Consider the following 55,469-nt stretch of genomic DNA (forward strand, 5'->3'; position numbering starts at 1 on the left):
TACCGTCAAATACAGACTGCCGCATCGACACCGGTGTAAGGATGCTAGCTGTGATCTTAAATCACGAGCTAGAACCCAACCTTCATTAATGGTTAGTTTTTTCCAGGGGATCTCAGATGGAAGATCTGCTTCTTCCCTTGCAACCAAGTACGCATCGTAAGCCTTCATCAAAGCATCAATATTTAATTGCTTGTAGACATTATCACCACCAATATTTACATAAAGCGCCATCAGCAGGGAGCCTTCAACTAGGGCTCTTCTGCTTTTAACAATGGCATCAGATTCTGGTAATTGACCAGGACAAGGTGACTTGCCAGTCACTTCTTTGTGCAGCCTTCTGATAATGTGGATTGGCAAACCAGTATCGAGCGCGATGATCGTTGTTCGAAATCCGTATTTAATAAGCAGTGAGGCTCGGGTAAACAGCTCACTTTTGGACAGGTTATCAATCATGCATCCCCCTTGTTGTTTAGGGTTGATAATAAATAAGCGATTCTTGGGATACCTGTGCCTTTGCTCTTCACCATCTCAATCAGTTGGCTTTGGTTACCCCTTGGTTGAAACAGCATGAATGATGAGGTCGCCACTCGTTGCAGGTCATCAACACCAGCATTAATCAAAGCATCAACCACGTCGCGTGTAAGTCCAAAGCGCAAGACGGCCTCTTGCGGATCAATTCGCGCTAATTCTCGTGCTGCGTGCAGGTACGCCAAATTTAATTGATAGAAGTCTTGTTGATTGGTTGTCATTGACGGACCTCCAGTTCATGTAAAATATTACGATAGATAGAAAGCACTCTTTGCCCATACCAGCGTGCACGCTCTTCGTTCCAACTGTGATAGCGGCCTATGCCAAGCTCTAAATCGTTTGGTGAAGATTTGATTGCTTCGGCCAAAATACTGGAGCCGACGGTAAGGTTGGTGATGGGGTCTAGCAGTTCTGCCGCTGAGCTCACCCGATGTCCGTGCCAATGCAAATTGATTTGCATTAGGCCAATATCGAGCTGGTATTTTTCACTCTCTTGCAGTGCCTGGTTTAACAGTTGCTCAGCTTCTGTCTTAGATTTGGCGTAGGTTGCGTTTGAACCATTGCGAATTGCGTATGGCCATGGACTGGTCATGTTGAGACCACGATGTGAGGCGGACTCAGCCAAGGCAACGGCGTAGAGCATGACTGGATCAATACCAACACTTTTTGCTGCTTTTTCCCACTGATAGCCCGGAAACGCATAGACTGAAGTGCTTGCGGACATGGCTATCACTAGGGCAATGGTTTTTGCTTTAATCGTTTTCATTTTTGTCCTCTAATTGATTTCCGAGAAGCGCCTGAATGGCTTTCGGGCTTATTCTTTTTAATGGCACTGCGCTAAAGTCGGCGATGCCTCTCGTATAAACTTGTGCCGCTTTTGACCAGTCGCCCACGGCAACCGGCGCTTGCATATCAAATCCTTTTTGCTGGTTCTGATGGTCTGCAATACCCTGTAATAGCCTTGGGTATTCACCCACTTCGTCCCGGAGCAAGTAAGCCTGGTAGCGTGCTAAAAACTCTTTTTGCTTAAAGGGGTATTCCCTGTCGTCAACCTTGCAGAGTTCAACCCATCCCCCCATGTCTGAAATAACGCGGTGAATAAACGCATCGTCAAACATCACGGATGTCCAAGCGCCAACCTGACGAACAGCCTTGTCAACTTTGTTCCAAGCAACCATGGCTCTTGAGCCAGAGTTGCCATCGATATGCTTGATGACGTCAGCGGGCTTTGGAAAAAATTGCCCAGTATCCGGGGATTGAATATGCCGAGTCAGACCGATTCGCACTTCTTCAATGCTGTAAGCACGAAGGGCTTCAAATGCGATGGATAGCAATTGTGGTGATACGCTTTTGCCATACATGGCCCAAGCTGCTCCCCAAACTTCAGCAAACTCGCGTTTATCAACCTCCTGCACTTGAACGAACCTCCCGAATACCTGGTCCGGCCCAGCTTTCAGCAATGCGGCGATTGCTTTCTTCAATATTCAATTGGTGATTGCTGCCCTTTAGGCTCGTCGATGATTGCTGTACTTCATCAATGCGAACGTACTCGTCTTCCCATTGCCGGTTTAAAAGCCAGTTATGTGGCATAGGGGTCTTAGTCCGATCTTGATACTGCAATCGGTTGTCTCGTTGCTCTTTCCAGCGTGTTAGCACTTCCAAGGCGAGTTCATGGTCTTCATTGAGGCCCATGCGTAGCCATTCTTCTTTGGCTTTCGCTTTTTTTTCTTTGCGTATTTGTACATCCCAGAAGTCTTCAAACTGTATGTGGTCAACAGTTTTAACTGTTGGTTTATTGCTTCTCTCAGAGTCATCCGACCGTTGAGAGTCCCTTGCCGGGTTGCCATCAGGCATAAACAATGATGAAAATTCTTCTGGTAGCCGAGCTTGAAAAGCGGCAAGAGATTTCAAAAGCGATGCCATACCAATGAAGTCGGCAGGTACATCTTTAAGCAACCGAAAGGCTGCCTTACCTTGGTTTGGGTTTTCGATTGGGTTGTGCTTCAGAAAGCTCCGAATCAAAGTCCAACCGGATTCCTCGCAACGAATGAGGAACTGATCTTGTTCTAACTCATTTAGAGCCTTGGCAACCTGTTGCTCATCCCAGTTCAAGTCAGAAGCAACGTAACCAATCGGCAATCGAAAGCAGCCAAGCAAATTACAATGCGGGCATGTAAGCAAATACAGTCCTAGCAACTTCGCTGAGTCACTCCAGGACAAAACATTTTGCTTTAGCCAAAAGCGGGTATAGACCTTGCCATAATCACGCATGGAGTTACTCGCTTTTGTGTTTACGTAAAATGCTGACCATTACTTGCCCTTAATCCTACTGGTTACTGGCTTTCAGCTCGCTTGGGCATTCGGGGTAGATGTCCGGTCTTAACTGAGATCGGGTTACTTGTCCTTGCGTAGCTTGTTCGATGGGTAAAACGAATTCAGCGGGAACACGCCCTGATTTATTCAACCAAAACCAGACGTTTTGCTGTTTTGAGTTGATGGCTCGTGCTAATGCTGATTGCCCGCCGACCAAGTCAATGGCACGGCGGAGATGTTTTTGTGTCGTGTTGAACACTTCCATACCGTCTCCTGTTACAATAATAACTGTTACAAGATTGAATGTTACAGTTTAAACTGTAGATAAGTCAACAGTTAAAATTGTTGAAAGGCTACAGTTTTATTTGTAGAATACGGGCTTATGAAAACTTTATCCGAACGACTAAACCATGCCTTGCAGCTTACTGGGGTGACTCAGTCTGAGTTGGCTCGTCGCATTGGTATCAAACAGCAGTCGATCAGCCAGATTTGCTCTGGTAAATCGGCTAGATCTCGTTACACCATGCAGATCGCGGAGGCGCTTCGCGTGAATGCTCATTGGCTCGCCACAGGTGATGGCGAGATTGGCTTGGGGGTCGGTAATGTAGAAGTTGGGCCTGACATTAAGGGAAGAATTCCTCTCATTAACTGGGTTCAGGCCGGTGATTGGACTGAAATAGCGGAGGGATTTGCCCATGAAGATGCTGAGGAGTGGCGTGAAGTCACAGGGAAAGCACATGAGGGTTGTTTCGCACTTCGCGTAAAAGGCGACAGTATGGAAAATCCAAGCGGAAAAAAATCCATACCTGAGGGAGCAGTGATCGTTGTTGATCCTGAATTACCTTACTCTTCAGGTTCATTGGTTGTTGCGCGTTTGGATGATTCGAAAGAAGCAACCTTTAAGCAGTTAGTTATTGATGGTGAACAGAAGTACCTAAAACCTTTGAACCCCCAATACCCTGCAATACCGATCAACGGCAACTGCACCATCATCGGTGTAGTACGACAAGCTATCATCGATTTCTGGTAGCGAAGGAATTTGTGGTTTAGCCACAGTTGTTCATGAGCTGAAGAAGCAACGATTGCAAACAGCTACAACTGAGCATTGGCGCACGCTGAGAGTAAATGGTAACCGATTAGATAACCATTGATTGTTTATAAAGTCAAGATCAGCGAAAATAGCGGCCAATTACGATTAACACGACGGATTTGACAAGCGAAGAACTGAAAATAGAGTACTTCCAAAAGTGTGTACAAATCCGTGTACAAACTAAAAGAATTTATACATGGCAAACCAAGATTTTCTTAATGAAATCAATAAGCGAAGGACCTTTGCTATCATCTCGCATCCGGATGCGGGTAAAACCACGATCACTGAAAAAGTATTATTACACGGACGTGCCATTCAAACCGCCGGTACGGTGAAAGGCCGTGGTTCAAGCCAACACGCCAAATCTGACTGGATGGAAATGGAAAAAGAGCGTGGCATTTCGGTCACGACCTCGGTGATGCAGTTTCCTTATCGTGACAGCCTAGTGAATTTGCTTGATACCCCAGGCCACGAAGACTTCTCTGAAGATACTTACCGCACGTTGACCGCGGTTGACTCATGCTTGATGGTGATCGATGCCGCTAAAGGTGTAGAAGATCGTACCCGTAAGCTGATGGAAGTGACTCGCTTACGTGATACCCCTATTTTAACTTTCATGAACAAATTGGACCGTGATATTCGCGATCCCATGGAAGTGTTAGATGAAGTGGAAACCGAATTAAACATGCTGTGTGCGCCTATTACTTGGCCTATTGGTTGCGGCAAGTCGTTTAAAGGCGTTTATCATATCCATCGTGATGAGACCATTTTGTACCAAACCGGTCACGGTCATACAATCCAAGAGCTGCGGTTCATCAAGGGTATTGATAACCCTGAGCTTGACGTGGCAGTCGGTTCAGATTTGGCCGAGATATTGCGTGAAGAATTAGAGCTAGTGACCGGTGCATCGAATGAGTTCGATTTAGAGCTGTTTTTGAGTGGTGAATTAACGCCAGTCTTTTTTGGTACGGCCTTAGGTAACTTTGGTGTCGATCACATGCTTGATGGACTTGTACAGTGGGCACCGGCGCCGATGCCACGGGAAACTGACGCGCGTGAAGTTCAAGCGTCCGATGAAAAATTCACTGGCTTTGTATTTAAAATTCAAGCCAACATGGATCCCAAGCATCGCGATCGTATCGCCTTTATGCGCATTGTGTCGGGTAAATACACGCAAGGCATGAAGCTTAAGCATGTTCGTATCGGCAAAACCGTCAGTATTTCCGATGCGGTAACCTTTATGGCGGGCGACCGTGAGCGCGCAGCAGAAGCGTATGCTGGCGATATTATCGGTTTACATAACCATGGCACCATTCGTATTGGCGACACCTTCACTCAAGGTGAAGATTTGAAATTCACCGGTATCCCGAACTTTGCCCCAGAAATGTTCCGTCGTATTCGCTTAAAAGATCCTTTAAAGCAAAAGCAATTGTTAAAAGGCTTAGTGCAATTATCTGAAGAGGGCGCGGTGCAGGTGTTCCGTCCGTTGGATAACAATGACTTAATTGTGGGGGCCGTCGGTGTACTCCAGTTTGAAGTGGTTGTGGCACGCCTGAGATCGGAATACAACGTCGAAGCGATTTATGAAGGCATTAACGTGTCAACGGCACGTTGGGTGTACTGCAGTGACGATCGTAAACTCGATGAGTTCCGCCGTAAGTGCAGCACAAACTTGGCCTTGGATGGTGGTGATAACTTGACCTACGTGGCACCGACCATGGTTAATTTAAACTTGTCGATGGAACGTTATCCGGACATTACGTTTGCCAAAACACGCGAAAACTAATCGCAGTCTGCGCTAGACGCGTCTGACGAGACAAAAGCGACCTATGGTCGCTTTTTTATTGCTTACGATGAGGTTAAGGGTAACACTTGAGTTTAGTTCTGGAGTTATCAGGCTGGGGCGTTATGTATGATTGGCTAAACGCGCCATGGAGTGGATTGTGAGGAATGAATGTATGGGCTTAACATCTGACAATGTGTGTTGTTGGCGTCCCCATCAGTGCGGTGGCCGTGGTGATCGATAGTCATGCCCATCTCGATATGGCGGCGTTTGATCACTGCCGCGAGCAATTAGTGGTGGCTATGGCCGAACGCGGGATTGCGGGGGTGTTACTGCCCGGCATTTGCCCGTCATCCTGGCAGCAGCAAATCGCAGTCGCGCAGCAGTATCAATGGCCCTATGCCTTAGGGATCCATCCTTGGTATATCCAGGGCGATATCGATACTGAGTGTGATAAGCTCCAAGGATTAATCGAGCAGCAACTTAAGGCGCCAACGGATTCTGCGGCCAGATTAGTGGCAATTGGTGAAGTGGGGCTCGACAAGTTACATGGGACGATTGACTCGCAATTGCCTTGGTTACATCGGCAAATTAGTTTAGCCCAGCAACATCATTTACCCTTGGTGTTGCATTGTGTTAAGGCGCATCACATTTTGTTGCCAATCCTCAAGCAGGCTCGATTGAGTCGCGGCGGAGTTATTCATGGCTTCTCTGGTAGCCAGCAAACCGCCAACGCTTATATTGCACTCGGTTTTAAATTAGGGATTGGCGGTGTCATTCTTAGACAGAACGCTGATAAACTCCGCAGTGTGGTGGCTGCGTTGCCATTAACAAGTTTGCTGTTAGAAACTGACTCTCCGTCAATGGGAATCGTGGCTGGTGAGCTCAATACCCCGCTTATTTTGCCCGATATACTGGCGGAAATTGCGCGACTGCACAAATCTTCTACTGTTCCGGTGCGCGAACAGTTGTTTGTCAATGTCACCCAACTCTTTGACCTATAATTCCTTTTGTTTGAACGGCGGTTTTAGTGGCTGCACAATATCGCTAACACACTGAAATTAAACTTCAAAACTTTGAACTTAGTGGCGATTTATCCCGTTATCTCAGATATAATTCGCCTCGGAAATAGGTTGGTTAACAACACAAACAAAATAAGTTAACAAATAGGGTGATGGTTAATGAATATTCTGATGAGCTTGGTAGGGGTGGTCACTCTACTTGCAATTGGTTATCTACTATCAAACAACCGTAAAGCGATTAGTCTTCGCGCTGTGGGTGGCGCTCTTGCTATCCAAGCCGCTTTCGGTGGTTTTGTTCTGTACGTACCATTTGGTAAAGATGTGCTAAAAAACGTGTCTGATGGCGTATCTAGCGTTATTGGTTATGCACAAAACGGTATCAACTTTTTGTTCGGTGATTTAGCTCAGTTTAAAGTGGGCTTTATTTTTGCCGTCAACGTGTTACCTGTCATCGTGTTCTTCTCGTCGTTAATTGCAGTTCTCTATTACTTAGGGATTATGCAGTGGGTTATTCGTATCATTGGTGGTGCTCTGCAAAAGGCGCTGGGAACCAGTCGTACCGAATCCATGTCTGCGACTGCCAACATCTTCGTTGGTCAAACTGAAGCGCCATTGGTTGTTCGTCCTTTCATTCCAACCATGACTCAATCTGAACTGTTCGCCATTATGGTGGGCGGTCTAGCGTCTATCGCGGGTTCAGTATTGGCCGGTTATGCGCAGATGGGTGTACCTATCGAATATTTGGTTGCGGCATCATTTATGGCGGCTCCTGGTGGTCTGTTGATGGCGAAGTTAATGCATCCGCAAACTGAAGAAACCATCAATGAAATGGATGAGTTACCAGAGGATCCTGACAAGCCAGCTAACGTGTTAGACGCTGCGGCTGCAGGTGCTTCATCCGGTATGCATTTAGCGCTGAACGTGGGTGCTATGCTGTTAGCTTTCGTTGGTCTGATTGCGATGCTCAACGGCATGTTAGGTGGCATTGGTGGCTGGTTCGATATGCCAGAACTGACTCTGGAACTGATCTTAGGTTATGTCTTTATGCCATTAGCCTTCTTAATCGGCGTACCTTGGCATGAAGCGATGATCGCAGGTTCATTCATTGGTCAGAAGATCGTCGTTAACGAATTCGTGGCTTACTTGAACTTTGCTCCATACCTGAAAGATGTTGCCGAGGGTGGCTTACTGATCAACGGTGAAGTGATGACCGATCGCACCAAGGCGATTATTTCATTCGCCTTGTGTGGTTTCGCTAACTTATCATCGATTGCAATTTTGCTCGGTGGTCTGGGTGCGATGGCACCAACCCGTCGTCATGATCTGGCTAAAATGGGTATCCGTGCGGTTATCGCCGGTTCATTAGCGAACTTGATGAGCGCGACATTAGCTGGCTTGTTCTTAGCACTCTAATGTCATCATGTCCCGGCCAAGTGCCGGGACATATCCACTATTTCCAACGTATTTTCAACGTTAAATTGAGATTAGCAGCCCTGACATCAGTTTGGCTGATCAGATAGTTGCAATCAAAATTTAACAACTGCTGGGCTTTGTTCACATTTTAGAATTTACTGTTCTCATTTTTGTTGAGATTTATGTCAAGACAGGTAAAATGCGAACGCTAAAAAAATATTGCTGACAACAGCAAATAAAACCAAAAATATGGGGTTGATGATGAAAAATGTAAAAATGCTCGCCTTAGCCGCTGCTACCACTGCTGCCTTATCTGCTGGTTCTGTTCAAGCCGAACAGTTCTACGGTTTTTCTAACGTATCTGTAAACTACTTAGATTGGTCTGACGGTACTACTGAGCGCACTGGTGGCTACAAAGAAGACTTCGTGTATTTAGAAGTTGAAGGTGGCGCGGGTTATGACTGGGGTGATGTTTACGGTTTTGTTGATTTCGAAAACCCAACTAAGGGTGAATGGAGAAAGGCCGACGAAACTGTGAAAGAGAAAGCTGAAGCTTTCCGTATTGCCGCTAAAGGTTCTGTTGCCATCAACATGGGTGACAGCAACTTTAACTACTATGGTCAACTGTACTCTTTGTCTGACTCTTCAGGTTTCTACGAGCAGAACGTGACCTTAGGTGTGAGCTACGATTACAACACTGATTTCGGTTTATGGGTTAAGCCATTCATCGGCGCACATTATGTGCATAACAACTTCATCGGTGCCGGATTCAACGGTTACATGGGTGGCTGGGTGTTAGGTTATAACTTCGAACTGGCTGGTCAATCAATGATGATTACCAACTGGAATGAAATTGAATTTGACCGCGCTGATGAGTATAAAGGTGCCAACGGTAATGGTACGGGTCTGAACGGTGCCGTTGCACTGTGGTGGACTCCAACGCCTAAGTTCACTGCCGGTGTTCAATACCGTTATGCTGACCATAAGTTAGGTGCAGCAACTTATCAAAATGCTGTGATTTTCTCTGCTAAATATAACTTCTAAGAAAGTTTAGCTAGATGACAGGGAGCTGCCACCGCAGCTCCCATTATGCAACAGCGAACGTGGCAATAAAGATACATAGTTAAATTTTACATAAGCTTGGTTTATATTAGCTGAACTGATTTTACGTAAGCTTTATGATTTTCTCGCGCTAAAACGGAGTTTTCGCGGAAAGGCAGACACATACACAGTGTGTATGACACTTCCTTCCGGTCTTCATGGATTCAAGTCGTGGTACTCGTTATCAAGTTTGAATACCGACAATTTGCTGTTAACGATTGACTAGTATTAGTTAGCATTTGGCAATGTCTGAAGGCCCGGCCACCAACAATACCAATAAAAGCCCAAGCCAGACGCTGCTAAATGCCAGAATTTTTATTTTTTGAATAATGTCTTGGAGAGCAACATGAGCGATTTAACATTAGCGGCACAACGCGCAATCGAATTGATGGATTTAACCACATTAAATGATGATGATACTGATCAAAAGGTCATCGATTTATGCCATAAAGCCCTGACGCCCGCAGGTCATACTGCTGCTATTTGCATTTACCCGCGCTTCATTCCTATTGCTCGCAAAACCTTGATTGAGCTGGGTGCTGAAGATATCAAGATAGCCACGGTCACTAACTTCCCTCATGGCAATGACGATATCGCGATTGCGGTATTAGAAACCCGCGCCGCGGTAGCTTATGGCGCTGATGAAGTCGATGTGGTGTTTCCATACCGTGCACTGATGGCTGGCGATGAAACCGTTGGTTTCGAATTAGTTAAAGCCTGTAAAGAAGCGTGTGGTGAAGACGTATTGCTGAAAGTTATCATCGAATCCGGTGAACTGAAAACGCCTGAGCTTATCCGTAAAGCTTCCGAGTTATCTATCGATGCCGGCGCTGATTTTATTAAAACCTCTACCGGTAAAGTCCTTGTTAATGCGACTCTGGAAGCTGCTGAAATCATGTTGACTGTGATCAGTGAAAAAAATACCCAGGTAGGATTTAAACCAGCCGGTGGCGTGCGTGACGCGGCGGCGGCAGCAGAGTTTTTAGGTACGGCTAGCCGTATTCTTGGCCAAGATTGGGTCTCGCCTCGTACCTTCCGTTTCGGTGCGTCAAGCCTGTTAACCAGCTTGCTGCACACCTTAGACTTGGCCGATGCGCCAGCGGCGACACAAGGGTATTAATTTCGTTGGTGAATGACATCTTCACAGTGACTGACGTGATAGGTATAAGCCTGACTTAGCTATCATGCAGCACTGTGATTAACGCATATTCTTTGCAAACCTAGTCGCGGCAACCTTGGAGGCCAAACTATGTTTTTAGCTCAAGAAATTATTCGTAAGAAACGTAATGGGCAGGCGTTAAGTGCTGCGGAAATTCAATTCTTTGTTCAGGGTATAACCGATCTTAGTGTGTCAGAAGGTCAAATTGCTGCCTTTGGTATGGCGGTGTATTTTAATGATATGACCATGGACGAACGTATCGCCATCACCAGTGCGATGCGTGATTCTGGTACCGTGCTAAATTGGGATAGTCTTGGGCTTAATGGCCCTATTGTCGATAAACACAGCACTGGCGGTGTTGGCGATGTCATTAGTTTAATGCTAGGTCCTATGGTCGCCGCGTGTGGTGGTTATGTGCCGATGATCTCAGGGCGCGGTTTAGGCCACACCGGTGGCACGTTAGATAAATTTGATGCTATTCCAGGTTATCAAACGGAGCCCGACAATCAATTATTCCGCCAAGTGGTTAAAGAGGTGGGGGTGGCCATTATTGGTCAAACCGGCGATCTGGTGCCTGCCGATAAACGTTTTTATGCTATCCGTGACAATACTGCGACCGTTGAATCGATTTCTCTGATCACCGCCTCTATTTTATCGAAGAAATTGGCCGCAGGCCTCGATGCCTTAGTGATGGATGTTAAGGTTGGTAGCGGGGCCTTTATGCCGACCTATGAGGCATCAGAAGAATTGGCTCGCAGTATTACTGCGGTGGCTAATGGCGCTGGTACTCGTACTACCGCAATGTTGACTGACATGAACCAAGTGTTGGCCTCATGCGCAGGCAATGCCTTGGAAGTCATGGAGGCATTGAACTTCTTGACCGGTCACTATCGCCATCCGCGTTTATACAATGTCACCATGGGCTTATGTCAGGAAATGTTGTTATTAGCAGGACTTGCCGATACGCCTGAACAAGCAAAATTAACGCTTGATACCGTGCTTAACAACGGCCGTGCCGCCGAAGTCTTCGCTAAGATGGTGGCAGGCTTAGGTGGCCCAGTCGATTTTGTTGAAAACCCTAGCCGCTATTTAGCACAGGCGAGCATAGTGCGTCCTGTCTATGCTGACAAAGTTGGCTATGTCCATGCCATGGATACCCGCGAACTCGGATTGGCGGTGGTCAGTTTGGGCGGTGGACGCCGTAAACCCGGTGATGCACTTGATTACAGTGTTGGTTTGAGTCAAGTCTGCGTATTAGGCCAGACCGTTGATGATCAAACGCCTTTGCTGATGATCCATGCGCAGTCTGAGCAGGCGTTTGCCGTGGCTGCGCAACTGGTTAAACAAGCTATTATTATCGAGGATACCCCGCCGGTTGCGACTCCCGATATTTATTGTGCCATTCGCGCCAGCGATCTTTGAGGTAGTGTTATGAAACGTACAGTAATTTTGATGTTAGATTCTTTTGGTCTAGGCGCGTCACACGATGCGGCGAGCTTTGGTGACGTTGGGGCCAATACTTTTGGTTCTATTGCCAAGGCATGTGCCGAAGGCCGTGCTAATGAAGGACGTCAAGGGCCATTATCGTTACCCAATTTATCGCGTTTAGGCTTGGCGTATGCCGCCATGGAAAGCGCCGGTGAGTTCCCGATGGGATTCGATGGTGATCATGAGGTCATTGGTGCTTATGGTCATGCTGAAGAAATTAGCTCAGGCAAGGACACACCGAGTGGACACTGGGAAATGGCGGGTGTCCCTGTTTTATATGAGTGGGGCTATTTCTCTGAGTTAACTAATTCATTTCCGGTTGAGCTGACCGACAAAATCCTTGCACGAGCAGGCTTGTCAGGTTATTTGGGTAATTGCCATGCTTCGGGCACCGAGATTTTAGACCGACTAGGTGAAGAGCATATGCAATCGGGTTTGCCTATTTTCTACACCTCAGCAGACTCTGTGTTTCAAGTGGCTTGTCATGAAGAAACCTTTGGCTTAGATAATTTATTGCGTCTGTGTGAAATCGCCCGCGAAGAGTTAGGTCCTTACAATATTGGCCGGGTGATTGCCCGTCCGTTTGTGGGTGATAAGGATAGCGGCTTTGCTCGTACTGGCAACCGTCGTGATTATGCGGTTGAGCCACCGGCAAAAACCGTGTTGGACAAGATGAAAGAAGCCGGTGGTGAAGTGGTCAGTGTCGGCAAAATTGCAGACATTTATGCCCATTGCGGTATCACTAAAAAAGTCAAAGCCAATGGTTTAGAAGACTTATTTGATGCCACGTTAACGCAAATCAAGCAAGCGGGCGATCGCACGATTATCTTTACTAATTTTGTCGACTTTGACTCCCATTATGGTCATCGCCGTGATGTGGCAGGCTATGCTAGAGCACTCGAGTATTTTGATGGCCGCTTGCCTGAATTGTTGGCGCTGCTTGATGATGAAGATTTATTAGTACTGACGGCTGATCACGGTTGTGATCCTACTTGGAAGGGATCGGATCATACTCGTGAACATGTTCCGGTACTGGTTAAAGGGGCTGGCTTAAATGCTGGTTCATTAGGCAGACGTAAAACCTTTGCCGACATTGGTCAATCCATTGCGAGCTATTACCAGCTTGAGCCAATGGTTTACGGTGAGTCCTTTATTCACCGTTAATGTACTAAGCCGGCATGAGGTCGGTGATTAAATAATGAAATAAACAGAGGTAAAATCGATGGCAACACCACATATTAATGCAGTAGACGGCGCGTTTGCAGAAACCGTATTATTCCCAGGCGATCCACTGCGTGCCAAGTTTATCGCTGAAACATTTTTAGAAAATGTTGAGCAGGTGACCGATGTTCGTAACATGCTGGGCTTCACTGGTACCTATAAAGGTAAAAGAGTCTCTGTGATGGGTTCTGGCATGGGTATTCCGTCATGCTCAATCTATGCGACTGAACTGATTAAAGATTACGGCGTTAAAAACCTGATCCGTGTGGGTACTTGTGGCGCAATCAGCACCGACGTAAAAGTACGTGATGTTCTGGTTGGTATGGGTGCTTGTACCGATTCTCAAGTGAACCGATTACGCTTCCAAGGTCAAGACTTTGCTGCGATTGCCGATTTTGACCTGCTCAGCGCAGTCGTTGATTCTGCTAAAGCTCGTGGTACTAAGGTTCGCGTGGGTAACGTATTCTCAGCAGATCTGTTCTATACCCCAAATCCTAGCATGTTCGATACCATGGAGAAGATGGGTGTATTAGGCGTCGAAATGGAAGCGGCGGGTCTATATGGCGTTGCTCACGAGTTCGGTGCTCGCGCTCTGTGTGTTGTGACTGTATCTGATCACATCCGCACGGGTGAAGCCACCACATCGGAAGAGCGTCAAACTAGCTTTAACGAAATGATTGAAATGACATTAGAAGCGGTATTGACTCTGTAATATTGCGTGCTGATGAAAAAGGGCCCATTTGGGCCCTTTTTATTTACTAGCTTCTTCTTCATTGGTCGGCACTTGTTTGGTTTGGCGGTGCTTATTAATCTTGTGGCGGCGCCTATCATAATCTGCGCGCTTAAACGATAAGGCTCTAGACAGTAAGAAGCCGATTAATCCCGCCACTAACAACATGATTTCTTGTTGCTCCATATTAATGGTATGGGCCTGTTTAATTTGTTTGAGCATCGAGCCTTTGACCAAATAGGCTTCCACATAGCCTAAATGGATCCCATCTTGGTACACGGGTTCGACATACGCGGGATATTGCTTGGAAATATCCACTAGCAGCGCAGCATCCACTTCCAATTTGTCATTGATATTTTGTGCGTAGGCTAAGCGATGACCTTCACTACTATAAATACTCACGGCTAATACTTTTGGATCTTGTACCAAAGCGGTTGCGAGCCATTGAAGTTGTTCATCATTTTGAAGTTGTAATGCGGGGGCTGCCCCCTGTGCAGCTTGTTGAACCAAGAGTCTTGCCATCTTTTCTGATTGGGTCTTTAGCAAGAGCTGCCCTTGTAGTAGGCTAGTTTGCCAGAGGTGTATTAAGGCAAAAATCAGCAGTAGCGCAACGATAAATTGCACTACCCTGATAAACTTATGGCTTTTTTTCAATCCTTTAAGATGTAACACTGATCACCAACCTTTACGATTCCCTGCACTAATCATAATTGATATTGCAGCGTTGGCACAGCCGGAGAGACGAGTTCATGGAAGTAGCCCCAACAATTAGTCAAAAAAGTGCTGCATTTGATGTTTTTTTAGGTCAAATACAATCGCAGTTGCCGCGGATCAATCGTCATTGTGAGGGGACATTATTGCCCTGTGTCCGCTGGGTATTTCCCCACGATTGGTTCGCTGATACTGCGGTCATCAGCCGCTTAGTCGGCGAGTTGCAATCGAGCTCTTGTTTATCCATAGCTTACCTTGAGCGACCTGGTGATTACGCAGGCATTGAGCTAGCCGGCGATGACCTTAGCGCGTTACAGTCCATACTGAGCGCGTGGCCAGGCACCGAGACCTTAGCGGTCAGCCAACCATTGCCACAATTGACTCAAGCGGGCTTGTTGGTCATGGATATGGATTCCACTGCCATCCAAATAGAATGTATTGATGAGCTCGCGTCGATGGCGGGAATTGGCGCGCAAGTCGCAGAGGTCACTGAGCGTGCGATGCAAGGAGAACTCGATTTTGAGCAAAGCTTGAGGTTAAGGGTGTCGTTGCTGGCAGGGGCCCGTGCCGAGATTATTGATGCACTGTGCCAGCAACTGCCGCTGACGCCTGGGTTGACCTTATTGTGCCAAACCTTACAAGCCAATGGCTGGAAACTGGTGTTAGCATCGGGCGGCTTCACCCCGTTTGTGCAATATTTGCAACAGGCATTGCAGCTTGACGCCGCCTTTGCCAACCAATTAGAGATCATTGCCGGCAAACTCACCGGTCATGTGACAGGTGACATCGTGGATGCCCAGTGCAAAGCGCAGGTATTATTACGATGTGCCACGCAGTGGCATATCGCATCCGGACAACGGTTGGCCATTGGTGATGGCGCCAATGATATCCCGATGCTTATGGCATCAGATTTTGGCATTGCCTTTCATGCTAAGCCTGCATTAAATGCGATCGCCAGTGCTAAAATTGGCATCTTAGATTTGCAAACTTTATTGTTTTGGCTAAGAAAATAATGACTCAAATGCCAACTAAAATCCCCGAGATTAAGCAAGTATCTCATTTTATTCCCTTTGAGAATGGTCAATTGCACTTGCGCGAAATACGCCCTGACGATGAGATTAGCGCTCCTTTGACCCCAGTCTTATTACTCCATGGCGCCATGTCCAACGGCAAGGTGTTTTATAGTCAATCGGGTAAAGGCTTGGCCTGTTATTTAGCGCAGCATGGGATCCCTGTGTATGTGCTCGATACCTTTGGACGTGGCTTAAGTGAGCCAAGCCTCAATGCTGACATTAATCCTGAGCAAGAGTCGGTTATCTGCCAGCAATTGCCCTTGATCCATGAATGGATCTTGCATCGACACCCACAGGCAAACAAAGTGCATTGGGGCGGCCACTCATGGGGCGGCGTCTTGATGGCGAGTAGCCTAGTTCGTTTTCCTGAATTGACGGCAAAGGTGGCCTCGTTAGTCTGCTTTGGCAGCAAACGTACGATTAAAACGCAATCATTCAAAAAGCGCTTAATGGTTGATTTGATTTGGAATCGCCTAGCGCCAACCTTGGCTAAGCGGCAAGGGTATTTTGATGCCAGACAATGGCGCATGGGAATGGATAACGAAAGTCGGGCATCGTTACTGGAGTCGATTGATTGGGTGGGTGGCGCTTGGATTGGTCATCAGGATGGGTTTGATTATGCCCACGCGGCGAAGTCGTGCCAGTGGCCACCGGCTTGGTTCTTTGCCGGCGCTAATGATCCGGTATTGGGCAACCCTAAGGATGTGCGAGATATGATGGCTGAGTGTGGCTTAAGTGCGGCCAAATATAGTTTATTAGCCAAAGCCTCAGGGCATTTACTCGATTATGGCCATGCCGATATGCTGACTTCGCCGTTAGCGACTATGGATCATTTCCCTGGGTTAAAAGATTGGTGGTTAACCCTTGATTGACCAGCCCCATGGCTGGTCAATGATGGGGTGTTATGGGGACTAGTGCTGGCTGAGGCTAGGGTAGCGCAGTAAAACTTCATGAGTGATATCTAAGATTTCGCCCAGACCGATGACTTGCCACAACATCTCCTCGAGCTGTTTAACCTTGTGAGGGGCATAGGGCAGCATGTATTCCGTTTCTCGACGGATATAACTCATGTCAGGTTTATGCGCCGCCCCGCGATAGACTCTGATGGCATAAAATTGCCCGTGGTCTTGGGCTTGGCGAATAAATTTCAGCTGAGCGTTGATGTCGCCGATAATGCGCGGTTGTTGGCACAGTAATTCCCCGCTAGGCAATAGGCTCATAAACACTTCGAAGAAATCCATCTCATAGTCCGGATTCATGGTGCGTACCGGATCCAATAAATCACGCTTAAGTACACCGTGATCAAGTAAGGCGGTCAAATCTAAGCCATAAGGGGTGGTGTCAAAGATATCTGTTAATAGGTGTCGTTCACTGGTCGCGGCTAAGCATGAGAGCTTAGCGTTTTTGATGGTTTTCTCCACAAACCATAACACCCCAGGTAAATGGCGCATCATCAGATTTTTTAGGGCTTCAGCCAGTTCTTTGGCTTCGGCATTATTCTCGGTCAATTTTTGCAGCTTTTCTTTATTGGCTTCAATCAGCTTTTTCAGGAAAGCGACCCCCATATGCGGCTCATTCCCCATCACCGACACTAAATGTAAACTTTGGCCATTACGACGGCTACGCACCAGTTTATAAGGCATCTCGACCAGTTTAAGCTTACCGGCGAGCGGCTGGAGCTTAGGAAAGCTCAATAATAAGGGTTCATCGTTATTAAACTCGATGATGTCATCAAGGTTGAGCTGCATTCCGCGGCCAGAAATATCCTGAGATATGGCTTTGACATCAATATCGCCTTGGCGGATGTGCACTAAAGTTTTAAACGCAAATCTCGCCTCCATGCGCCGCTCCGAGAACTCCATCGCCACTTGACGAATTTGATGGGAGTTAATTTTAGGTTGGGCAAATACTTTAAGGGCATTGACATTTTCAGTGTCTAACCGTGATTGGTATAGGCGCCTGACTTGTTCATTGGTGAGATCTTGCAATACCAAACTGTATTGTAATTGCTTGAGTTCAGCTTCAATGGCACTGCTGTAATGGCGGTCTTCTTGGGGTAATACCGAGGCTTTATAGGGGCGCTGATGGTCAATGGCGTAATGGTCTAGACGATAAATTCTAAAACTGGTTTTACGCGCGCCAAACCCTAAAAAGAGGTTGGTCAGGGTTTGCTGTTCTAATTCCCATAAGGTGGCAGAGTAAAAAAAGAGTTTACCGCTGGCATTGTGAGAAAAACACACAAACATCTTATGAGCAGGGTTCGACGGTTCTTGCAGTATTTTTTCAATGCGTTGATGCGTCAACATCGCTGGTAATTGATTAATGTCATTTTGGTCGACAAAATCATTGAGAATGGTTTGATTTTCCTGACTCAATAATAAGTGACTTAAGTGCCATTGTTGGTTTTTGGTGCCCGCGAAAGTTGATAAGTGTGGAAAATGAGGCAAATATTGCCGCTCTAATCCCAGCCCCGTTGCGGTATGCATAATATCACTGACATCGACCTTATAGCGGCCTTTGTAGGCGTGGATAAGTTGCTCGAGTAATTCTGACAATGAAGCGTTGCTGTCGAGGCGTTTGAGACTGATAAAATCAGAATCATCCTTGGACTCAATCTTCACCACTTGATAGTCAATACCTTGTTGCAGAACCTCAAAAATCCCATCTTTGATAAGCTCAAGTAAAAAGAGCTTAACCTTGGCTTGGGTTTGCAGGTTGTGAGACTTGGGCGCGCGGATGCGGATCCCATTGACGGACAGATCGGTCGAATTGGCGGTGATCCTTTGGTCTTGATGTTGAATGTCGACCTTGATGCTATAATGCATCCGCTCTTCTTCGCGATTAAAATAACTGCCAAGAACCGTGAGTGGCACGACAAATGGTGAGTCTTGGCTGGCAGTCACTTTTTTATGGGCAGCGTCTCTGAGTGCTTCTCTGCGACGTTTATGGCTATTGATGACCTCTTCATAGACCCCTAGCGTATAATGCTGCTGATATAGGGATAATGATTCCAATAGGATGGCTTTGGCGGGCTCATCAAGAAAATGCTTTTGCTGCCCCTGAACGACGGCTTCCCAAGGCAACTCGGTTTTTTCTCGTAAATCAATATTGCGAGTACACAAAGTGGCAAGACGGTTGAGTTCCATCTTGATAAGAAAGCGATCTGAACTGGATTCATTCGCCGTTAATTGGTCAAATAGTTCCTGAAAGTGCTCTTCCATAACCAAAGGTTTGAGCTGGTCTATCAGGCTGCTGTACTCTTTTATTATCATTTATGTTTCTTATTAAAGCATCCAAGCTTTATGTCGGCAGTAAATTTGTTTACTTTATCTTAGCTTATACGAATTTTAGAGAATTATGGCAAAGAATAAAACAGCCTTTGTGTGTAATGAGTGCGGTCAGGACTTTCCAAGGTGGCAAGGTCAATGTAACGCATGTAAAGAATGGAACACCATCACCGAGGTGCGACTAGGGAGCGCACCGGCCAATCGAGGGGCAAGTTTTAGTGGATTCGCAGGCTCAGGCAGTAGTCAGGTTCAAACCCTTGATCAAATTGATTTAAATGATTTACCGCGTTTAGCCAGTTCGTTTACTGAATTCGATCGGGTGCTGGGCGGCGGTATCGTGCCAGGTTCGGCCATTTTGATTGGGGGTCATCCTGGGGCGGGCAAAAGTACCTTATTGTTGCAGACCTTGTGCCGTTTATCGCAACAGATGGAAGCCCTGTATGTCACTGGTGAGGAATCCTTACAACAAGTCGCCATGCGTGCCCATCGTTTAGGCTTGCCTATCGATAAGTTAAAGATGCTGTCAGAAACCAGTGTTGAACAAATTTGCGAGGTGGCGTTAAAAGAGCAGCCAAAAGTGATGGTGGTTGACTCAATTCAAGTGATGCATATTAACGATGTTCAATCCTCGCCTGGGAGCGTGTCTCAAGTTCGGGAGTCCGCCGCATTTTTAACCCGTTTCGCCAAACAGCAAGGCATTGCGGTGATCATGGTTGGCCATGTGACTAAAGATGGTAGCTTAGCCGGTCCTAAAGTGCTAGAGCACTGTATTGACTGCTCGGTGATGTTTGAAGGGGATAGTGATAGCCGTTATCGAACATTACGCTCTCATAAAAATCGCTTCGGCGCAGTCAATGAATTGGGCGTGTTTGCCATGACCGAAAAAGGCTTGAAGGAAGTCGCTAACCCCTCCGCCATCTTTTTAACCCGCGATGAAGCCGCGCCGGGCTCTTTAGTCATGTCGATCTGGGAAGGGACTCGGCCTTTGCTGGTGGAATTGCAGGTATTGGTTGATAGTTCAGCCATGTCGCACCCAAGGCGTGTCGCAGTGGGGATGGATGCCAACCGCTTGGCCATGTTATTAGCTGTGATGCATCGCCATGGTGGCTTACAGATGGCCGATCAAGATGTGTTTGTCAATGTGGTTGGTGGGGTTAAAGTCACTGAGACCAGTGCCGATCTTGCGTTACTTTTGGCGATGGTGTCGAGTTTTCGTAATCATACACTTGATCAAGACTTAGTGGTGTTTGGTGAGGTGGGCTTATCGGGTGAGATCCGGCCGGTGCCTAACGGCCAAGAGCGCTTAATCGAAGCGGCCAAGCATGGCTTTAAGCGCGCTATCGTGCCGAAGGCGAATGCGCCCAAAAAAGCCATCGCCGGCATGGAGGTGATGGGTGTGTCTAAACTGAGTCAAGCACTCGATGCTATCCTTTGACCCTATCTTTTTTCGCTAACGGACGCGCCTCTTACTCGGCATTTTTAGGGGCAGCATTAGCATTTTGATGCTGCTCAATAAAGTGATTTAGCTCTCTATCGAGTAAGTTAGTGTCGGCAAGGTTGAGCTCAATCAAGCGTCTAAGATGGCTAATGGATTCAACATCAATATGCTGGGTACGCAAGCCTAACCAATCCGTGTCTTGGTGGGTAGCTTCTACTTTCATCTGCAAAGACACATCTGAGTTTGGTAGGGTGAAATGCAATACTAAGTCATCACTATCAGGATTGAGACGGGGAGGGCGCTCAACTAAAGCCCCATTCAAACAAAGATCGATTATTCGTGTGGGCCAACGAATATTTGCTTGGGCTATATACGCATTGGCATTGAAAAAAATCCGAGAAAATTTACGTCTATCATCCATGTCGACTTACCTTACTGTCATTGTAATCTCCCTAAGTATATACCCTATCACGTCGAAGGCGCGCAATTGCGAGGTTATTTCGTTGAGTGAATGCGGCTGCGCTATTAAAGGCGAGGGCACCGATGGCGAAAGTTAGGCTGGGGTTCGCTAATGAGCCTGGGTAGCGAGGTGTTGCACTTAAGCGCGAATGCGCTGGCAATGCCAGCGGAATGTGAATTCGAATTAATCATAAATATCAAAATATTATTAAATTTTAACCTGAGTTTGTGAAAAATTATGAATACACTGGTGGTCTGAACTCGGGAGACAATTTTGGCCACCATTCTTATTTTTCAAGCGTTATCTAGTGCGACGCACTTACCGCGGCAATGCCTTGAGCAATTAGGCTATGGTGTGTTGGTGGTACGCAGCCAAGAGCAGTTCTGGCAGGAGCTCAGTGGGCAAATGCCGGACTTAATTGTGTTCGATACCCACGCCATGCCTGTCGATAATATCCGCATCATTCGAGATATTCGAAGCCAGAGCGTAACGCCCATCTTAGTGCTCAGCCCACAAAGCGATGTGTTTGATATTGTGATAGCGCTCGAGATGGGCGCCGATGATTTTATGACGGCGCCTTGGGTATTGCGTGAGTTACAAGTCAGAATGCGTAATTTAATATGGCGACACGAGTTGCTTAAAAAGGCGCGCCATCAATTACAACAAATCAGTTGTCAGGGAAATGATCTCTATTTTGACGAGTATCATTTATCAATTTCAAAGCGCCAGTTGCGACAAAATGAACAGCCAATCGCGCTGACTAAGGCTGAGTTTGAGCTGTTGCAAGCGTTTATTCGTCATCCACAACAAGTGTTAAGTCGTCAGCGATTAATGCAGCAAACACATCATCGACACTTGTATGTGAATGAGAGAACCATCGATGTGATCATTCGGCGGTTACGCCAAAAGCTCAGTGCAGCATTGTTTGTAACTATTCATGGTGAAGGCTATTTATTTGCCGCGACGCCGAGTCCACAAAAAAACGCGGCCGTAGCCGCGTGAATTTATACCAATGATTGTTTATCGGAATCTACCCAGTGCAAGGTTATCCTCGCGAGCGCCTGATAGAATTGGCCGGAGTCTTGTCGCTCCACTTGCTGACAAAATGCCGGTAACCACGATAGCAGGCAGTCATTGAGATAGGCTGATTGGGCCTCAGGGCTGGCATGGGTGCATAAGTGTCCCATATAGGCTAGCATAACCGCGAGGTGGTCGGCAGGCTCCTTAAAGTCACTTTGCACCGTCAAGTGACTTTGTTTTAGAAAGTCACTCATTAAGTGATGCTGTTCCCCAAAAGCCAATGGCTCTTGGCCTTTGACCAAAAAATGGCTGGCATAAGGGGTCGGGGCATGTTTACTGCCAATTAAAAATAGCCCGCAATAATCGGCTGCTAACTCCAATAATTGCCGTTCATTTCCAATCTGCTTGAGCTGAGTCATGATCACTTGCACGTCGTCACTGATGCGTGAGTCTTGCCCCAATTGCAACCAAAAGGCCGTGGCTTGTGGTTGGGTCAACTGCTCCAAACGCGCCTGATCGATTTCTCGCCCAAACAGAGAAGACAACAGCTGATATACCACCGCCCTGACTCGATCTAACTCACTGACGCTGCTTGCCGTTTGACTCATAGGGATACCTCAATTGGGCCGTTAAAACCACTGACTTCAGGTACTTTACCGCGATACCTTTCGTAATTCACCAAGCAAGTATAGGCAGAGCAGGCTTGGGCTAACTTAGAGGTACCAATATCTAAGGTACAAGTGTTGGGATCGCCATAGGAATCTAACGCGCCGATTTCATTGCCCCCTTGCTTGCTACCGTCCTTGCCGACAGGGCTATACCAAGCTCCTTCTTGAATTCTTATCACGCCTTCAGGAAAATCACTGGAGATCACCGCTCCAACAAGCAGTTGGCCGCGATCGTTGAATACCCGAATAATATCACCATCTTTAATCCCACGAGCCTTGGCATCAGCCGCATTAATATAACAAGGTTCGCGACCTTTAACTGTGTAGGTTTCGCGATACGTATCTGACTCACACATTTGTGAGTGTAAACGTTTATTGGGATGGCATGATTGCAACCAAATTGGATGTTTTTTTGAGCCAGGGCCGCCATGGCTCCGTTCAACTTTCTCCATCCATTTAGGGTGGCCAGGACAATCGTCATAGTTATAACTGGCAATCTTTCGGCTATATATTTCGATCAGTCCTGAGGGGGTTCCTAATGGGTTGATTTCAGGATCATCGCGGAAAGCTTGATGTCTGACCCAAGGTTTGCCTGGACCAAAATCAAAATAGCCGCTTTGCCAGAAGGTAGCAAAATCGGGCATATCCCACTTGGCAGCGTTGTCCGCTTTGCAATCGTTATACAGCATTTCGAGCCACTGTAACTCAGTCATGCCACGGGTATATTGCTGCTCTTTATCGGGGCCAAGCATGCGGGCAAAGCGGGTGAAAATTTGAAAATCTGACAGGCTGTCATACAGTGGTTCGACCATTTTCTTCATGGCAATTACGCCACGATTGGCATAGGCGCCATAAATGTCGATATCATTGCGCTCAAAGGTGGTGCACGCCGGCAGTACAATATCAGAGAAGCGAGAACCGGCATTCCAATTGGTATCGATGGTGACCACACACTTTAATTTACGATACGCCTCTTTCATACGGTTACGTTGCTGATGGTGATTCCAAGGATTACAACCTGAGAATACCATCATTTTCACATCGGGGAGCGTGACCTTGCTGCCATTAGCATCAATGACCTTACCCGGCTCTAAAATCGAGTCTATCCAACGTGCCACCGGGATCACACTAGAATAGCCTTTAAAATCAAGGCTAGGATAAATTTGGGTCATGCCTTCATCGAGGTTCCGAGGGAAGGCGCCCGGCATCGCCGCGCCAGATGAGGGAATACCAATACCTGAATAATGATGACCATAACTGACGCCACCGCCAGGTAAGCCAATTTGACCTATCATGGTCGCTAACACGGCAGTCATCCAGTAGGGTTGTTCACCATGTTGTTGGCGTTGGATGCACCAACCCACCATAATTTGCACCCGCCCTGTGGTCATCACCTTGGCCAGCTCTCGAATACGCTCGGGGCTGATGCCACAAATTGGGCTGGCCCATTCAGGGGTTTTAGCGATGCCATCTTGTTCACCGTTAAGGTAAGGCAAGAAATCATCGAAACCGAGACTGTAGCCATCTAAAAAGGCTTTGTCATGCCAATTATTCACGACCATCTCATGAGCAATTGCCAGCATGAGTGTGACATCGGTTTGGGGATTGATGTATTGGTGTTCGCACTCCAGATAGTTTTGGGTCTTACTGACCACGGGATCTATGCTGATCACTCGGATTTTACCGGCTTTTACGAGTTTTTTGAGTTCCGCTAAATAGGCATAAGATTCGTGGGTTTCAGTATTCCAACCGACTTGCAAATTTTTATAAGGATCATTGGACCATAAAATAATGGTATTGCTGTGCTCTAAAATCAGCGACCAAGAGGTCCCTTGGGCGTACACTTCGGTTGACCCTAAGACATAAGGCAGGATGACTTGACCTGCACCAGTCGAGTAATCCCCCACTTTTTTAATGAAATTGCCATGCATGGCCACCGCGCGTTGCATATGGCTGGTGCATGAATGGAGTTGACCCACAGCGCGCCAGCCCGTCTGTCCAGCATGTAAACCTGATGGTCCATATTGCGTTTGCACTTGGTTTAACGCATCAATAAATAGGGTTAATGCTTTATCCCAGGTGACCCGCACAAAACGAAAGTCACCGCGGCTTTCGGGGTTCGCGCCAAAGCCTTTAGTGAGATAATCTAAACGCACCATTGGATAACGAGCGCGGGAGTTGTTGTACACAAGCCCTTTGATACCATGGATCATATCGCTGGGATATTTGTCAGCATCAAAGGGAAGGACTTGGTCTATCACCCCATTTTTACGACTAATTTTAAAGGCTCCAAAGTGAGACCCTGTCACCAAAAAGTCAGTGCCTTGAGCCTCACTTGCCGCCAATGCCGATAATGGGGAAAGCAAGCTGCTGCCACCTAATGACACACATGAGACAGATAACAGACCTTTAAGAAATTCTCTTCTATTCATCTTAGTTTCCTACTAGTGCTGGCCGCTTTTATCGAAAGTGGAAGAATGCTCTTGCAGATATTTCTGTACTAAAGCCGTGGTGTCTTGATCCATATTCACAAACGCTAACATGCCTTGGAACATACCCGGCCAAGTGTTGGCATCGAAGTGACCCGGTGCAGGCTGCGTATGACACACACTACAAGACGTGTTGTAGGTTTCTTCAGCATAACTCCAAAGGGCAGTATCACTGGTCAATAGGTAATTACTATCAGTCCACATGTCGGCTTCGACTCGTTGCCAAGTCAAACCGGTTAATGGATCGACTTTCTCTTCAAAGACGCGAATCACCCCTTCTTGTGCGGCGGCATCTTTTGATAACTGGGCGGTTAAGATATTGAGCCCAAAGTCGGCATAAATCACGCGACCTAAGCCCACCCGTTTACGCCAGCCTTCGATGGCAATTTTGACGCGATTATCTTGTTGCTCCAGCACCTTGACTTCAGTGGCAATGTTTAAGGTGCCTTGATCTTCTTTTTCGGTGGCATTGAGGTACAGCGGCTTGGTGAGCGCACTATAGTAGTCGGCATTGATCTGAATGCTGCTAACGCCTTGACCCACTTGTGCAATCAGTTCAGGGGCTCTGGCAGTGCCCATATTTGGCAGGTGATGCGCGATCCCTTTATGGCAATCGATACAACTTTGGTCAATTTCGGCGGCATGTTTCATTTGTTTGACGGCTAACGGTGACATGCTGTCCCAATTCATTGATTTATATTCATGGCAGTTCTTACAGGCTAACGAATTGGTCATATCAAAGCGTTTCCATTCACGGGCTGCCATTTCTAACCGTTTGTTCTCAAATTTTTCCTCGGTATTAATGGTGTTAATCAACCAACCAAAGACTTCCTTCGATGCCTCCATCTTGCGGCCAATCTTTTGAGTCCATTCATGGGGAACGTGACAATCGGGGCAGGTGGCTCGCACGCCTGAACGGTTAGACCAGTGGATCGTATTTTGCAGTTCTTTATAGGGTTTTTGCATCCCATGACAGCTAATACAAAACTCCTCGGTATTGGTGTGCTCTAAGGCGGTATTAAAGCCTCCCCAAAACACGATACCCATGACAAAAGAGCAGAGTATCACTGTCCCGAGGGAGAGATATTTAGCGGGAGAACTTAAGGTTCGCCACAAATTGCGTAACCACTTCATAGATATATCCTCGAAAATAATTATTTTTAAAAATTAGTGGCCTGGTATCCCGTAGAAGGTTTGATAAAACCAAATGAAGAAGCCGTAAGCAGAAATGAGACCTATCGTTAACAGAGGAAATAAAATCACGACGATAAAGCCCATTGCCTTGAGCTCACTTGCTCTGGTGGTTTCATCTTGATTTTTCGGTGTGTTAGTCATTTTTGTGATTCTCCTGAGCAACAAATTTTAGCCTTCATCAATAATAGACTATGAATGTGAACCTGATGGTTTTGTGGCATGAATGGATCATGTGTCGATGTGAAAAGTTATGAATAGCCCAAGGGCGCGATCGATCTCACTTGCTTGCTTGCTGAGTTTGTTCGCTATTTCTCAGTTTCGATTAATAAGCCTTTCTCTGATAACGAAATAAAGTACACTGCCGCTAACCAAGGCCATGACCGCCATTTGTCAATGTGCAACTGGTTGCAGGTCACAAGTTGGCAACGATTTGTGGATCTCTCACCCACCTGACCGTGGGGCTCTAACCTGCCATGGCCGAGGTCAAATGACCCAAACTAAGAGATCGTTTTTAAGGAAATATCATGAATTGTTCTGCACCAACTTCAGCCTCAGATAAGCCATCTTGGCTTGAGCGTAAATTTAGCATCAGCCAACGGGGATCGAACCTGCGCCAAGAACTTGTGGCCGGATTAACCACGTTTCTCGCCATGGTGTACTCAGTGATTGTCGTGCCCAATATGCTCGGCGATGCCGGGTTTGATACGGGCGCCGTGTTTATTGCTACCTGTTTAATTGCTGCCTTTGGTTCGTTGCTGATGGGGCTGTGGGCAAATTTGCCGATGGCGATTGGTTGCGCCATTTCGCTAACCGCTTTCACCGCCTTTAGCTTAGTGATTGGTCAGGGCATCAGTATCCCTGTGACGCTGGGGGCGATATTCCTCACTGGGGTGACATTCACGCTCGTGTCAGTCACCGGGGTTCGGCAGTGGATTTTGACCAATCTGCCGGCAGGAATTGCTCATGGCACTGGGATAGGAATTGGGCTGTTTCTATTGTTGATTGCAGCCAATAGTGTTGGCTTAATCGTTGGTAATCCCGTGGGCTTACCGGTTAAACTGGGTCAGATCGATTCACTTGGCGCGATAGCAGCAATCGTCGGTCTTGCCGCCACCATAGGGTTAGAAAAGAAGCGGGTGCCTGGTGGTATCTTGTTGGTGATTGTCTTGCTGTCAGCTTTTGGCTTGATGTTTGACCCGAACGTGACTTACCAAGGCTTTTTCGCCTTGCCTGACTTTACCAGTGAGCACAGCTTAGTCGGCCAACTCGATATTATGGGGGCGCTTAACCCAGTGATCTTACCCATAGTTCTAGCCTTGGTTATGACGGCGATATTTGATGCCACAGGTACCATTCGTGCGGTGGCAGGACAAGCCAAATTACTGGATAAAGACGATCAAATTATCGATGGTGATAAAGCCTTAACGTCTGACTCGGTGAGTTCGATTTTTGCCGGTCTGATGGGGGCTTCACCTGCCGCCGTCTATATTGAGTCGGCAGCGGGAACGGCCGCTGGTGGCAAAACCGGATTAACCGCCACGGTCGTGGGCGTGTTATTTTTACTGATGATGTTTTTAGCACCACTGAGCTATTTAGTGCCAGCATATGCCACCGCGCCAGCATTAATGTATGTCGGATTATTGATGTTATCGAATGTCAGTAAATTAAACTTTGACGACAGCATCGATGCATTAGCTGGCTTAACTTGCGCCGTGTTTATTATGCTGAGCTGTAATATTGTCACCGGCATCATGCTCGGTTTTGTGATTTTAACGATTGGTCGCATCATGGCTGGAGAATGGCGCCGCCTCAACCTAGCGGTCATCACGATTACCTTAGGTCTGGTGATTTTCTACCTTGGCGGCTGGGCTATCTAAGTCTGCGTTTCGTTGAGAGGTCTTGTTGGTAAAGGCTTCTCAACACATCCTTCCAGCTAATAATCCCCACCACCTGCTCGTTATGAGTAACCGGTAGGCAGCCAATATTGTGCTCGACCAACAATTGGGCGGCATGGTTGAGGCTTTGGTCTTGCTCAATGGTGATGACCTTACGGGTCATAATTTGGTGAACGCGCTTATTTAAACAGATACGGTCGCTGTCTTTAGCCAATGGATTATCGACATTGGGATTGATGGCTCGTAATAAATCCCGCTCTGAGACTAAGCCGACTAATGCCTTGCATTCGAAAACGGGAAGATGGTGCAGTTGTGTCTGCTTAAAGATATCTTGCACCAATTTGAGCCTATCATCCATGGCCACTGTTACTAATTTATGGCTCATGATATCTACAATTTGCATCCTTGCTCCTCATTCAAGTCCCTCTTATTTAATGATAGTACATCGGCATTGCGAACGGTAAAAAAAAGCAGCCAAATGGCTGCTTTAAAACAGAATACTGTAATTTAGCTAACGCTTAAAATATCAGGTGAGCCATGGCTGCGATCACCGGAAGGGTGACTAAAGTTCGCAGAATAAACACCATGAATAATTCACCAATGTTCACTGGTATTTTACTGCCTAACAGCAGCGCACCGACTTCACTCATATAAATTAATTGGGTCACAGACATGGCGGCAATAACAAAGCGCGTCATGTCCGACTCAATCGAGGCGGCTAGAATCGATGGAATAAACATATCCGCAAAACCGACCACGATGGTTTTTGACGCTTCGGCGGCTTCAGGGATCTGCAATAGTTCTAAGAACGGAATAAACGGCATGCCGAGCCAAGTGAAAATGGGGGTGTACTCGGCAATGATTAATGCCAAAGTGCCGATCCCCATGACGACGGGTAACACACCAAAGATCATATCAATGGCATTTTTTACACCTTCGCTCAGGAATTTATTTATCCCACCTGAGCGCGCCGCGCGTTTCATGGCTAAATCTAATCCCCAGGCCAGCACCGACTGTTCATTGGGTTTACGCTCGAGTTCTTGATCGCGTGCGCTGCCATCAATGAAGAGATCTTTTTTACGCGATAATGGCGGTAATCTTGGCACAATAATCGCGGCGACCAAGCCTGCTAAACACACGGTGAGGTAGAAAGGGGCAAACATGTGCTCCAGTTGCACCTGCGCAATCACCACCAGAGAAAAAGTAATCGAAACGGCAGAGAAGGTCGTGCCAATGACCGCCGCTTCTCTTTGGGTATAAAACTTCTCTTCATATTGTTTGGTGGTTAACAAAATGCCGACACTGCCATCGCCAAGCCAAGAGGTCATGCAATCGATAGCACTGCGTCCCGGTAAATTAAACAGCGGTCTCATGATCTTGGTCAATAAGGCGCCCAATAACTCCAGCAGGCCGAAGTTTAATAATAGGGGCAGCAACATGCCTGCGAATAAAAATACACAAAACAAAATGGGTAACAAGTCATTAAGTACTAACGAGCCGGTACTGGATGAAATGATGGCTTCAGGACCGACTTGGTTCAGACTCATGATAATAAAGACCGCGCCAAGAATACGCACTAGGATCCACAGCGGGTGAACATTAAATAAGTCACGAATGAAATGATGACCTTGCAGCCATTGGGGTTGCCAAAATTTACTCAAAATACTCAGACATGCCGTTACACACACGACCACTGAGATGATGGTCGGTAACCATAGGCCAATGTTGGCTTGTAGCCCTTTAGCGATCACCGCAATGGGGATCGTAATGGCATCTTGGTAACTGACCGGAGTCATAAAAAGCAACAAGCCGATAAATGAAGGGACGATGAAGGTCAGCATCGTCTTTAAGCTATATTTTTGTTGTTCTGTAGCCACGCCGGTAACCCTTAAAAGTTGACTAAACCTCATGCTGCTATGCGCTGTTGTTGCATTTTCATTCAGTCATAAACGTATAAAATATGATTGATTTATATCCATCAATCTGTGTCGTGCTTAGGGTTAGCTTGATAAAATCGCCGCCGCCCTGTTAGCGAATAAATATCGTCATAAAGTGACTAGATATATTCTACTTAAAAAAAAGCTGAAAACACTAAATAATTTTAATAATTTCATGTTGTTGCGTTGATGTTTCAACAATGGATCTTACTTGTATTTACTGTGTTTTGCATGTGTTTCGTGGGCAGGGAGGTGGTGTATTTCGAGAAAATTATAGATTTAGTAATAAATTCAAGGCGCTGAGCTAAAAATATATTGACTAAAGGCGGCAAGGGCTTGGCAAACGGCACCATGACGCTTGGCGTTAGCGATACCGTATATTGTCGGTCGTGGAGCCAGGACTTGCGCTTAGCGTGCGGCTGGGAGCCGCAACACTGTTATTGCTATGGGGGCAAGATCAACATGGTGACAGTGAACAGAAAGCCGCTTGCAAGCTATCAGCCTGAGACGCCGATACCTTGCTGAGCGAGGTGGATGAAATGTTTATGGTGCTGGAGCATTGCCTACATTTAAGCGCGACATGCCTGACTGGCCAAACCAATAGCCATTACTGTCGATGTCTTGTTCGGCAACGACTTGATGCTTAAGCAAGGCTTGTGCTTGGGCGATACCAGCTTCACTGTCGGCAGACACCCGAAAATATTCCACCCCAAGTTGTTGCATTTGTTGCCATTGCTGACTTAAATTGCAGCGAGTGGCGGATTGGGTTTGAATGCCATTGAGGCGCAATAACGCTTGCTGCTCTTGGGTTTTAATCGTGATACCTTGGGGGTAATTGATGCATAAGGTTGCACAGGTATCTTTATTGAGACCCGCCTGTTTAGCAGTAAAGCATCTGGCCGAATGGGCGAGGGGTAAGTGACCCAACCCCAGCACTTCGACTTTGAGACTGGCATTGGCCGCCAGAGTTTTGCTGAGCCATTGCTGATCAAGCTCGTAGGGCATCACAAAACGTTGCATGCCAAACTGCTGCAATAAGGTTAAGGTTGCAGGGTTGTAATGATTGATCTCCGCCCCAGCAATAAAACCAACCTTCGCTTCTCTTGCCATGGCAACGGCGGCCATATCATTGGCTTCAATCATAAATTCGCCATTATCGATAATTTTTTTCAATTCGACTAAAGCTGAGCCTGCCTCGATTAAGGCTTGGGTGGTGAGGATGACTTGTTTGCCACTGTCGCGCAAATCTTGGGCGATAGCCCAATAGTCTTTAAATTTTAGCTGGCGTCTTCTATTGCATACCGCTTCACCTAAATACACTAGAGGAATATCTGAAGCGCCAACGGCTTGGTAAAATGCTTGTGTGCGAACTTTGTCCCAGCAGTAGAGCAAGGGACCGAGGGAGACTTTCATAATCGATTCCGTTATTGCCATTGTTTCTGATAAGCGCCTAAGGTGGTGACTTGGCCTTCTGAGAGATGAGCCAATACCTGATCCCACTGTGGTTGTACTTGATAGTCGTTAGGGTTAGTTAAATACGCATCAATAGCTCGGCGCCATGTTTTAGCAACTTGTGACACATAGGCAGGGCTACGTTGTCGCCCTTCAATTTTTAATGACGCGATACCTGCTTGCGCTAGCTGGGGGACTAACCGCAAGGTGTTGAGACTAATGGGGGACTCGAGCCAATGTTCGGCGCCAGCATGTTCGCCGCTTAAGTATCTCCCTTTACATACCACAGGGTAGCCCAGGGCTTCTTCAATCGGCGTGTTGTCGATTAAGATGCCATTAAGGTGGGTACTTCGTTGGCCTTGATGTTCATGCCATTGCACGCAATTCGCCGGTGAGCAGCTGCCGCCGGTATTGGGGGATTGTCCGGTGACATAAGAGGATAAATGACAGCGCCCCTCTGCCATAATGCATAAACTTCCAAAGGCAAACACTTCTAAATCAACCGGGCTGTTAGCGGCTAAGTCTCTGATCTGCTTCATAGTAAGCACACGGGGTAGCACCACTCGTTCAATATTGAATAAATCATGGTATAGCGTGATGGCTGCCAGGTTGTTGACACTAGCTTGTACGGATAAATGCAATGGAATATGCGGGTAATGCTGGTGGGCATAATCCAGTAAAGACATATCGGCAATAATGAGAGCGTCAACGCCATTGTTGGCAGCAAAATCTATGGTTTGCGTCCATTTGCTCTCCTCGCCTGGCATTGAAAACGTATTGATGGCGAGATGGAGCTTTTTACCTTGTTGCTTCACCAAGCGAGCCGCTTGCTTAAACTGATCTTGACTGAAATTGAGTCCAGCAAATGAGCGAGCATTGGTTTCATTTTTGAGGCCGATATACACGGCATCGGCGCCGGCATTGAGTGCAGCTTTGAGCGATGCGAGATTGCCCGCTGGGCACAGTAATTCCATATAAACTCCAACGGCAGATGACGTTTCCTTAATAAGGATGCATCTTAAATGGCTTGGGTATCCAAAGTTGACTAGTGTAAAAGGCTTTACTGTTCAGATATTTGATTTAAAACAGGAATACATGTATTAAGCTCAGGTAAACTGCGGGGCATGTTTTACATGGAGAAGTGTGATGTCTGCCTCAGAGCGAGCGGCTCAACGATTATTGTCGTTAGCACCTAAGTGCATAGCGTTGCCAGTGCAATTGATGCCTTTTACTATCAAAGCTAAAATCTTGGCGCAAGTGCTGGATTTGAGTGTGAGTCGGCAATTTGCTGCCGAAGAGTTAGCTTTTCTGTACGGACGCCCCGTCGGGATTGTGGTGAGTGATCTTAATGTGCAGTTTACCGTGGTTTATCAGGGGCGCTGGCAGATCAACGAGGCGCAGTCATGTGATGTCACATTTACCGCGAATAGTCGGGAACTGTTACTGATTTTAGCGGCGAAAGAAGATCCTGATACGTTATTTTTTCAACGCAAGCTGGCGATGCAAGGGAATACTGAGTTTGGTTTGGCAGTGAAAAACCTTTTGATGAGTATTGAATTAGATTCCCAACCTGGGCCAGTAAAACACGGTATTTTAGGATTAACTCAGCTGTTGTTAGGCGTAGAAAAACGCGCCGGAATAGAGCACGTTTATTTATCTTAAAACTTAGGCGTTAACGGTTAAGGTTAACGCCTAGTCGCCTACTTATCGATCACCACCGGAGTGTGGCTAGCAGTCCCTTTGGCGGAATGCACTTGGCGCAAATGTTGTTGCTGACCTTTACGTGCTGGCTTAGTGTCGTCAAATACTAAGATCTCTTCGACAATCACAATATTCTTAGTTTGGTCAACGTGACGTTCGTGTTGCTGTTGGCCTTTGCGTTTAACGGTATCGTTTGCGCTCGATTGAGGTTGTTCTGCAGCAATCACGCTGCTACTTATCAAGGTAGTCAATAATAGTGCCGACTTGCTTAAATTCATCTTGCAGTTGCTCCAGTGTTATTCAGTGCGGTTATTTTAGTGAATATTTACTGACTTTGCTTAGAATTTATTCGCACTGAGTACCCCCATTGGCCGTTATGGCGGCGGTTGTGTACTGGTAAGTCGCATCACGTTCACCACAAATATTAACCCGAGAACAACAATCCCCAAGGGATCGATAATGGCTAATTGTTTGAAAAACAGTTGGTCAATAAAGATAGTTAGCAAACATGTTGCGCTAGATAGTAGCAATAGCCAGGAAAACATCCGTTTAAGTTTCATCGAAATTCCAGCGATTTTGTTCAAATAATCCTTAAAAAATAATCTAACATTTGTGAGCAAGATCAACAATATCTATCATATAATCTTAGGGGAAAGCCGAAATTGGCGCCTAAAAAAGCCCTCGAAAGGGCTTGGTTATGCATAAGAAGTGATTTTAAATCTTGCCAGTGATCTTGGCATATTTTATCAACAGCTGATCTTGCGACTCAACTCTGTCAGGATCGGGATCGATACAGTCGATAGGGCAAACCGAAACGCACGTAGGTTTATCGTAATGACCAACGCACTCAGTGCAGAGCGCAGGATCGATTTCATATATTTCATCCCCCATCGCTATGGCTTGGTTGGGACATTCAGGCTCACACATGTCGCAGTTAATGCAACTGTCATCGATTAATAATGCCATGATCTTGCTCTTTAGGTAATTCTCAGGTGAAACAGGGCGTTGATAGACGTTCACCGAGGAAAAGCGCCTTGTTCACGTAATATGGGTAAAATAGCGCGAGATAATACCATGTACACCATGGCAAGGAATAGACAAATTGTCTAAGGCAGACTAGCGAAACTTGTGCCTTAGACAATTAAAGTGACTGATTAAATTGATAAAAATACCAATAAACAATGAGCGATTTCAGCTTGCAATTTAGTTATTGTTACGATCAGGTGGCATCTCGCAGAATTGATGGCCAGTACATATTCCGTCATCGGCCAGTTGGCCTCCAGATACGGAATCTAATAGGGCATCCTCGATCATCGTTAGTCTATCTTGTTGTTCCTGATCTAATTCAATATTGGTCACTGATTGTTGTTTGTTAATAGTTTTCATGTTGCTACCTCTTTATTGTTGTCGAACTCATAGTGGAATACATGCTGTCATTAAATATTAACTGTTTAAGCCTGCTGCTTGGATGTAAATGTGGTCCATTAATCCGATAAAAGTAAGGGTTTTCTCGGGTTCGAATAAGGACGAAGTTATAGGGTGTCGAATGGCTTCTATATATTGCAACTATATAAATTCGTGTTGATTTTTTTGAAAACATTCCCAGATAATTAGCCTATTTTACGATTTAACTATTGTTTGTTGTCTAGGGGTTTGAGGCGAGTGTTTGGTCTGGTTGCTCGTTAATTTGTTCCGTGTTTGTCAGTATTTACCTGATACACTATTAGCATGTGAAATATATCTTTGCTGACTAGTTCTAAAGTAGGGGTGTAGCGCTTATTCATAATACTTAATGATAAGGAGAAATAGAAAGATATATGGCAGTGCCGATATTGAGCATTCAATATTAATATGTGTTATTACACAATTGGTCATTGCTATGATGGCGTTTGAGTGACGTTAAGGAATTATTCTTAGAAGAATACATAAAAGCGAGGGACGTGGTTATGACATTGCTGAGTAAATCGTTCATTGTTTGGTTGCTGTCGACCATTTGTTATACTGTATCCACTTTCGCCTTGGCCAATAATGACTGCCAATCTGAAGAGGTATCAAATTTAGATAAGAGTCAGATCATTTTATCGTGTGAGCGCCTAGTGGATAGTACGCCCATTGGTAATGCCGATTTCATTACGATTAGCAAAACTGTATCAAATGAGCGGTGATTTAAACTCAGCGGAGCGAATTTTACAGCAGTTGTTGACGGATGCGGCGAATAACCAGGGGCTGACACGAGCCAAAACCCTACGGCGATTGGGCGTAGTCTATTTTAGTCTGCGCCGTTATGAAGATGCATTCAGTTATTTTGAATCGGCGTTATCTTTGGCGGTTTCGCTAAAGAGTAATATGTTAATTGCTCTAGGTTATAATGACTTATCAAACATCTACCATGTGTATGGTGACTTGGAAACCAGTGCGCAGTTATTGCAAAAAAGCTATGATTTACACGGGATAGAAAACCACACCCTAGGGCAGGCAAGTGTGTTAAATAACTTGGGGACCATATACCGGGATAAAGAGGCTTATGATGAGGCGATTGTATCTTATCGTCGTGCTTATGTTTTATTTAGCCAAATTGGTCAACCCCTTAGAGCTGCGCAAACATTATCAAATCTCGGTGAGTCATTTTATCTCAATGGCGATACTGATAAAGCCATTGAATTATTAACTCAAGCGGCAGAACAATTAACACAGCTAAACTCATTCCGTTTTTTAGCCGATATATATGTATTGTTGGCTGAGATATCCGTTAATAACCAAACAACCTCACAAGCGCAACATTGGTTAGAACAATCAAAACTAAGCGCTAATCTGGTGCAAAACTCTGAAAAAAATCCAAGATTTTGGTATGTGCAAGGCATTATTTGGGAGAAGGAAGGTAAATATCAACAAGCCTTTGCCGCTTTCGATACCGCCTATACATTGATTGTGGATGATAATGAATTTAAATTGCAAGAGTTGTTGTACACCGCGATGGCAAAACTGAGCGAAAAGACGAAAGATTATCAAGCATCCAGCCGCTATTGGCGCCTCTATGCGCAGACCCTTAATTCTCAGTTAAATTTGAAAGATGTTATTCATTCGCGAAATATTCGTAGCACTTTTACCTTTGAGCCCGAACCACTCCCTATGTGGGGGCCATGGTTACTGCTGAGTGTCGCGCTGATCTTGTTAGTGGTGATGGCGATCGTCATACACTGGTTTCGACATCGTCATGTTCAGTTTGATGCTAATGCGGATGTCAGTCTGGTTAGCGCCACCAATCAGGACAGCAAAATGCCAGTCTCGGCTGATGCCATCGGCAACTCAGCTGCGCCGATTGAACCGACAGGCGCTGAGGCATTGGCACCGCCAAGTGCACCAGCGCCTCAGATATCAGCCTTTGCTCATGTTGAAACCAATGAGGCCAATAACGATGAACTGGTGCGAACTCAACTCGTCGAGTTAATGCACCAAGCGTTGCTGATGTGGGAGGAATCGACTCAAACCGGCAAGCTAGAATTGGCTCAGCAAAGTAAAATTTGGAATGTGGCTATCGATGATGGCCGCCTTCGAGCCCGGGCGATGGAGAGGTACTTTAGTTTGAACACCTTGCCGCAAAACCCGCGTTGGCGTTCTGTGGTGAGGACTTGTAATTATGTGTTGCAAAAATGCCAAGGAAAAAGCTTGTTTCGCGAGGAATTAGAAATAAATTTAAAAAGCTTTCAAGAGCGAAAAAGTAAATCAATGATTAAGCAAACAACCGCCTCGGCCACAGATGAGCCCAATGCCCTCGAGGCACCAGAACCTGCCAGCACTAAGGACGAAAACACGAGTCGTTAACTCGCCAATTGATAACGCCATGGCTGAGCGAGTATTGGTGATAGGTAAAGGTTCTGCGGTTGCTCTCATCCCTGAGATAGCATGGCGATACACGGGCTGTATTGCACTATTGGTTTAGGTTAGCCCGAGATAATTCTTGCGGTGGTACTCCTTTGCGATCGCGATAATCATCTTTGCTAATCTCAATACATTCGCCCTTAGCAAAGCGAATAATCCTATCGGCCGACATGATGGTTTGGGGTCGATGTGCAATCATTACCCGAGTTATATTGAGCATCCTAATGGCCTTATTTACATGTTGCTCCGCCGCTAAATCAAGGCTTGAGGTCGCTTCATCCAAGAAGAGGATTTTCGGTTTTTTGTATAACGCGCGCGCCAGTAATAATCGCTGCGCTTGACCACCGGAGAGGCTCGAGCCCATATCTCCAATCAAGGAGCGATACCCCATGGGTAGCGATTGAATATCTTTAGCTATGCCAGCGAGTTTGGCACATTCTTCAGCCCATTCTCTGTCGGGTTGCTGGCAGAAAAAGGTGATGTTTTCAAGGATAGTACCTGACAACAACTGATCGTTTTGCATCACGCTTGCCACTTGATTACGGTAATTGATGAGACCACTTTTTCTAATATCTCGGCTATCGACCTTGATAGTGCCACTGTGTGGTTTCAGTAAGCCTAACATGACCTTCATTAAGGTACTCTTACCGCAACCGGATGGCCCGACAATCGCGATAGACTCGCCAGGGTTAACCTGTAGGCTGACATTATTGAGTACATCGACATCTTCATCTGAATAACTAAAGTGAATGTTATTCAACGACAGTGCCCCTGTGACTTGGAATTCATCATCTTGTTCGCCGAGATCTTGCTCTTGCTCTGTGAGGGTGATATCCCCGAGGCGTTCTAAATGTAACGAACACATTTTAAATTCAATAAATTTATCAATCAGGTTCGCGACTTTTTGCTCAAACTGGGTCTTATAAGAGACAAAGGCTAACATCATACCCACCGAGAGGATGGCATCCATCACCATGTTTGCGCCCAAATAGATGACCAAAATGTTCTCAAGGCCAAAAATTAACATATTCGTCCAGCTAAACATGACTCTAAGACGCTCGACTTTAATCGAAGTATTGGCACTTTCTACGTTGTAATTATTGAATAAATTGAGGCGGTCACTTTCTTTAGTGAATAGCTTGATGCTTTGCATGCCACGCACTGACTCCATAAAATTACTGTCTTTACGCGCCGTGGCAATGATGTTATCTCGATTCACGTTTCTTAGTTTTCGATAAGAAATTGTACGTAAGCATAAATATAAACTTGAAGCCAACAGCACCAATAACATGAGTTCTACGCTGTATAAATACATCATCACCAAGAGGCCGATAACACAAATGCCATCAACTAGGCTCTCGATTAAGGTGGTCGTCAGCAGATTTTTTAAGGATTCCAACGAGCGAAACCGCGAGACAACATCACCGATGTGACGTTTTTCAAAGTAATCCATAGGTAATTTAAATAAATGGTTGACCAAGTTAGCGTTCATTTGCAGTGACATCTGATTGCCAAGGAGCATGATCAATAAAGAGCGTAACGCGGTAGAGAGGGTTTGCATTAATAAAATTGCGCCAAAGCCGATCGCTAAAATATTGAGTAAATTGGTATCGTTGGCAATTAAGACTTCATCGACGGTGACTTGCATATAAATCGGCGTTGCTAGAATAAACACCTGCAAAATCATCGAGTAAATAAACACAGTCAACAGGGCTTGTTTCCAGCCTTCTAGATTACTCCAAAAACTGGATAAGCGCGCTTGCGGGGTTTCTTTTTGCTGTGTAAAGCCATGGCTTGGGCTGAGTTCGAGGGCGACACCGGTGAAGTTGGCGCTGACCTCATCAAAGGAAACCGTTCGAGCACCTGAGGCAGGATCATGGATAACACATTGTTTTTTACTTACTTTTTTTAAGACGACAAAGTGATCCATATTCCAATGCAAGATGCATGGTGTTTTGAGCTGTTCCAAGCTATCTAGATCACATTTTATGGCGCGATGAGTGAAGCCAAGTTTAGCCGCCACTTGAGTGAGGCCTTTTAAGGTCGAGCCTTTAATGGATATTCTGTGCTGCTGGCGTAATCGATGCAGGTCAATATGATGGCCGTAAAATGCGGCCACCATAGCCATGCAGGCCAAGCCACACTCTGCGGCTTCAGTTTGTTGGATAACGGGCAAATTATTGCGGCCGTTAAAATTGATTCTATCGATGAGTGTTGACATGTTAACTGTCCCTCAAACTGTAAATTGGCGCTAAAATCCATTGCATCAGTGTGCGTTGTTCAAGCTGGATACTGGCTTCGAGTTCCATCCCTATACCTAACGCAATATCGCGGTGTTGAGTGCTGACCGATTGTGATTCGAGTGCCACAATCACCTTATAAACGGCCCCATTAAGCTGGACGCTGGTTTCCAGTTCTTCGGGCAAAGAAATCACTTTAGCTACGCTAATGACAGTGCCTTTTTGCAGGCCAAAATGTTGGTAAGGGAAAGCGCTATAACGCATGGTGACTAATTGCCCTGATTGGATAAAACCAATCGAGCTGGCAGGGACATATAATTCCGCTTGTAACTGAGAATCTTCAGGGATCACACTGGCCATGACGCTGCTTTTTCGAATAAATTCACCAACGTGGGTAAATTGATTGCCGACAATGCCAGTTAACGGTGCGTAGATACGATAATCAATATTGGATGAGATATCGGCGGTACGTTGTTCATTTTCAATTAAGTTGCGCTTGAGACGATTTTGTTGCTCGTCAAATTCACCAGGTTTTTTGTCGAGGTTGGCTTGCATCTCAGAGTAAGCGGCTTGGGTCGTGACCAGCTTCATTTGCAAGTCATTACGTTTGCTGAGTAATGACAAATGATCTTCGAGCATCATGTCAATTTGTGCTTGATTAGTATGCCCTGCGGCCAATAATTGGCGATTGCGTGCTATCCCCTTTTCAGATAAAAGGATGCGCTGATCATACAGTTCAAGTTGCTGGTTTATCTGCGCGATTTCTTGGTGCTTGGTCGCGATTTTACTGTCAAGCAGGGCGAGCTCCATGGCGAAGGCTTCGGCGGCTAACTGAATGTCGCGCTTAAACGATTCTTTTATTACCAGTTGTTGCTCAAGAATCGTTTGGTCGAGGTTGTTGTCGAAAGAGCTGTGTCGGTCGGTTGAGATCACATACAGTAAATCGCCTTTTTCAACCCTGTCGCCTTCTTTAACCAATTGCTGAACTAAATGCCCCTCCTTACCTGCGCTGATTTTTACCAGACCTTTATCGACAGTAATCACCCCAAAGACACTGGCGTATTTACTGTAATTTCCAAACACCAACAATGTTAATGCAATAACGACCACTGCCAGCAGCAATGATGCCATCCACTTATATTCTTTAGGCTGTCTAAGTAACACGCCACCCAAGGTGTTGCTACCCTTGTTGTTCAATACTTCTTGCCTAAATAATTGCTGGCTTTGATTATCGGCTTTCATGACACACCTCCGGATATGCGGATATTAGGGGACTACGCCGCCCCAGCCATGCTGGTTTTACGTTTTTCGATTTCGATTTTTAAGGCTTGGGTACGCTGGTTTTCAGCGGTTAATGCCCTTTGCGCTAACGACAAGCTGGTATATTGCTGCGGGTAACGTTGAAACCAGCGAATAAAGGTGTCTTTGCCTAAGTGGTCAAATACCAGTTCATATTGCCAACGTTTTTTCGCGATTAAGGCCTGTTTATTATCTGACCCATCGGTGGCGATTTTCTGTTGCTGGCGCGCATTAACCTGAGCAAAGGGAGCGTGATGAAGGTATTTACCGAAATATTCGTTGCAGAATGCACAATATTCTCGAGTGAATAACATGAAGTTATGCCACATCTCATCAATGACAACTAAGGCAGAATCTATCACTAATGGTTTATTGATCCCCAGTGAATCAGTTTTGGATGCTAGCCATAACCAACGTTTGACATCATCAAAAAGTTGTTCGGCTTCGGTTTGTTCAACATTATAGAGTTTAATAAACCTGTCGATAACATTCTGATTTTGATAAGTCAGGACTTGTTCAATATTTGGATGTTTCATATTTGAAAACCTCGATGTTAGGACCCATAGACTCAGTTATTTCTTTGTCGTGATTCATGTCGGTGCCACAGTGAGCTTGAATCGCTAATATTTTGACGCCAACATACTATCTGTCAGGGCAGAGCTAAGGGTTATGTCTGGATGAACTTCCCTGTCTTGTTGATTTTGCACGTGTAATAACGCTAATGACATGAGCGAGCCCGGTGTATATTTCTTAGGGTATTCTTTATACCAAAGCAAAAATTCTTCTTTTCCTAAATGGTCATAGACAAATTCATATTGCCAACGTTTTTTGTCCATCAACTCTTGGGTTATTTGTTGGGGCGTTTTATTTTCCATTAACGCCAGTTGTGATTCTGCCATCTGCTTTGTTGTCGGCATATGGTGAATATAGTGACCAAAGTATTTCTTACAAAAATGAAAGTAATCATCTGAAAACAAAATAAAGTTATGCCACATCTCATCAATGACAACCAAAGGAGTATCTATGGTTAAGCCACTTTCGATGTTTAATTGACGTCTGAGATAACATAGCCACAACCACTTTTTGGTACTGGCAAATATGGTATGGGCTTCATGGTCGCTGACACCGTAGACTTTGACAAAGCGCGACTCTACTGCTGAGTTACGGTAAGCCATCACTTCATTTAAACTAGTTTGTATCATGATTAACTCCTCGTCGATGCCCAGAGCCTTGACTCTGGGCATTGCTTTTCAATATCTACTGCGCTTCAAAACAAATGGATAAACAAAATTCCCAGCAAAGTTCAAAGCAGAATGCATCTTCGCGTCCACCAGAGATATTGTCTAATAACGTGTCTTCAATGATTTCAATTTTTTCATTATTAATAGTGTTCATAATATTTTCCTTTTAGGTGTTAAGTTGGATAAATATATATTACTACTCAAAGCAGAGTGATAAACAAAACTCTAAGCAAAGCTCAAGACAGAATGATTCTTCGCGGCCACCAGAGATGTTATCGAGTAAGGTATCTTCAATAAGCTCAATTTTTTCATTGTTGATGTTGTTCATCAGACTTTCCTTTTTATTAATAGGTCAATGATAGTTAATTATTCTTCAAAGCAGAGGGATAAACAAAATTCAAAGCATAGTTCAAGGCAGAATGATTCTTCACGGCCACCAGAAATATTTTCAAGCATGGTTTCTTCAATTATTTCAAGTTTGTTTTGGTTGTTCATAATATGTCTCTCTATTTTATGTAAGGGTAAGTAGTTAATTGGCCTTAAGGTGAGTAGCACTTGCCTCGTTGGCTAAGTTAATTTAGGACCATAAATAGAATTAGCGACAGGAGTATTCGGGGGTAAAGCACGGTACAAATAGCAGGGGAGATTGTGGGGGGCTTTGCTTGTAAGTATCTGTAAAGAAGTTAAATATTTCTTATTTCTCCCATAAAACGCCCTAAGAAAAAGTCGCTTATTAGTGAGAACTGATACGTTTTTATACAGGTGTTTTGCGCGTTAATGTCGCTATTGTTGCCGCGCTATATGTTCAGCAATTAATATCGTATAAATACATAAAGGAGGTGTATCGAATAAAATATATGGCTCAGTGTTTTTGATGCGTAGTGTCAACCAGACACAGGCTGTAATGGTTTATGAAGACAGGAAATACATGGTTGACTAAGGTACTTGATTAAATGTGTGATTGGCTCGCGCGGGGGAGTGGTGCTTTTGCATGGTCGGGGTGACGTTGTGCGCCTGTGTGATTGGCTCGCGCGGGGGAGTGGTTTGTTGGCGATGTTTTACTATCGGTTTTAGGCGCATGCCAGTTGTTAACGACTGGCATGCGAAGAGGGGGATTATTTTTGGGTGTTGTGCGGGTTACGAGTATCCATGCCCTCGGGCAAATTACGCAGCAAAATAGCTTTATCTAGCTCCACTTCTTTGGCCACTGGCATATACACCATATGCCCTGAACCTAACCCAGCTTCAATCGATTCACCCTTACGGTTTTTGAGGGTATCTAAGGTTAAGTTGATGTTGCCTTGGGGCGTCATCAGCTCGAGGCTATCGCCTAGCACAAACTTGTTTTTAACATCGATTTCGGCCATGCCGTCATCGTTGCGCTTACCGGTCAATTCGCCGACAAACTGCTGGCTGTCACTGATTGAATGGCCATAATCATAGTTTTGATACTCATCATGGACATGACGGCGCAAGAAGCCTTCAGTATAGCCGCGATGAGCTAAGCCTTCTAAGCGCGCTAATAAGCTGCCATCAAAGTGTCGGCCGGCGCAGGCATCATCGATCGCTTGACGATACAGTTGTGCCGTGCGAGCCACATAATAGAAAGACTTAGTGCGGCCTTCAATTTTCAGCGAGTCAATGCCCATCTTAGTCAGGCGTTCTACGTGCTGAATGGCGCGCAAATCTTTAGAGTTCATGATGTAAGTACCATGCTCATCTTCAAACGCGGGCATGTATTCACCAGGACGTCCTGATTCTTGCAACAGATAGATATTATCCGTGGGCTCGCCGGCGCCTAAGGTTGATGCCGCAGGATGAATCGCTACGATATCACCGCTATCATCTTGTTTGGCATCGTGAACATCATATTTCCAGCGACAGGCATTGGTGCAAGTGCCTTGATTAGGATCGCGCTTGTTAATATAGCCAGACAGCAGACAACGGCCTGAATACGCCATACATAATGCCCCATGAACAAAGACTTCAAGTTCAATGTCTGGGCAACGCTGACGAATTTCTTCAATTTCATCCAGTGATAATTCACGGGATAGAATGACCCGTTTAATGCCTTGGGTCTGCCAAAATTTGACGGAGGCCCAGTTAATCGCATTGGCTTGTACCGATAAATGCACTACCTGATCAGGGAAGGCTTCGCGTGCCATCATGATAAGACCTGGATCGGACATGATAATGGCATCTGGCTTCATGGCAACCACAGGTTCCATGTCCTTGATATAGGTTTTGAGTTTGGCATTATGCGGTGCAATATTGCTGACCACGTATAATTTCTTGCCTAAAGAGTGGGCTTCCTGGATGCCCTGTGCCAGATTTTCCATTTTGAAGTCATTATTGCGAACTCTAAGGCTATATCTTGGCTGCCCTGCATAAACGGCGTCGGCGCCATAGGCAAACGCGTAACGCATGTTTTTCAGTGTCCCAGCGGGGGACAAAAGCTCTGGTTTAAACATAATCACTCTCAGTAGGGTTAGTGCTGGCGGATCTAGGACCCAGAAATATCAGCGGCAGCGGTTTGCGCAGTGGTGCAAATCTCGGCTACTGTGATAGGGCGGGCATTTTACTCAATGATACTCCCTTGATGCAAATATAACAGGCACAGTCAGATCTTGGTGGCAAGCTGGAAGTGTCAAAATGTTAAGCTTGTAACTAAACAGCGATAAACACTAAATTGATATGAAAAAAATGCTGAATTCTGTCGCTTTATAGCTGATATAATTCGTTGAGGAAGCCGTTTTAAAAGGAAGTGACATGTCGATTGAGCAGCAGCTCTTAGTGCGTTTATTGCGAAAATTAAAAGAGGATACCTTGGTGCTCCCGACGTTGCCTGAGGTGGCAATGCGAGTCCAAGAGGTCACCTCGAGCGATAGCAGTAGTCTAAAGCAAGTTGCGGATGTGATTGGTCAAGATGCCGCCATTACCGCCCGCTTGATTAAAATTGCCAACAGTGCGTTATATAGTCGTGGCGTTCCTGTCGACCATATTGGTGGTGCAGTTAACCGTATTGGGTTACAACAGATTCGGTCAATAGCCACCTCTATTGCGATGGAGCAGTTATTTATTTCGACCAATGAAATGGTCTGGGAAGTCATGGACGAAGTATGGCAAACGTCAATTAATGTGACCGCCGCAGCCTGTGCCATACTAAATAAATATCAAGCTAAACATGGTAAACAAAGCTTTAATATCGACACCATGACCTTGGCGGGTTTAGTCCATAATATTGGCGCTTTGCCTATTTTGACGGAAGCGGAAGCTGATCCTGATCTATTCACTGACATTGATAAACTGCGTCAAGTTGTGCGTAAGTTGCAAGGGCCAATAGGCCGCTCTGTATTATCAAGTTGGGAGTTTTCGGATGAAGTCACCGAGGTGGTGACCCGCTGGTCGGATTTGAGCTATTGCCCTGAAAAAGTGAGCTATATCGATTTTATTCGGGCAGGCGCTTTTTATGCCGGTGAGTTACGTGCCGGTGATCACTATAGACAACGCATGGATGCCTTTGTCGAGAGAGGGTTACCTGTGACTGAAGAGGAATTACTAGATGACAGCTTTGTTCAATTATATGAGTCAATCCGACAAAGCTATGAGTAACCGCTTGTGTGGTTAATCTTACCGCTTGTTGTTGTCATTGGACTGTGGTGGATGCAGTCCAAAAAAAATCAGTATTTTATTGATTTACTGGCTCATTTACATAATAAATTCCAAGCACCTTCCAATCGTAAACCATTAACTCGCCGACAGTTCTCCGAACAAGACAGTGCCTTGTTGACCCAAGTTGAACAACTGATGCAAAGCCGCAACGATCAATCTGGAATTGATAAATTGACCGGGCTTGCGAATCGCTTAGGCTTAAAACGTCAGTTAATGGGCATGATGCCCATGAGTTCAGGTGTATTGATATTACTCGACATTCACAGGTTTCGTTATGTCAACGACTTGTTTGGCTTTGAATTTGGCGACACCTTAATCAAAGAGTTCAGTGAACGCTTGCTCAAAATTGAAGCCCCAGCGGACATTACGGCTCGATTAGATGGTGACGAGTTTTTCTTATATTTCAATCAGGCATTGTCGTTAACCCAAGTGCTCGCCTTGCGCCAAAGTTTACAACAACCATTTTTCATCAATGGCACCCCGATTGGTCTCAAATTACAACTGGGCTATTTGACATTACCAGAGCATCATCATGACGTCAGCGTGATGCTGAAACGCTTGGATTTAGCCTTAAAAGAAGCGCGCGGTAGCCGAGACAAAATAGCCGCCTATGAGGCGGGCATGGATCAATTGCAACAAAGAGAGCTGCGCTTAATCCATGACTTACCTAAGAGTCTGACTACCCATGACTGTTATTTAGTCTATCAACCTAAGTGGGATATAAAAAATCAATGCTGTAACCAAGTTGAAGCATTGCTACGCTGGAATCACCCCAGTTTAGGCTATGTATCACCGGCTGAATTTATTCCTTTGGCTGAATATACCGGCATTATCGAGCTAGTCAGTGAATGGGCGTTGGCGGAGGTGATTGTGCAGCAACAGCACTGGCAACAAACCGGCGTTAATGTGCAAGTGGCGGTTAATTTATCCACCCGAGACTTGGATAATTTCAGTTTGTCAGAAGATTTATTGGCCAGTTTATCTCGCCAAGGGGTATCGCCACGGCAAATCATGATTGAAATTACCGAAAGTAATTTAATGGCTGATATTGATAAAACCTTGGAAGTATTGCACCGCTTACGCGCGATTGGGGTGCAATTAGCCATCGATGACTTTGGTACTGGCTATTCCTCGTTAGCTTACCTTAAACATTTGCCAGTTGATGAGGTTAAAATCGATAAGGCTTTCCTTGATGATATTCTCACCGATAACCAAGGCGCCGCGATTTTAGAAACCAGTATTCAACTGGCAAAACGTCTCGGTTTTGCGGTAACCGTTGAAGGGGTTGAAACCCAAGAGATTTGGGACAGACTGGTGCAAATGGGGGCCGATAAGATCCAAGGTCAATGGTTCAGTTCACCGCTGACGGCCGTCGAACTGGAACAGCATTGGCAAGAGTTACAAACCAAAATGAAGAGTTCTTGACAGCCGGATTTGACTCTGACAAACTCCAATCAATCCATTAGATTTTTCTTATTAAGTATGTGTCTGACCGGGTCATTGACATTCAATCTGATTATTTTCAAGGGGTTATTATGGCTGAAAAAATTGTAGAAGTAAGCACTCACATGGGCGCTGGTTGGAAAGTGACGGCGCAAGTACGTGAGCATACCTTAGTGATCGATCAACCGACGGCGACCAACGAAGGCGCGAATCCACTCGAGACATTTTTATTCTCTCTGGCCGGCTGTATTTCTGCCATTGCTAAGATGGCTGCCCGCGATGAAAAACTGGCATTAAGGGGCATTGATATTCACGTGAAAGCGGTGATGAATCCAGCCGGTTTATTAGGGCAAGCGACGGATGACCCTGTGGGCTTTAAACAGATAGATATTCAGGCAGACATAGATGCTGATATAAGCGATGAAGAAAAGGCTGCCTTTTTAGATCGCGTCTGTCATCGCTGCCCAGTGCACGATAACTTACTCCACCCAACGTTAGTCACTCATCATTCGGTTGCGAGCGCGTAGGTAACCCATCGAATGCATCAACAGCTACCAGTCAGCCAAGCTGGCTGGTATGTTGGGCTGCCAAGCTTATGGATAGGATAACAATCGCGAACCTTGCCATGCCATAGCGAGTTATCTCGGTTATAACAGTAATTGAGCATCAATGGCGTTGAACTGCTGGCAACTATTCATTAAGGATTGTGCGGTTAAACTCATCACCCCAAATACGTGGGTCTCAACCGAGTATTTATGATGAATATGGCTGAGTAAGCGGTCAAAGTCGCCATCACCAGATAACAAGATCACCCGATCAACTGAGGCCGCGGCTTCCATAATATCGATAGTGATACCCACGTCCCAATCGCCCTTGGCCGAGCCATCACTTCGTTGAATAAAGGGTTTGAGTTTGACCTCAAAACCTATGTGCTTCAGCGCATCTTGGAACTTCATCTGGCCATCATCGCCGCGATGGATTGCATAAGCATAGGCCGTGACGATATCGCCTTGTCCCCGTATCTCTTGCCAAAAGTGTCGATAATTAAATTGGCGACCATAGGCTTCGCGGCAGGTGTAATAGATGTTTTGCACGTCGACAAAAATAGCAATTTTTTTCACAGTGACCGCACGATAATCCAATGTATTGTCTGAATATACCATATTCATGGTGTGAGATGCTTGACGACCTTTTGCTGTTAGCCACAAGCACAAATGCCGATAAACCAGCAAGGGAGTGGCTAAACAACGTCATGGCAGGCCACATCATGACCGAAGCGCCGTTGCTGTTGGCTTATTGTGACGGATTGGCCTGAATACGACCTCGCGGGCAGGTTTTTATGTTAGCTGGTTTAGCAGGAGAAGTATCTGCTGAAAAAACTTACTTGTAGAGCAGGTTAAAGCCGTTTATGTTAATGCCAGTGAGCGAATATTGTACCGATGGCAACGAGATGAATACCCACTCAAGCCATAATAAAGATATTGAGCTTATTGTCCGTGTGGCGCTTGCTCATTGGCAGGGATTGAACATGTAGCGAGCAAGTACTCGCGGATTGTGACGCTGGCAATCATAGCAGGATGACAGCGCTTTGCCTTGTCTGGTGGCGTTCAAGCGATCGCGGCTTAGACAAAGAATTGATCCGCTGATGGAGCAGCCTTAACCGAGAGAATGCAAATGATCTTCGTTAAATCGGCACGTTACGTGGGAGCTTTGCGTCTGCTGCTGGCCGTCATTGGTTTCTTAATGGTGTGGCTTATTGCCAGCTTATTATTAGATGTGCTTACTGGAAGGCTTAACCTTGCGGGATTTGGGGCAATCAATATCTCGGCTGATCTGGCCTATATTATGGTCTGGTTCGCCTCAATCCTACCTATCTTGATGTTGCTGTCGACTCTGATCCCGAGCTTTAACCTAATTGTTAATGGTGGGCAATGGCGGATAAATCTCGATGAACATGGCTTAACTTGGGTGTCCCCTTGCACCCGCTATGAAGCGTCTTTTCATTTTGCGTTAACTCAGGTGGAGTGCATCGTTGTTGTTCAAGGCCGTAGCCCCATACAACGCCGACAACAATCGAAACACTTGATGTTAAAAGACGGCTCAATACTTGAGCTTAAGACATACAGTCTGATTAACCTTGATAAAATTTACGATGAACTGGTTAGGTTAGGGATCCCGGTGCGGGTCGAGTTGCCGGTTTAGCCTGAACAGACAGGCGAGAATAGTGAACCATAATCATGTCGCCCTATAAGATTATTCCCATAGGGCTGACATTGTCTTGGCCGTTGATAAGCGTTAGTGGCCGTGCTCGGGCTTTGCCGCTTGTTGCTCGATGGCGCTAGCCAGTTTCGCGGCAACAAACCCTGGCGAGTGGCTATGCACCGAGATCAGCCGATACATCGCGGGGATCACTAACAGGCTAACCACGGTGGCAAAAGCCATGCCGAAAAAGACCACAGTGCCCACCGCCACTCGACTTTCTGCACCAGCGCCAGTGCTAATAATTAATGGAATCGCGCCGGCTAAAGTAGTGAAGGCGGTCATTAAAATGGGACGTAAGCGGCGGCTAGCGGCTTGGATCACGGCCTCATTAATGGCAAGACCTGAGTCTCGTAATTGGTTGGCAAATTCAACGATTAAAATCCCATTTTTGGTCACCATGCCGATCAGCATGATCATGCCGATTTGGCTATAAATATTAATACCTTGCGATGTAAGCCATAGGCCTAAAAAGCCGCCAAATACTCCCATTGGCACAGTTAACATCACTACCAGCGGATTGATAAAGCTTTCAAACTGTGCCGCTAAGACCAGATAAGCCACCAATAATGCCAAGCCGAAGACGATTAAAATACTGCTCTGGTTTTCTTTATAATCTTTGGACTCGCCGCTGTAGCCGATATTAATATCCGCAGGCAGTTGTGCAATCGCTTGCTGCTCGAGAAAGTCTAAGGCTTGGCCTAAGGTGTAACCTGCAGCTAAATTGGCTTTTAAGGTGATGGATTTTTGCTTATTGTTATGGCTAAGTTTTTGTGCCGACGCGATCTCACTGACGGTGACTATGCCACTGAGAGGGATTAAATCGCCAAATTGGCTGCGCAAATAGATGCGATTGAGATCGTCCGCGTTATTGAAGCTATTTTCACTACCGCGCAGATAGACATCATACTCCTCGCCGCGTTCAACAAAGGTCGTTTCTTTTCGGCCACCCAGCATAATCTCGAGGGTATCGGCAATCTCTTTAACACTGACCCCAAGCTCTGCCGCTCGCTGTTTATTGACCTTAGCCATCAGTTCCGGTGTCGTTTCGGCATAATCTAAGTCGACACCCGTCATCATGCCGCTGTCCATGGCTTGTTGCTGAAGTAACTGTGCCCATTGATAAAGCTCGCTATAGTCACTGCCGCCTAACACCAATTGCACGGCTTCGCTGGAGTGACCTCGAAAGCCGGGCATCATTGGCCAAACACGTACATCTGGGATATTTTTGAGTGCCGATGAAATAATCCCTAAGGCTTGTTCGGCATGGACATCACGCTGCTGCCAGTCTTCTAACAGCATAATAACAAAGCCAGTTTGATCGCCTGCCCGGCCACCAAAAGCCGGTGCTTGGACACTGAACGAGCGTAACACCCCTTGACCGAGTAACGGCATTAAGCGGGCTTCAACGATATCCATGTTGGCGCTCATGCGGTTATAGCTGGTGCCTTCGGCGCCTTTGACAAAAGCAAAGACCACGCCTCTATCTTCTTTGGGGGCCAGTTGCGACGGGACTTGCTGAGCTAACAACAGACTGCCTGCCACACACAGAATGATCACTAAGGGGGCGGCCCAGCGCCAATGCAAAGCATGACTCAATAGTTGCCGATACTTGTGTTCAAGCAAACTAAATAGCAGGTTAATTTTTTGGGTTAAACGGTTAGGCGCGACATTGGCTTTTAGCAAGTGGCTGGATAACACCGGCGTTAATGTTAAGGCCACTAAGGATGAAAAAATCACTGCTACGGCTAACACCACAGAAAACTCAGTGAACAACAAGCCGACCATGCCATCCATAAATGAAATCGGCAAAAACACCATGACCAATACCAAGGTGGTGGCGATTACGGCGAAGCCCACTTCGCGAGTGCCTTGGTAAGCGGCCACTAAAGGGTGAGATCCTTTCTCGATATGATGAAAGATGTTTTCAACCACCACAATGGCATCATCCACCACTAAGCCAATGGCCAAGATCAACGCCATTAGGGTTAACAAATTGATCGAATAGCCAAGGCTATAGGCCACAATAAATGCCGATATTAACGACACCGGGACGGTCACCGCGGGGATCAAGGTGGCGCGGGCTTGGCCAATAAACAAGTACAAGACCAATACCACTAATAATCCCGTGACCACTAAGGTGGAATAGACTTCGTCGATGGAGCGCTTAATAAACACTGTGCTGTCATAATTTACCGTCAGCTCAGTGCCAGTAGGTAAGTAATTTTGCATCCGTTCAACTTCGGCGGCTACCGCATTGGCCACGTTAAGCGGATTGGCGTCCGACTGCGGAACTATGCCTAAACTGAGGTTGATGACACCATCACTTTTATAGGTGGAGTTTTCATTTTCGGCGCCAAGATACACCTTAGCGACATCTTTAAGATACACAGTATTGCCACTGTTATTGACGCGTAAGTATTCAAAATCGCTGACATCTTGATATAAGCGCTCGGTTCGCACCGACATCACAGTCGTGTCGTTGCGGACTTGGCCAGCAGGCGCTTCAATGTTTTCGCGATGTAACGCTGCGCTAATATCCGTCGGGGTGATACCGCGCCCAGCCATGAGTACCGGGTCTAACTGGACATACATGACCTGATATAAGGCGCCAGAGAGGTTGACTGAACTCACACCGCTGATCAGATTAAACCTGTCTTCTAATACCCGCTGGGCATAATCGGTGAGCTGGGATCTGTCCATGACTTGCGAGCGTAAATTGACATAGATAGCCGGTTCGCCGGAACCATTATCTTTGGAGACAATCGGGTCATCGGCCGATTCAGGTAAACGTCGCTGCGCTCTGGCAACCGCATCGCGGACGTCACTGACCCCTTCGGTAAGATCCCAGCCGAGCTCAAAGGTGACCGTGATGCGCGACATGCCGTTGCGTGTCACCGAGGTGATTTCATCAATGCCACTAATGCCGGTGATTTCATCCTCTAAGGTTTGAGTTATTTGATTTTCAATAATGGTGGCCGAAGCCCCTTTATAGGTGGTCAGTACTGACACCACCGGGCTTTCAACATCTGGCATTTCACGGACCGCCAGCTTGCTAAAAGAGACTAAACCAAATACGCATAACAGCAGTGACAGAACGATGGCGACCACGGGTCGTTTGACCGAGACATCAGAAAGTAACATTAGCTGCGTACTCCGTGGCTTGGCTTAGCGGCCACCTCTTGGCTTAATGGCGCAGCCTCGGTTTTTAGAGAATGAATGCTAATACCATCGCGCATATTCACTAAGCCTTGTACCACGATTTCATCGCCGACCTTGAGGCCGGATTCAATCAACACAGAGTCATCAATGCGGTGACTTAAAACCACTTGTTGGCGGCTAACTTGCTGCTGGTCGTTGACCACATACACAAAGCGTTTAGTGCCGGAATACTCTAGCGCCTGCACCGGAATGGCCGGTGCGGTAACGGGCTGAAATGCTAATAAGGCTTTCATCATCATCCCTGGCATTAAGCGGGTATCAGGGTTTTGAAATTCAACGCGGATGGTAATGTTAAGGCTGTTGGCATCGACACGGGGATCGATGGCGTTTACCTTACCGTTAAAGACTTGCTGGGGCCAAGCATCACTGCTGGCGGTAATTGCCATGCCAATGTGCAGTTGAGATAAGTATTTTTCTGGCACGGCAATGTCCAGTTTGAGGCGGGATAGGTTATCAATGGTTAATAACTCAGTGCCGGCATTAACCATCTTGCCTTCGCTAAAATCGATTAATCCGGTATGGCCTGTAAAGGGGGCTCGCAGGTAGTGATAATTCAGATCGCTGCTTGCCGCACTGAGGCGAGCACTGGCAATATCAACTTGGGTGCGCTGGGCATCAATTTCACTTTGGGTAATGGCATTGCTATGGCTGAGCTTGATGAAATCGTTGAGTTTACGTTGTTGGTCGGCAAGATAGGCTTCGGCTTCAGCTACCGTGGCACGAGCGCGACTGTCCTCTAAGCTCAGCAGCAAATCACCTTGTTTAACCTGTTGATTTTCCTTGGTATTGATCGTGGCAATTTTACCGGTAATTTGCGGTGCGACCCACACAGACTGATAGGCCTCGAGCTTGCCAATCAGGCTTAACTCTTGCTGTAAACTTTGGCTAGTCACGGGGGCGGTGATCACTGCCACGGGTTTTTTGGCCGTCTCACGAGGAGATGGCGTTTGGGGCGCGGACTCGCTGGATAACCATTGGTTGACGCCAATGGCAGCAATACTCAGCATCGACAATAGGACTATGAAGGATGTTTTGTTCATACAGGTTAGACGTCTCGTTAAAGCGGTCCCTCGTGGTCAGGACTCTGATGACGCTATTGTAGATAAACTCAGCGGGCTAGTGAGTAAAGCAATGTAAAGGGAATGCGGTTGGATAAGTAAACTGTGACCTAGTTGGCATATTCCGTGGGCTAATGGCCAGAAACTGTTTGCAGCTAAGGCCATGACCGCGGGGGTGATAATTATTTTTGAGCTAATGGCTGCGCTTGTAAAGGTTGGGTGTCGCCATTGTAATGGCCTCTGATTAACTGCTCTGGTGTCATTAATAATAACTCCCCAGAGAGCCCGCGTTTGATACTGCTATCGATGGCAATGATTTTATTATGGTATAAGCCCAGCACCTCTGTTTGCGAGGTATGACCGACGACTATGTGGTCAACGTCAAAGTAGGCAAGCAGTTTATCGATGTCGGCTTCGTTTAAACTCTGATTAAAATAGCCTCGATACCAGGTTGGGCCATTGCTAAAAAATAAAAAATTAAGTAATTCGTCCTGTTTTAATTGCGCTTTATCGTCATCAATATGACGGCGGTATAAGCGATTGGCTTGGCTAATGCTTAATTGCCGCTCGAGCCATTCAGGGCTGATGCCGCCATGCATAAATAAGGCATTATTGATTTTGACTAAGGTGTGTTTACTGCGCAACCATTGGCCAATTTCTGTGTCTTGGTCATAGAGGGCATCATAGCTGGTATTCATCAATTGCGTGGTGGTCTGATAGCGAGGGTGGATATAACGTAAGTCGCCCATTAACACCATTTGTTCATGATTTCCCATGAGTAAATGCAGTTTGCCACCTGCGGCGGTCGCTTCACTATCCAATTGATATAACAACCATAAGACTTCGTTGACTTGGGGGCCTCGATCAAACATGTCTCCGGTCATCACCATATGGCCATCCCCGAAGGCCCAATGGCGTTGCTCATCAATAATGCCATGCGCCTGCAGTAGCTGAACCATGACATCAAATTGGCCGTGAACATCACTTAACGCCACGATGTTATTGACGCCGGTGTAGGTGTCGGCACTGATTAGCTTAAGATCAGCATTCAAGCTTGGCTCAGGTAAATTTTGACAAGCGGGCGGTTGCATCACCTTGAGTGACTCCACCGGCGTGTGGATCAACTGATCAGCGCATATCCAGCTGGCATGATGAGTGTTATCTGGGTTAATAAACACATAAGGGCCATCGGTGACGGCTTGGTGTTGCGGAGTTAAGGGCGAGCTTGAATTAGCTAATGGTGTCGCACTGGCATGCGGCAGCACACTGGCAAGACTAGTCATATACACAGCAGTCAAAACTATACCTTTGACTCGCAGGTTGCGGGCTCTCGTCAATAAACGAGTGACAGTGACAAATAACACAAGCTCTTCCTTAATTGATGATACCGACGTTCAGCGGCGATGACATATTTTGTTGCCGTGTTTGCCCTATCTTGCCAGTCAGCTGGCGTGAGTTCAATCGCTTGATGATACAAATCATTTTACAAAATGATCGGGGTAAACCGGGGAGCTTCAATTGGGCGGCAGCTGTTCACGTTAAAATAAAGTAAGATGTTACGCATTAACGTGTCAGGCATTTGCCTAAATGCAGGATGCTAGTTGTTGTTTTATTTAGGCTTAAATGTTTATGCGTCCCAGACTTCGGCTAAGTGAGCCGATTGAACGGACGCAGCAAACGCTTGATGACCACCAACATAGTATGTGTCCTTGGCGCGGGCATTTTACGGGTTAATTACGCATTGGGGGGCAAATATTAAGCACTGCCCATTGTCATTCCTATAACTCATTCGTTTGCTCGCGCCGATTGGATATTTGGCCGAGCTTGTCAGCAAAAAGACCAGCATAACAGCTGGTCTTAATTAGATGGTCCGCCTCACCCCTAAGCTAAGCTTAGGGTTAGGCAAACAAAGAGGCGAACCATCATGTCTACTATTAAAGTAATTGGGATCGATTTAGGCAAATCTTCTTTTCATCTTGTTGC

The 55,469-nt window shown here is 46.1% G+C and carries 53 protein-coding genes (1 of these 53 only partly in view); 21 read left to right on the forward strand and 32 right to left on the reverse strand.

Features of this window, described 5'->3' with window-relative positions; translation table 11 throughout:
• The 6 genes in view from KU855_RS04435 to KU855_RS04460 are tightly spaced (at most 55 nt apart) and all read right to left on the reverse strand, a layout consistent with a single transcriptional unit that may run on beyond the window.
• Window positions 1–453, reverse strand: partial view of a FlhC family transcriptional regulator gene (locus KU855_RS04435; protein ID WP_169631900.1) — the 5' portion only. Its footprint begins 81 nt before the window's first position; the window shows 453 of its 534 coding nt (coding positions 1–453); the start codon lies at window positions 451–453; its stop codon lies beyond the left edge, outside the window.
• The gene (locus KU855_RS04440; protein WP_000210563.1) at window positions 450–749 is read right to left on the reverse strand and encodes a flagellar transcriptional regulator FlhD; all 300 of its coding nucleotides are present in this window, start codon (window positions 747–749) and stop codon (window positions 450–452) included. The genes KU855_RS04435 and KU855_RS04440 overlap by 4 nt, the downstream gene beginning before the upstream one ends.
• Entirely contained in the window at window positions 746–1,294 is a 549-nt protein-coding gene (locus KU855_RS04445) for a lytic transglycosylase domain-containing protein (protein WP_169631901.1), read from the reverse strand. Before KU855_RS04445 ends, KU855_RS04440 begins: the two co-directional genes overlap by 4 nt.
• Entirely contained in the window at window positions 1,281–1,943 is a 663-nt protein-coding gene (locus KU855_RS04450) for a DUF6475 domain-containing protein (RefSeq protein WP_123161608.1), read from the reverse strand. Before KU855_RS04450 ends, KU855_RS04445 begins: the two co-directional genes overlap by 14 nt.
• Entirely contained in the window at window positions 1,930–2,799 is an 870-nt protein-coding gene (locus KU855_RS04455) for a hypothetical protein (RefSeq protein ID WP_119788445.1), read from the reverse strand. Before KU855_RS04455 ends, KU855_RS04450 begins: the two co-directional genes overlap by 14 nt.
• Window positions 2,800–2,854: 55 nt before the next feature.
• Window positions 2,855–3,106: a helix-turn-helix domain-containing protein gene (locus KU855_RS04460; protein ID WP_000451746.1), complete on the reverse strand. Its 252-nt coding sequence runs from the start codon at window positions 3,104–3,106 to the stop codon at window positions 2,855–2,857.
• 117 nt (window positions 3,107–3,223) lie between these two features.
• Between KU855_RS04460 and KU855_RS04465 the strand changes: the two genes are divergently transcribed.
• The 9 genes from KU855_RS04465 to deoD all read left to right on the forward strand — a co-directional run bounded on the left by KU855_RS04465 (window position 3,224) and on the right by deoD (window position 13,830).
• On the forward strand, window positions 3,224–3,871 hold the full coding sequence (locus KU855_RS04465) for a LexA family transcriptional regulator (RefSeq protein ID WP_000854920.1): 648 nt from the start codon (window positions 3,224–3,226) through the stop codon (window positions 3,869–3,871).
• Between the two features lie 256 nt (window positions 3,872–4,127).
• The gene (gene prfC, locus KU855_RS04470) at window positions 4,128–5,717 is read left to right on the forward strand and encodes a peptide chain release factor 3 (protein ID WP_218529105.1); all 1,590 of its coding nucleotides are present in this window, start codon (window positions 4,128–4,130) and stop codon (window positions 5,715–5,717) included.
• 191 nt (window positions 5,718–5,908) lie between these two features.
• Window positions 5,909–6,718 (forward strand): TatD family hydrolase, encoded by an 810-nt coding sequence (locus KU855_RS04475; RefSeq protein ID WP_218529106.1) that lies wholly within the window; start codon window positions 5,909–5,911, stop codon window positions 6,716–6,718.
• A 177-nt stretch (window positions 6,719–6,895) separates the two neighbouring features.
• Complete coding sequence (locus KU855_RS04480; protein WP_218529107.1) at window positions 6,896–8,149, forward strand: NupC/NupG family nucleoside CNT transporter; 1,254 nt, start codon at window positions 6,896–6,898, stop codon at window positions 8,147–8,149.
• Between the two features lie 258 nt (window positions 8,150–8,407).
• Window positions 8,408–9,193 carry an outer membrane protein OmpK gene (locus KU855_RS04485; protein WP_256260872.1) on the forward strand — a complete coding sequence of 262 codons (786 nt, stop codon included), beginning with the start codon at window positions 8,408–8,410 and terminating at the stop codon, window positions 9,191–9,193.
• A gap of 403 nt (window positions 9,194–9,596) precedes the next feature.
• Window positions 9,597–10,370: a deoxyribose-phosphate aldolase gene (deoC, locus tag KU855_RS04490; protein ID WP_218529108.1), complete on the forward strand. Its 774-nt coding sequence runs from the start codon at window positions 9,597–9,599 to the stop codon at window positions 10,368–10,370.
• Between the two features lie 129 nt (window positions 10,371–10,499).
• A complete protein-coding gene (gene deoA, locus KU855_RS04495) occupies window positions 10,500–11,831 on the forward strand; it encodes a thymidine phosphorylase (RefSeq protein WP_218529109.1) in 1,332 nt (443 codons plus the stop codon).
• Window positions 11,832–11,840: 9 nt separating this feature from the next.
• Window positions 11,841–13,061, forward strand: a complete 1,221-nt coding sequence (locus KU855_RS04500) for a phosphopentomutase (protein ID WP_218529110.1) — start codon at window positions 11,841–11,843, stop codon at window positions 13,059–13,061.
• Window positions 13,062–13,119: 58 nt separating this feature from the next.
• A complete protein-coding gene (gene deoD / locus KU855_RS04505; protein WP_218529111.1) occupies window positions 13,120–13,830 on the forward strand; it encodes a purine-nucleoside phosphorylase in 711 nt (236 codons plus the stop codon).
• 39 nt (window positions 13,831–13,869) lie between these two features.
• Here deoD and KU855_RS04510 read toward each other — a convergent pair whose 3' ends face one another.
• The gene (locus KU855_RS04510; protein ID WP_218529112.1) at window positions 13,870–14,520 is read right to left on the reverse strand and encodes an AhpA/YtjB family protein; all 651 of its coding nucleotides are present in this window, start codon (window positions 14,518–14,520) and stop codon (window positions 13,870–13,872) included.
• A gap of 77 nt (window positions 14,521–14,597) precedes the next feature.
• Here KU855_RS04510 and serB point away from each other — a divergent pair, with 77 nt between their 5' ends.
• Together serB and KU855_RS04520 are read left to right on the forward strand one after the other, a co-directional pair.
• A complete protein-coding gene (serB, locus tag KU855_RS04515) occupies window positions 14,598–15,572 on the forward strand; it encodes a phosphoserine phosphatase SerB (protein ID WP_218529113.1) in 975 nt (324 codons plus the stop codon).
• Window positions 15,572–16,504 (forward strand): alpha/beta fold hydrolase, encoded by a 933-nt coding sequence (locus tag KU855_RS04520; RefSeq protein WP_218529114.1) that lies wholly within the window; start codon window positions 15,572–15,574, stop codon window positions 16,502–16,504. Before serB ends, KU855_RS04520 begins: the two co-directional genes overlap by 1 nt.
• Window positions 16,505–16,543: 39 nt before the next feature.
• Here KU855_RS04520 and KU855_RS04525 read toward each other — a convergent pair whose 3' ends face one another.
• Entirely contained in the window at window positions 16,544–18,904 is a 2,361-nt protein-coding gene (locus KU855_RS04525) for a PilZ domain-containing protein (RefSeq protein ID WP_218529115.1), read from the reverse strand.
• Window positions 18,905–18,989: 85 nt separating this feature from the next.
• Between KU855_RS04525 and radA the strand changes: the two genes are divergently transcribed.
• Window positions 18,990–20,354 carry a DNA repair protein RadA gene (gene radA / locus KU855_RS04530; protein ID WP_218529116.1) on the forward strand — a complete coding sequence of 455 codons (1,365 nt, stop codon included), beginning with the start codon at window positions 18,990–18,992 and terminating at the stop codon, window positions 20,352–20,354.
• Window positions 20,355–20,385: 31 nt separating this feature from the next.
• Here the strand turns inward: radA and KU855_RS04535 are convergent, their stop codons facing one another.
• Complete coding sequence (locus KU855_RS04535; protein WP_218529117.1) at window positions 20,386–20,778, reverse strand: PilZ domain-containing protein; 393 nt, start codon at window positions 20,776–20,778, stop codon at window positions 20,386–20,388.
• Window positions 20,779–21,090: 312 nt separating this feature from the next.
• On the opposite strand from KU855_RS04535, the gene KU855_RS04540 reads away from it, so the two are divergent.
• The gene (locus KU855_RS04540) at window positions 21,091–21,819 is read left to right on the forward strand and encodes a winged helix-turn-helix domain-containing protein (RefSeq protein WP_218529118.1); all 729 of its coding nucleotides are present in this window, start codon (window positions 21,091–21,093) and stop codon (window positions 21,817–21,819) included.
• Window positions 21,820–21,821: 2 nt separating this feature from the next.
• On the opposite strand, the gene torD is transcribed toward KU855_RS04540, so the two are convergent.
• From torD to KU855_RS04560, 4 genes are read right to left on the reverse strand one after another with little or no spacing between them, the layout of a single operon-like run.
• A complete protein-coding gene (gene torD, locus KU855_RS04545; RefSeq protein WP_218529119.1) occupies window positions 21,822–22,445 on the reverse strand; it encodes a molecular chaperone TorD in 624 nt (207 codons plus the stop codon).
• Entirely contained in the window at window positions 22,442–24,937 is a 2,496-nt protein-coding gene (gene torA, locus KU855_RS04550; RefSeq protein WP_218529120.1) for a trimethylamine-N-oxide reductase TorA, read from the reverse strand. The genes torD and torA overlap by 4 nt, the downstream gene beginning before the upstream one ends.
• A 12-nt stretch (window positions 24,938–24,949) precedes the next feature.
• Window positions 24,950–26,128 (reverse strand): pentaheme c-type cytochrome TorC, encoded by a 1,179-nt coding sequence (gene torC / locus KU855_RS04555; protein ID WP_218529121.1) that lies wholly within the window; start codon window positions 26,126–26,128, stop codon window positions 24,950–24,952.
• Window positions 26,129–26,161: 33 nt separating this feature from the next.
• Complete coding sequence (locus KU855_RS04560) at window positions 26,162–26,329, reverse strand: periplasmic nitrate reductase, NapE protein (RefSeq protein ID WP_218529122.1); 168 nt, start codon at window positions 26,327–26,329, stop codon at window positions 26,162–26,164.
• A 383-nt stretch (window positions 26,330–26,712) separates the two neighbouring features.
• Here KU855_RS04560 and KU855_RS04565 point away from each other — a divergent pair, with 383 nt between their 5' ends.
• Entirely contained in the window at window positions 26,713–28,065 is a 1,353-nt protein-coding gene (locus KU855_RS04565) for an NCS2 family permease (RefSeq protein WP_218529123.1), read from the forward strand.
• Here KU855_RS04565 and KU855_RS04570 read toward each other — a convergent pair.
• The 4 genes from KU855_RS04570 to KU855_RS04585 form a co-directional block, all read right to left on the reverse strand.
• Complete coding sequence (locus tag KU855_RS04570; protein WP_218529124.1) at window positions 28,058–28,486, reverse strand: CBS domain-containing protein; 429 nt, start codon at window positions 28,484–28,486, stop codon at window positions 28,058–28,060. The genes KU855_RS04565 and KU855_RS04570 overlap by 8 nt on opposite strands.
• 115 nt (window positions 28,487–28,601) lie before the next feature.
• Window positions 28,602–29,960 carry a YjiH family protein gene (locus KU855_RS04575; protein WP_218529125.1) on the reverse strand — a complete coding sequence of 453 codons (1,359 nt, stop codon included), beginning with the start codon at window positions 29,958–29,960 and terminating at the stop codon, window positions 28,602–28,604.
• Window positions 29,961–30,563: 603 nt separating this feature from the next.
• Window positions 30,564–31,433 carry a U32 family peptidase gene (locus KU855_RS04580; RefSeq protein ID WP_218529126.1) on the reverse strand — a complete coding sequence of 290 codons (870 nt, stop codon included), beginning with the start codon at window positions 31,431–31,433 and terminating at the stop codon, window positions 30,564–30,566.
• Between the two features lie 11 nt (window positions 31,434–31,444).
• Complete coding sequence (locus KU855_RS04585; protein ID WP_218529127.1) at window positions 31,445–32,446, reverse strand: peptidase U32 family protein; 1,002 nt, start codon at window positions 32,444–32,446, stop codon at window positions 31,445–31,447.
• Window positions 32,447–32,618: 172 nt separating this feature from the next.
• Between KU855_RS04585 and KU855_RS04590 the strand changes: the two genes are divergently transcribed.
• Window positions 32,619–33,134 carry an SCP2 domain-containing protein gene (locus KU855_RS04590; protein WP_218529128.1) on the forward strand — a complete coding sequence of 172 codons (516 nt, stop codon included), beginning with the start codon at window positions 32,619–32,621 and terminating at the stop codon, window positions 33,132–33,134.
• Between the two features lie 38 nt (window positions 33,135–33,172).
• Here the strand turns inward: KU855_RS04590 and KU855_RS04595 are convergent, their stop codons facing one another.
• From KU855_RS04595 to KU855_RS04605, 3 genes are all read right to left on the reverse strand, one after another.
• Window positions 33,173–33,451: a hypothetical protein gene (locus KU855_RS04595; protein ID WP_218529129.1), complete on the reverse strand. Its 279-nt coding sequence runs from the start codon at window positions 33,449–33,451 to the stop codon at window positions 33,173–33,175.
• A gap of 436 nt (window positions 33,452–33,887) precedes the next feature.
• A complete protein-coding gene (locus KU855_RS04600; protein ID WP_218529130.1) occupies window positions 33,888–34,139 on the reverse strand; it encodes a YfhL family 4Fe-4S dicluster ferredoxin in 252 nt (83 codons plus the stop codon).
• Window positions 34,140–34,376: 237 nt separating this feature from the next.
• Window positions 34,377–34,559 carry a hypothetical protein gene (locus KU855_RS04605; protein ID WP_218529131.1) on the reverse strand — a complete coding sequence of 61 codons (183 nt, stop codon included), beginning with the start codon at window positions 34,557–34,559 and terminating at the stop codon, window positions 34,377–34,379.
• A gap of 560 nt (window positions 34,560–35,119) precedes the next feature.
• Here KU855_RS04605 and KU855_RS04610 point away from each other — a divergent pair.
• Together KU855_RS04610 and KU855_RS04615 are read left to right on the forward strand one after the other, a co-directional pair.
• On the forward strand, window positions 35,120–35,338 hold the full coding sequence (locus tag KU855_RS04610) for a hypothetical protein (RefSeq protein ID WP_218529132.1): 219 nt from the start codon (window positions 35,120–35,122) through the stop codon (window positions 35,336–35,338).
• Entirely contained in the window at window positions 35,328–36,995 is a 1,668-nt protein-coding gene (locus KU855_RS04615; protein ID WP_218529133.1) for a tetratricopeptide repeat protein, read from the forward strand. Before KU855_RS04610 ends, KU855_RS04615 begins: the two co-directional genes overlap by 11 nt.
• A 106-nt stretch (window positions 36,996–37,101) precedes the next feature.
• Here the strand turns inward: KU855_RS04615 and KU855_RS04620 are convergent, their stop codons facing one another.
• The 8 genes from KU855_RS04620 to yegQ form a co-directional block, all read right to left on the reverse strand.
• Window positions 37,102–39,273 carry a peptidase domain-containing ABC transporter gene (locus KU855_RS04620; protein WP_218529134.1) on the reverse strand — a complete coding sequence of 724 codons (2,172 nt, stop codon included), beginning with the start codon at window positions 39,271–39,273 and terminating at the stop codon, window positions 37,102–37,104.
• A gap of 1 nt (window position 39,274) precedes the next feature.
• Window positions 39,275–40,534 carry an HlyD family secretion protein gene (locus KU855_RS04625; RefSeq protein WP_218529135.1) on the reverse strand — a complete coding sequence of 420 codons (1,260 nt, stop codon included), beginning with the start codon at window positions 40,532–40,534 and terminating at the stop codon, window positions 39,275–39,277.
• Window positions 40,535–40,566: 32 nt separating this feature from the next.
• On the reverse strand, window positions 40,567–41,127 hold the full coding sequence (locus KU855_RS04630; protein ID WP_218529136.1) for a hypothetical protein: 561 nt from the start codon (window positions 41,125–41,127) through the stop codon (window positions 40,567–40,569).
• An 84-nt stretch (window positions 41,128–41,211) separates the two neighbouring features.
• Window positions 41,212–41,793 (reverse strand): hypothetical protein, encoded by a 582-nt coding sequence (locus KU855_RS04635; RefSeq protein ID WP_218529137.1) that lies wholly within the window; start codon window positions 41,791–41,793, stop codon window positions 41,212–41,214.
• A gap of 55 nt (window positions 41,794–41,848) precedes the next feature.
• Window positions 41,849–41,986 (reverse strand): hypothetical protein, encoded by a 138-nt coding sequence (locus tag KU855_RS04640; protein ID WP_218529138.1) that lies wholly within the window; start codon window positions 41,984–41,986, stop codon window positions 41,849–41,851.
• Window positions 41,987–42,028: 42 nt separating this feature from the next.
• The gene (locus KU855_RS18815) at window positions 42,029–42,160 is read right to left on the reverse strand and encodes a hypothetical protein (RefSeq protein WP_256260874.1); all 132 of its coding nucleotides are present in this window, start codon (window positions 42,158–42,160) and stop codon (window positions 42,029–42,031) included.
• 38 nt (window positions 42,161–42,198) lie between these two features.
• The gene (locus KU855_RS18820) at window positions 42,199–42,327 is read right to left on the reverse strand and encodes a hypothetical protein (protein WP_256260875.1); all 129 of its coding nucleotides are present in this window, start codon (window positions 42,325–42,327) and stop codon (window positions 42,199–42,201) included.
• A gap of 620 nt (window positions 42,328–42,947) precedes the next feature.
• Window positions 42,948–44,303: a tRNA 5-hydroxyuridine modification protein YegQ gene (gene yegQ / locus KU855_RS04645; protein WP_218529139.1), complete on the reverse strand. Its 1,356-nt coding sequence runs from the start codon at window positions 44,301–44,303 to the stop codon at window positions 42,948–42,950.
• A 298-nt stretch (window positions 44,304–44,601) separates the two neighbouring features.
• Here yegQ and KU855_RS04650 point away from each other — a divergent pair, with 298 nt between their 5' ends.
• The 3 genes from KU855_RS04650 (at window position 44,602) to KU855_RS04660 (ending at window position 47,474) form a co-directional block, all read left to right on the forward strand.
• On the forward strand, window positions 44,602–45,444 hold the full coding sequence (locus KU855_RS04650; protein ID WP_218529140.1) for an HDOD domain-containing protein: 843 nt from the start codon (window positions 44,602–44,604) through the stop codon (window positions 45,442–45,444).
• Window positions 45,445–45,495: 51 nt separating this feature from the next.
• Window positions 45,496–46,929: a bifunctional diguanylate cyclase/phosphodiesterase gene (locus KU855_RS04655; protein ID WP_218529141.1), complete on the forward strand. Its 1,434-nt coding sequence runs from the start codon at window positions 45,496–45,498 to the stop codon at window positions 46,927–46,929.
• 110 nt (window positions 46,930–47,039) lie between these two features.
• Complete coding sequence (locus tag KU855_RS04660) at window positions 47,040–47,474, forward strand: OsmC family protein (RefSeq protein ID WP_218529142.1); 435 nt, start codon at window positions 47,040–47,042, stop codon at window positions 47,472–47,474.
• Between the two features lie 120 nt (window positions 47,475–47,594).
• Here the strand turns inward: KU855_RS04660 and KU855_RS04665 are convergent, their stop codons facing one another.
• Complete coding sequence (locus KU855_RS04665) at window positions 47,595–48,068, reverse strand: NYN domain-containing protein (RefSeq protein ID WP_218529147.1); 474 nt, start codon at window positions 48,066–48,068, stop codon at window positions 47,595–47,597.
• A gap of 553 nt (window positions 48,069–48,621) precedes the next feature.
• Between KU855_RS04665 and KU855_RS04670 the strand changes: the two genes are divergently transcribed.
• Window positions 48,622–49,149: a hypothetical protein gene (locus KU855_RS04670; protein ID WP_218529143.1), complete on the forward strand. Its 528-nt coding sequence runs from the start codon at window positions 48,622–48,624 to the stop codon at window positions 49,147–49,149.
• Between the two features lie 93 nt (window positions 49,150–49,242).
• Here KU855_RS04670 and KU855_RS04675 read toward each other — a convergent pair whose 3' ends face one another.
• From KU855_RS04675 to KU855_RS04685, 3 genes are all read right to left on the reverse strand, one after another.
• Window positions 49,243–52,350, reverse strand: coding sequence for a multidrug efflux RND transporter permease subunit (locus KU855_RS04675; RefSeq protein WP_218529144.1), 3,108 nt, complete (start codon window positions 52,348–52,350; stop codon window positions 49,243–49,245).
• Window positions 52,350–53,468 (reverse strand): efflux RND transporter periplasmic adaptor subunit, encoded by a 1,119-nt coding sequence (locus KU855_RS04680; protein ID WP_218529145.1) that lies wholly within the window; start codon window positions 53,466–53,468, stop codon window positions 52,350–52,352. The genes KU855_RS04675 and KU855_RS04680 overlap by 1 nt, the downstream gene beginning before the upstream one ends.
• A gap of 200 nt (window positions 53,469–53,668) precedes the next feature.
• Window positions 53,669–54,769, reverse strand: a complete 1,101-nt coding sequence (locus KU855_RS04685) for a metallophosphoesterase (RefSeq protein WP_218529148.1) — start codon at window positions 54,767–54,769, stop codon at window positions 53,669–53,671.
• Window positions 54,770–55,469 lie beyond the last annotated feature (700 nt).

The organism is Shewanella sp. NIFS-20-20, from assembly GCF_019209865.1.
Lineage (GTDB): Bacteria > Pseudomonadota > Gammaproteobacteria > Enterobacterales > Shewanellaceae > Shewanella.

Coding starts and splice junctions, on each gene's coding strand:
- KU855_RS04440 (WP_000210563.1), bottom strand. CDS start 749: ATGACAACCAATCAACAAGACTTCTATCAATTAAATTTGGCGTACCTG.
- KU855_RS04445 (WP_169631901.1), bottom strand. CDS start 1,294: ATGAAAACGATTAAAGCAAAAACCATTGCCCTAGTGATAGCCATGTCC.
- KU855_RS04455 (WP_119788445.1), bottom strand. CDS start 2,799: ATGCGTGATTATGGCAAGGTCTATACCCGCTTTTGGCTAAAGCAAAAT.
- KU855_RS04460 (WP_000451746.1), bottom strand. CDS start 3,106: ATGGAAGTGTTCAACACGACACAAAAACATCTCCGCCGTGCCATTGAC.
- KU855_RS04465 (WP_000854920.1), top strand. CDS start 3,224: ATGAAAACTTTATCCGAACGACTAAACCATGCCTTGCAGCTTACTGGG.
- prfC (WP_218529105.1), top strand. CDS start 4,128: ATGGCAAACCAAGATTTTCTTAATGAAATCAATAAGCGAAGGACCTTT.
- KU855_RS04475 (WP_218529106.1), top strand. CDS start 5,909: ATGTGTGTTGTTGGCGTCCCCATCAGTGCGGTGGCCGTGGTGATCGAT.
- KU855_RS04480 (WP_218529107.1), top strand. CDS start 6,896: ATGAATATTCTGATGAGCTTGGTAGGGGTGGTCACTCTACTTGCAATT.
- KU855_RS04485 (WP_256260872.1), top strand. CDS start 8,408: ATGATGAAAAATGTAAAAATGCTCGCCTTAGCCGCTGCTACCACTGCT.
- deoC (WP_218529108.1), top strand. CDS start 9,597: ATGAGCGATTTAACATTAGCGGCACAACGCGCAATCGAATTGATGGAT.
- deoA (WP_218529109.1), top strand. CDS start 10,500: ATGTTTTTAGCTCAAGAAATTATTCGTAAGAAACGTAATGGGCAGGCG.
- KU855_RS04500 (WP_218529110.1), top strand. CDS start 11,841: ATGAAACGTACAGTAATTTTGATGTTAGATTCTTTTGGTCTAGGCGCG.
- deoD (WP_218529111.1), top strand. CDS start 13,120: ATGGCAACACCACATATTAATGCAGTAGACGGCGCGTTTGCAGAAACC.
- serB (WP_218529113.1), top strand. CDS start 14,598: ATGGAAGTAGCCCCAACAATTAGTCAAAAAAGTGCTGCATTTGATGTT.
- KU855_RS04520 (WP_218529114.1), top strand. CDS start 15,572: ATGACTCAAATGCCAACTAAAATCCCCGAGATTAAGCAAGTATCTCAT.
- KU855_RS04525 (WP_218529115.1), bottom strand. CDS start 18,904: ATGATAATAAAAGAGTACAGCAGCCTGATAGACCAGCTCAAACCTTTG.
- radA (WP_218529116.1), top strand. CDS start 18,990: ATGGCAAAGAATAAAACAGCCTTTGTGTGTAATGAGTGCGGTCAGGAC.
- KU855_RS04535 (WP_218529117.1), bottom strand. CDS start 20,778: ATGGATGATAGACGTAAATTTTCTCGGATTTTTTTCAATGCCAATGCG.
- torD (WP_218529119.1), bottom strand. CDS start 22,445: ATGAGTCAAACGGCAAGCAGCGTCAGTGAGTTAGATCGAGTCAGGGCG.
- torA (WP_218529120.1), bottom strand. CDS start 24,937: ATGAATAGAAGAGAATTTCTTAAAGGTCTGTTATCTGTCTCATGTGTG.
- torC (WP_218529121.1), bottom strand. CDS start 26,128: ATGAAGTGGTTACGCAATTTGTGGCGAACCTTAAGTTCTCCCGCTAAA.
- KU855_RS04560 (WP_218529122.1), bottom strand. CDS start 26,329: ATGACTAACACACCGAAAAATCAAGATGAAACCACCAGAGCAAGTGAG.
- KU855_RS04565 (WP_218529123.1), top strand. CDS start 26,713: ATGAATTGTTCTGCACCAACTTCAGCCTCAGATAAGCCATCTTGGCTT.
- KU855_RS04570 (WP_218529124.1), bottom strand. CDS start 28,486: ATGCAAATTGTAGATATCATGAGCCATAAATTAGTAACAGTGGCCATG.
- KU855_RS04580 (WP_218529126.1), bottom strand. CDS start 31,433: ATGAAAGTCTCCCTCGGTCCCTTGCTCTACTGCTGGGACAAAGTTCGC.
- KU855_RS04585 (WP_218529127.1), bottom strand. CDS start 32,446: ATGGAATTACTGTGCCCAGCGGGCAATCTCGCATCGCTCAAAGCTGCA.
- KU855_RS04590 (WP_218529128.1), top strand. CDS start 32,619: ATGTCTGCCTCAGAGCGAGCGGCTCAACGATTATTGTCGTTAGCACCT.
- KU855_RS04595 (WP_218529129.1), bottom strand. CDS start 33,451: ATGAATTTAAGCAAGTCGGCACTATTATTGACTACCTTGATAAGTAGC.
- KU855_RS04600 (WP_218529130.1), bottom strand. CDS start 34,139: ATGGCATTATTAATCGATGACAGTTGCATTAACTGCGACATGTGTGAG.
- KU855_RS04605 (WP_218529131.1), bottom strand. CDS start 34,559: ATGAAAACTATTAACAAACAACAATCAGTGACCAATATTGAATTAGAT.
- KU855_RS04610 (WP_218529132.1), top strand. CDS start 35,120: ATGACATTGCTGAGTAAATCGTTCATTGTTTGGTTGCTGTCGACCATT.
- KU855_RS04615 (WP_218529133.1), top strand. CDS start 35,328: ATGAGCGGTGATTTAAACTCAGCGGAGCGAATTTTACAGCAGTTGTTG.
- KU855_RS04620 (WP_218529134.1), bottom strand. CDS start 39,273: ATGTCAACACTCATCGATAGAATCAATTTTAACGGCCGCAATAATTTG.
- KU855_RS04625 (WP_218529135.1), bottom strand. CDS start 40,534: ATGAAAGCCGATAATCAAAGCCAGCAATTATTTAGGCAAGAAGTATTG.
- KU855_RS04630 (WP_218529136.1), bottom strand. CDS start 41,127: ATGAAACATCCAAATATTGAACAAGTCCTGACTTATCAAAATCAGAAT.
- KU855_RS04635 (WP_218529137.1), bottom strand. CDS start 41,793: ATGATACAAACTAGTTTAAATGAAGTGATGGCTTACCGTAACTCAGCA.
- KU855_RS04640 (WP_218529138.1), bottom strand. CDS start 41,986: ATGAACACTATTAATAATGAAAAAATTGAAATCATTGAAGACACGTTA.
- KU855_RS18815 (WP_256260874.1), bottom strand. CDS start 42,160: ATGAACAACATCAACAATGAAAAAATTGAGCTTATTGAAGATACCTTA.
- KU855_RS18820 (WP_256260875.1), bottom strand. CDS start 42,327: ATGAACAACCAAAACAAACTTGAAATAATTGAAGAAACCATGCTTGAA.
- yegQ (WP_218529139.1), bottom strand. CDS start 44,303: ATGTTTAAACCAGAGCTTTTGTCCCCCGCTGGGACACTGAAAAACATG.
- KU855_RS04650 (WP_218529140.1), top strand. CDS start 44,602: ATGTCGATTGAGCAGCAGCTCTTAGTGCGTTTATTGCGAAAATTAAAA.
- KU855_RS04655 (WP_218529141.1), top strand. CDS start 45,496: ATGCAGTCCAAAAAAAATCAGTATTTTATTGATTTACTGGCTCATTTA.
- KU855_RS04660 (WP_218529142.1), top strand. CDS start 47,040: ATGGCTGAAAAAATTGTAGAAGTAAGCACTCACATGGGCGCTGGTTGG.
- KU855_RS04670 (WP_218529143.1), top strand. CDS start 48,622: ATGATCTTCGTTAAATCGGCACGTTACGTGGGAGCTTTGCGTCTGCTG.
- KU855_RS04675 (WP_218529144.1), bottom strand. CDS start 52,350: ATGTTACTTTCTGATGTCTCGGTCAAACGACCCGTGGTCGCCATCGTT.
- KU855_RS04680 (WP_218529145.1), bottom strand. CDS start 53,468: ATGAACAAAACATCCTTCATAGTCCTATTGTCGATGCTGAGTATTGCT.
- KU855_RS04685 (WP_218529148.1), bottom strand. CDS start 54,769: ATGACTAGTCTTGCCAGTGTGCTGCCGCATGCCAGTGCGACACCATTA.